A 53442-nucleotide genomic window follows, 5' to 3' on the forward strand; every position below is an offset into this window, starting at 1 on the left:
CTCCGAATCAGAACCCTCGGAACACAATGAATCAACGCCAAACCGCGTTGAGAATCCTGAATGTAGATTGGACCTAGTTGACTAAGCGATTCGCGGCACGGTGAACCGATGGCCAAGAAGAAATCGAGACCGGCCTTGTCCGTTATCGCCGCAGCCTCGCGATCGGAGGCTTCCGAAGCGATTTATTTTGCCCGCAAATGCGGCCTTACCCCCGATGAAGCCCTGCGGATAATGCGCGAGGCGCTCGTGACCGTGGGGCCTAAGCCTTCCGGCGCCGGAAAGCGGAAGCGCTAGGCGCCATCGCCTCGGGCGATCGGATACGATCTTTCTCAAACCCGCAGCGGACTTCGGCCAGGATCACAAGTGCTGTGCTCGGCGGCAAAGCCCGGGGTTCCAAACCGCTCCGTCCGTGACGCGAGAAGGTTCCGCTTGATGGCAGGGTGACACAACATGTGACCCCGCCGCCAGCGCTTATCCGCAACTCCCAAACCCAGGCCAGCGTTTGTAAGCGCGGACCACGCTTTCACTTTCACCTGTCATCGGGAGGGAGAGCTATGGTTTTCCGGGTTTCCTCGACCCCGAGGATTTGGTCATCCTCGCAGCCGCTCTCGACGACTACTGCCGCACATTTCGCATACCGTCGGACAGTGAGGAGCGGCTTCATGCGGCAAGGCACGCGCTGATTTTGTTTGAGAACGGCTGCCGCGATCCGGTCGAATTGAGTGAAAAGCTCAAGGCCAAACGCAAGTAGCGCAAGCCGGCGCGAACTTTAGGTTCGCCGGCGCCCTGCCTCTTGCCGCCAAAATGAAACATACGGCCACCTCGAAAGTTCTTGTCTGAGAGGAGGCGCGCCATGGTTGGAAATGATGGAAAGCAGGTGCAGCAAACGGAGGCCGATGTCCAAATGCTCGCCCACCGGTTGGCAAAGGACGCGGACATTTCGGAAAACGATGCCCGCGAGTTGATCAAGCTAATCGGAACCGACTGGCCTTCGCTGCTGCGCGAAGCCCGGTTCCTCAAAAGCCGACACTGATGCTGCTTGCCGGCCAGGCGTCCCGCGATTCTTTGCGAGCTGCTTCAGCGCCTTGAGAAAAATCGGAGCCGCCAGATCGCATTTGTATTTGGACGGTCCATTGGTCTGGATGACGATCTCAGCCTGCCTCAGGGTCAGGCCGTGCTTTTGGGCGAATTCGAGCGGTTGATAGGCCTGCTCCCAACCTGGCCCTGTCTTTGGCATCGTGACGACTTCCTCCCGCGATTGATACGTGAGGCAACGCATTCGGCCGGACAAGGTTTCAACGGCTCGCACACAGCGGCGAAACCGCTGCCAAGCGCCTGGCACTGGGTGCATGGAACTTCGGTTGCCGCTGATTGTTGCACCTGAAAGGCGGGCCGGGATGACCATATCGTCGCTGCATCTGCTCAAGGGCATAGGCTATTCGATCTCAACGGTAAGCGTGATGCTGCTGGCGATCGTCAGTTGGGAGCACGTTTCGCAAAATCCGTTGCTGATTGCCTGCCTGCTGGGCGGCGCCGCCACCTCGATCATCGGGATGTTCTGCCGCTGGCTTTCCTACGAAGTCGAAAAGCGTCAGCAGGAGCGACAGGCAGAGAACGGCCAACTCTCGAACCGGCGGCCAGCAGCGTCACCCCTGCCGCCAGCGCCGGAACTCCGAGACCAGCACCGTGATCAGGCTGCTGAGGACGATCCATCTGACGACCTCGCCGTCCGGCACGCCCGGTTGCGGTGACCTGCCTGACCTTGACGTTTCGTCGCTGGCCGCCACCACGGGCGCGAGATCCTGCCGGCTGCCGCTCCGCACCGAATAGGCGCGGGTGATCTCGGCACCGAAGAGGAAAATCTGTGCCGAATAGTAAACCCAGACCAGCACGACCATCAGCGCGCCGGCAGCGCCATAGGACGTGCCGATGGCGCTGGTGCCGATGTACCAGCCGATCAGCGACTTGCCGATGGTGAAGAGCAGCGCGGTGACGATGGAACCGACGCCGACGTCGCGCCATTTGAGCCTGCGGTCCGGCAGGACCTTGTAGATCGCCGCGAAGAGCAGCGCGATCAGCACGAAGGAGACGATCGTGTTGATCGCGCTCACGATCAGCTCGCCGAACGGCAGGTGCTGGTTGATGACCTCACTCAGCGCCGAGATCGCCGTGCTTGCGGCGAGCGACACCAGAAGCATGAAGCCAAGAGCTGCCACCAGCCCGAGGCTTGCCGCCCTCGCCCGCACCAGGCGCGAAAGCGAAACGCCGCTGGGCTTGACCTTCCATATCTCGTTCAACGACTGCTGCATCTCTCCGAAGACGCCGGAGGCGGTGACAAGCAGCGTGATCAGCCCGATGAGGGTGGCCAGCGTGCTGGACCCGCGATGCGCGGCGGTCTCGATCACCGCCGTGAGGAGTTCGGCGCTCTGCGGGCCCATCACCCCCGCGAACTCAGCCGAAAGCGCGAGCTGCGCGGCGTCGTTGCCGATGACGACGCCCGCGATCGCTACCACGATCAGAAGGATCGGCGCCAGCGAGGTCGTGGCGTAGAAGGCCATCGCCGCGCCATGGCTCAGCGCATTGTCGTTGACATAGCCGGTGATGCTCTCTTTCAGCACAACCCAGGCTTCCTGGAACCAGCGCTGCATCTTCCTTCCCGTCGGCTGCTTCTCCTCGTCGGCTATTTGGGGCGCGGATCCTCGAGCCCGGCTCCGATGGTCTGGAACGAACCCGCGCGACGCTTCTCGACGGCTTCGGCGAGCGCCAGCGCGGCATTGCGGACTTCCGTCTGCACGGCATGGTCGGCGTCGAGCTCGTCATGGCTCGTCGCATAGGGCTTCCAGTAGCCAATGTAGCGGTCGAGCTCGGCAGCCTCGCCCACCGGATCGAGCTTCATCGAGCGCAGCCAGTCGGCGAGGCTGTGGCGCACCCTTCCGGCACCTTCGGTGTCGCCATGCACGATTACGGAGAACAGCCGGCCGGCGAGATGGCGCGGATAGTCCCAGCCGGCAAGCTCGACCTTCTTGGCGAGCGCGGCATCCTTGCCCTGCGTCAGCGAAGGATCGGGATTGCCGCCGTCGGCGCAGACAAGCCGGTCCATCATCAGCTTCACCGGCGAGGAGGAATGGTACCAGTTGACCGGCGTGACGATCATGACGCCATGCGCCTCGACCCAGAGCGGATAGATGTCGTTCATCCAGTCACTGACCTGCCCGAGCGAATGATTGGGGTAGCAGGAACACGGCCAATGGCAGAGCGCGGCCGCCGTCGAGAAGCACGCCTTGCAGGGAAAGATCCTGCGGCCGTATTCGGAGGCGAGCCGCGCAAGGTCGAGAACCTCGATCGCGAAGCCCGGTCTTGCTGCAATGGCGCTGCGCGCCAACTCGACAAGGCGGAAGGTCTTCGACATTTCGCCCGGGCACGTGTGCTCGCTGCGCGAGGAGCCGTTTATGAGCAGGATGCGGGACGGCGCGGTCTTGTCCTCGTACCGGCGCTGTGCCGCTTCGACCGCTTCGTGCGCGGCGAACCAGTCGACGGAGAGATCATAGTCCGGATCGTGGAAGCCCTGTCCCGCCTTTCTGGTGATCGGTGCCTTGCGTTCTTCGCTGTAGGCCTGCCAGGCGATCTCGGCCAGCCTGCCAATGGCATCCGCCTCCGGCTGAAAGGCCGGATCGTAGAATTGTCTCAGATAGCGTGCCTTGAATTCGCTTTCGCCAAGACGCGGGCTCGGCATGCCTTTGCGCGGCTTAGGGCTCTTGCTGAAATCTGTGCTGTTTGCCATGCGCCCACGCCCGAGTTGGGCGGGCCGGGTGGGACAAGAGCTCGTCTGCCTTTTCGTTGGCCAGGGTGTGAAGCCGGAGAAACCAAACCCTGTTCTCTTTACCACCAGGTCCGGCTGACGCGGCCCGCTGAGGACAATTCGGGCGCGGGCCCGATGGTTCCGTGCTTCGGAGCCGAGAAGATAAGGCACCGAGGCAGGCCGTGCCGGGCCCGACGCCGGCAAAAAACCGCCCCGGATGGGAGAACCGGGGCGGCAATTGTGGGAAGCAGTTCGGGTATCCGGGAACTGCACAGTCAGTAACTCGCCCGCGCGGGAAAAGTTTCCCGCCAGACCGATCATGCGTTCTACTTCGACGGCTGCGGCGGGACCTCGCCCGGCTTGATCACCGGCATCTGGCTGGTGTCGGCCGGCGGAGCGGTAGCGTTCTTGTCGCCCGTGGGCGGAGGCTTCAGCACACCGTCGCAAGGCGCCAGGCTGGCGGTCAGGTTGTTGGACTGATCATTGGCCTGCGCTTTCGGGGCCTGCGCTTTCGGCTGCTCGCCGGTCTGATTAGGGGTCGCGCTGGCGTCGGGTTTGACCTGGCAATCCTCGATCTGCGGATTCTCCAGCTGGGTCTGGGCCGCGGCAGTCGTTCCCGACATTTGGCCCGACATCAGGACAATGGCGAAGCCAAGAAGTGCTTTCTTCATTGGATCCTCCTTATGGATTCGGCAACCGCCGACGATCGGGGAGAGCCGTTCGCCTTGGCAGGCCGACGTCGACTCTGGCCCCGCTCGCCGTGTTTGCCACCGGGTGGCGGTGGGGCACCGGGGCATTCGTCATCCTCTTCTCGAGAGACAACGCTATCGGAGAGACAACGCATGCCGGCCGAAAAGGTTGGCTTTCGGTAGAGGCTGCGGTCTCGGCAGGGCGTGGCGCACGTACATCAAAGTTAAATGCGCGAATGCTGCCGGAGTGCTAGTCGCTCGCAGCTTGGGGGGACTCTACGAGGAGAGTCCCATGGAAATTCGAGATCTGATCGGCACACTGTCCAGGTCATTTCTGCGCCAGGGTGCCCGGCGTCCGTGGCCGATCCAGTCTTTGCGCGCCGGCGTGCCGCTCAGGCCGCGTCCGCGCCCGCCGTACCGCCCGCAGCCGCCCAGCCGGCCGGCGAGCAATTAGCTTGCCGCTTATTCAGCGCCTGCCTGTGCAACCGGTCGGCGGCATCCTCGTTATGACGATCCAAAAACATGTGGTGGCAACGATGAGACCCTTTCGGACCAACAATCATCTTTTCATTCTGGCGGCAGCGGCGGTGACCGCGGCGCCCTTCGCGGGCCTCGCCTGGCGGGCTCAACAGTGGCTTGGATGGTGACCGGGGATGAGTAGATTCCTGCCGCTCACCATCCGCTTCGTCACTGGCGGCTCAATGGTGGTTTCGTCGATCGCCGACGCAAGGAAGGCCTTGGACGGAGCCTGGAAGAACAAGGAAGCGCCCGACTATTTGGCGGCGGCGCGGCTGGTGGACGACGCCATGGCGGGCATCTGCCGTCCGGCGGTCGCCTTCGCCGCTTTCAAGCAGGCCGCCGCCCGGCAGGGCCTGCTGAGGACGGCCGACCCGAGCGCGGCACTCTCGATGCTCGACTCGCTGTGGTCTGGCGACGACCAAGGGCCGCCGCGCTGACGCGTTCTCACCTTGGCTCGTTCCTCATGCTGAGATAGGTCGGGTCGAATTCCGCAATGGCGACCAGGCGGTTCCAGTCGAGGATGTCGATCAGGTGGTTGGTCCAGTTGATGACGTTCATGCGGCGCAACGTGCCGATGACCCGATTCATATGGACGACGGAGAGACCGAGCACATCGGCGAGTTCGGCCTGCGAAAGCGGCAGATTGAAGCTCATGACCCGCGTCTTCTTCACGGCCTGCAGCCTGACGAAGAGTTCGCATATCAGATGCGCCAGATGCGCGGTCTTGGAGCGGCGTCCCATGGCCACGATCCATTCCCGGTGGATGGCGCCGTCCACCAGCGTGTCCAACCAGAGCAGCCTCGTCAAATGCGGGGCCTTTTCGGTGATTTCCCGCAACTTGCTGTGCTCCGCAGCGATGATATGGCAGGGCGACAGCGCGACGATGCCATGGTCCATGGTCTTCAGGAGAAAAGCGTGCAGATCGACGAAATCGCCGGCAACATGGAGCGCGGTGAACTGCCGGCCGCCGTCCTCCAGCACCTTGTAGCGCGCGGCAATCCCGTCGACGATGAGGGTGCTGAAAGTCGGCCTTGATCCTTCGGCGACGAGATCCTCGCCGGCGACGAAATACTTCTCCACCGATGTGGCGCTGGCCAGCAACGCCTTCTCGCTTTCGGAGAGAGCATCGTGCTGACCCAGGTTCAGATAAAGGGGTTCCAGCATGCGCGGCCGCCCGTTGTGATTTTGCAAGGGCCTAACGTTGTAGAGCCGGGCCGGGTTGCAGCGGACCACCACACCGCCGGCCGCCGGCAAAGCAGTCCCCGGCCAAGACGGTCCTTTGGAACCATGATCGCGCGCAGGGATTGAACGTCCAGGTTGCGGCGGATGCTTTCGCGGATGGAACGCTTCTACTTCGATTTGTACAACACCGTGCACACGCAAATGGACAGCGAGGGGCAGCTCTTCTCCTCACCAGAAAACGCGCGAAAGGAGGCGCTCAGGATCTTGCAGGATGTCGCGCGCGACGAGATGCCGAACAGTGATAACCTCAACATCACCATCAAAATGCGCACCGACAAGAGAGGCCAGATATTCGAGGCGTCCCTTACAGTCAAATCCGCCTGGAGCTGACCACGGAAGGCGCCAGCCGAGAGAAGCCGCGGCCCGAGCAACCATCCCGCCCGCGGCCGTTCCGCCTGTGGAGTACAAAGCATGTTCGGCGGTTTCGAAAGCGCGGAAGTCGATACGGGCGCGGCACGGACATTCGTCCGGACTGCCGGCAGCGGCCCGGCGCTGCTCCTGCTGCACGGCTTCCCCGAAACGCATCTGATGTGGCGCGACGTGGCGCCGAAGCTGATCGACCGCTTTAGCGTCGTCTGCGCCGACTTGCGCGGCTACGGCAAAAGCTCCTGTCCGCCATCCGATCCGGATCATGCGCCCTACGCCAAGCGCGCCATGGCTGCCGACCTCGCGGCGCTGATGACGAAGCTCGGCTTTGCCCGCTTCATGGTTGCCGGCCACGATCGCGGTGGGCGCGTTGCGTATCGCCTGGCGCTGGACCACCCGGACCGCATCGAGAAGCTTGCCGTGCTCGACATCGTACCCACCGCCGATATCTGGGACAGGGCCGACGCCCGGCTGGCGCTGGGCTATTGGCCCTGGTCGCTCTTGGCGCAAGCCGAGCCGCTGCCGGAGACGATCATGACGGCGGCCGCGGATGCGATCGTCGACAGCGCGCTGGCTGGCTGGGGTTCCTCGCCCGCCGCCTTTCCCGCCGAGGTCCGGAAGGCTTATGCCGAGGCCTTGCGCGATCCAGCCCACGCGCACGCCATCTGCGAGGAATACCGTGCGGCAGCGACGCTCGACCGTGAGCACGACCATGCCGACCGCAAAGCCGGCCGGCGCATCGGCTGCCCGATGCTTGCGCTATGGAGCGGACATGGCGCGCTCGCCGAATGGTACGCGCGAGAGGGCGGTCCGCTGGCACTGTGGCGGGAGTGGGCCGACGACGTCAGCGGCGGGGTCAGCGGCGGGACGATGCCCGGCGGGCATTTCTTTCCCGAAGAAGCCCCGGCCGAGACAGCCGCAAGGCTCGGCGAGTTTTTTGCGGCTATAGGCCGTAGGCCAGGGTGAGGTAAATCGCCGGCGCAACGATCAGGCAAAGCGCCATCACAATCACCACGGCATTGCCAAGGCGCTCGGCGCGCCGGGCGATGTCGGTGACATCGTCGTCGTCGTTGAGGAATTGGAGAATCGAGGTGTCGGCGAGGACGGAGAGGCGATTGTCGTTCGCGGGCAGGCTTTCGGGCTCTCGCAGATTGGGCTTGGCAGAAATAAAGGTCAAAACGTCGTCTCGCTTTCGAAGCCGGCCGCACGACTTCCTGGTTCCAATGATTGTGGATGGTATTGGATGCCCGCCATTTGCGCGGAAACGGCGGGCACCCAAAACGGCGCCGATGAAGGGGACTTCGTCGACGACCGCTACCAACTCGAAGCCTCCGCTTTGGTTGCCGTCGAGGGCCCAATGCGCGAGCCACTCCGACTTCAGTCGTAGGAAAGAGACCGACCGTGGCCCCGGGCCCTGGCGCCCGCGCGGACCGGCGACGCACGACAAGGCTGTTGCGGCATGGTCGGGCTAAAAGGATTCACGAAATATTTCGTGGGGGAACATCGATCGCGGGCAGCGGTTCTCGTTACTCAAGGCGGTCGAACCTCCTTGAATCAAACCCCGAAGACCAATCCCCAACGGAGCTGCAGATATGCCTAATCAAGGCGGAACTCACCAACAGCACGTCAGAGCAGGCCAGCAGAGCCAAAAGAACCGCGACGATCAGCGCCGCGGCCAGCAGCAGGCCGAGGACCGCAACATGCGTCAGCAGGATTCAGGTCAGCACCGGGGCGGCAGCGGCAACTTCGCCGAAGACCGCGAACGTGCATCCGAAGCCGGCCGCAAGGGCGGCCAGCGCTGAGCTTTAAGCAGGCGTCCCGCGATCCCTTCGCGGGACGCCGCCCAGAACATCCAATTTGGAACTTCTTCCCCTCCCCTTGGTTCCTCCGAAACCCCGGCGGCTCGGCCGTCGGCAGGACGTTTGAACGGAGGCAACAATGTCCGTGCGCACACTTCACCCCGAACGTGTCGATGAGACACGTATGCAGGCCTATTCGACCTTCGCTCCGCTGCTCATCACCGCCCTGAGCCAGAAGCTGGCGCGCTGCCAAGGCAAGAGCGAGATGGACAAGGTCGAGGCGTCCCTCATCCGCGTCATCGAAGAAGCGGACGTCGTCACGGGAGACGTCGAGGCAATGAAGGAGTTCGCGATCGAACTCGTCGTGTCCACGCTGCGCAATGTGCGCGAGCATCCCGACGCCAAACAGGATGTGGAACAGATCGACGGCCGCCGCACGCAAGGACGCTCGGAGAACCCGGACACGCTGGAAGAACAATTGCAGTCCGGTCTCGAAGACAGTTTCCCGGCGAGTGATCCGCCCGCGGTCGTCTCCACCGCCATCAGCGGTGGCGCGAAGGACATCGTCGGCACCGACGAAGTGCTGCGCCGCCAGAAGGAAGCTGCCGAGCGCGGGCACGAAAACGAGAAGGCATAGCCTCAGCCCCGCACGACCGCAGCCGCCCGTTTCAGGCGCCCTGCCTCATCGCGGTCCAGCTCGGCGAAGGAACCAGTCCTTTCGCCAAGGGTTGGTTATCGGAAGGAGAAAACGATGGATAAAAGCAAACTTCCACATCGCCCGGGCGCTGGCCGAACGGCACAAGACGCAAGGCTGCCGACCAAGGGCGGCGACGATCCGGACGTGCGGTTCCTGGCCGAGAACACCGACCTTTCACCGAAGCAGGCGCGCGAGCTGATCCGCGAGCACGGGCATGACCGCGACAAGCTGCTTGAAATCGCACGAACCATGAAGGCCGAGGGCTGACCGGCTCTCTGAAAGCGAGGCAACGATGAGCAACTCACCCCGTACGGGACGTCCAGGCACATCCGATCAATGGCCACGTTGGGAAGGTCCGAAAGCCAATCGGCCGAGAGGCTATCTCCCAGCCAAGGACGATCCCGACAAGGATCGCGACGCGGCCGGCGAGAACAACCAGGACCCCGAGCGGTCCGATCTCGGCGACGCGGTCAAAACGAAGAAGGAGCCGTAGGGCGGCTCCTCTCAGCCCAACAGGAGAAGAAAAAATGCCACGCGGAGACAAATCGAAATACACCGACAAGCAGGAGCGCAAGGCCGACCATATCGCCGAGGGCTACGAAAAGCGCGGCGTCTCCGAGAAGGAAGCCGAGCGGCGGGCCTGGGCGACCGTCAACAAGGACGATGGCGGCGGCAAGAAGGCGGGCGGCTCGGGCCGCGGCAAGCACACCGGCCATCCGGCAGCGCACAAGGGCGGCAAGGCCGGCGGCAAAGCGTCAAGCTCGCGCTCGGCGGCCGAGCGTTCTGCTTCCGCCAAGAAGGCGGCGGCGACGCGCAAACGCAACGCGGAGCACCACGCCCAACATTAGGCGTGGGTTCGCCTTCTCCCCTGCCCGAGACGGCGGACAGGCGCGCAGCGCCGAGACGATAGAGACGAAACGAGGCGCTGGGAAACTGGCGCCTCATTGCCGCGGCGGTCCTTCCAGCAGCATCCCGACGGTTCGCGGTCACCTTCTCCCTCAAGGAAAAAAGGGAAGATCTAAAGCGGCATCTCCGAAGTCTGCTTGACCGTCTGGCTGGGAACGTCGGTCTTGACGTTCTGCACCCCCTTGATGCGACTTAAGTGCTCCGACTGGAAGCGGCGATAGTCCTCGATGCCCGCCGCCACAACCCGCACCATAGCGTCGCAATCGCCCAGCATCAGATAGCATTCCAGCACCTCGGGCAGCTTGCCCACCTCCCTGGCGAAATGCTCGATCGTGTCCTCGTCCTGCTGCTTCAGCCAGATGCGAGTGAAGAAGGTATGACCGCGACCGATCTTGGCCGGGTTGAGCACCGCGACATAGCGGTCGATGACGCCAGCCTCCTCCAGCAATTTTACGCGCCTCAGACAGGGTGACGGCGACAGGCCGACCTCTCTCGCAAGATCGTTGTTGGCCATGCGTCCGTCGCGCTGCAGGGCGCGCAGGATCCGCTTGTCGATCTCATCCAGCTTCATGGCGTCTGATTCCAGTATTGGCTTAATTCTCGCTATCCAATGCCAACCCTTGGCAGAAACGGCGCATCTTCGCAACCCGATTGCGGAGCATTTCGGCTATGGTGGCCAGCGATAACCGACCATCGAGCAACCGGAGAAGGCCGCCCCGCAAGGCTGGCCGAAGAAGAGCCATGAGCGTTTCCGAGATAACCCTGGGCCACCCTCCCGCCGAAGCACGCGGCGCCGAATTCCGGCGGGGCGCCGCCGCCTCGACGCCGGTGCTGCTTGGCATTGTCCCCTACGCACTCGTGCTGGGCGCGCAGGCCGCGCAGAAGGGCTTGAGCGTCGTCGAGGTGCCGTTGATGACGGGCCTCAACTTCGCCGGCGGCTCCGAATTTGCCGCCATCCAGCTCTGGACCTCGCCGCCGCATGTGCTGTTGATCGCCGCCATCACATTGCTGGTCAACAGCCGGCATTTCCTGATGGGCGCGGCACTTGCGCCGTTCCTGCGCCACCTGCCCAAGCGCAAGGCGCTGCCCGCGCTGTTCTTGATGTGCGACGAGAGCTGGGCGCTCGGGCTCGCCGACGCGAAGCGCCGCGCGGCCAGCGGACTGCGGCCAGCCTTCAGCCTCGCCTACTATGCGGGAACTGCCCTTCCCTTCTATCTTGCCTGGGTGATTTTCACGACCTGCGGAGCGGCGCTCGGGCCGGTGCTTGGCAACGTCGAGCGCTACGGCTTCGCCATGGCCTTCCCGGCAGTGTTCCTGGTGCTGCTGCGCGGCATGTGGAAGGGTTTTGCCGCGGCGCGCCCCTGGCTTGTCAGCCTAGTGGTGGCGGCGGCAACTTATCTGGTCGTTCCGGGCGCCTGGTACGTGGCGACAGGCGCGCTGTCCGGGTTGGTGTCCGCCTGGCTTCTGGCAGGTGAGAAATGATCGAGCCCTGGACCGTTCTCGCCATCCTTGCCATGGCCGGCGTCACCTATTTGACGCGGATCGGCGGCTATGTCGTGCTCAGGAACCGCACGCTCAGCCCACGCGCCACCGCCGTGATGGAAGCCGCGCCCGGCTGCGTGCTGATCTCGGTGATCGCGCCCGACTTCGTGTCGAAGAATCCGGCCGATCTGGCGGCGCTCGTCATCACATTGCTCGCGGCGACAAGACTGTCGATGCTGCCGACGGTGGTCATCGGCGTGGCTTCGGCCGGGGTATTGCGGTGGGTGATGGGGTAAACGCCGGCGGCCCCCCTCTGCCATGCCGGGGCATCTCCCCCAAGGAGGAGATTGGCTCTCCATCGCATCAACTGCCGTAGACCCCAATTTCGCCAGACGCGATCGCAGCGGTCTCGTCGATCCTGCCCAGATGCTTTTCCAGCGCCGGTCCAGCGGGTCGGGGTCCTGCGGGTCGATGATCGCGGGACCATTGTATCGGGCGAAAATGCCGAGCTGATCCAGGCCGAGCTGCTGTTCGATCTCGGCAATCGCGGAGGGTGCTCGCAATTTTAGCCGTGGCTTAATTTGCGACACCCACCCGGGCTTGTGGCTTCTCAGCCGCGGCCCGCGCCACGATCGCCTCCAGCGGCTCTGGCCGGTGCAGGAAATAGCCTTGGCCATAGCCGACGCCCATGCCGACGAGGATCTCCAGCGCGCTTTTCCCCTCGACCTTCTCGGCCACGACGGCGCAGCCCATCGAGCGGGCGATGCCGGCGATTGCCGAGACGATCTCGCGGTCGAAGCGGCTGTCGGCGATGTGCTGGACGAAGGAGCCGTCAATCTTGATCGCATCGATAGGAAAGCGCCGCAGATATTCGAACGAGCTCATGCCGGCGCCGAAATCGTCGAGGCTGACACGGCAATGGCGCAGCCTTGCCCGGCGCACGAATTCCTCCGCTGCGTCGAAATTGGTGACAGCCGCGGTCTCGGTGATCTCGAAGCCGATTGCAGACGGCGGCGCGCCGTTCTCGGCGATCGCCGCGTCGACGAAATCCCAAAGCTGCGGATCGGAGAGCGTCTGCGCCGACAGGTTGAAGCCGAGCGAGACGGCGCCGGAGAGCATCGCCCTGCCATGGCGCGACAGCGCCGTGCGGATGATCCAGCGGTCGAGCCGGGCGGCAAGCCCGAAGCGTTCGGCCACCGGCATGAACTCGCCCGGCAAGATCAGCTTGCCGTTGCGCGCCTCGAGCCGCGCCAGCACCTCGACATGGCGGCTGTCTTGCCAGGGCCTGCCGAGGCGATGGATCTCCTGGCCGAACAGCTTCAACCGGCTGTCCTCCATGGCATCGACCAGATCGGCGGCAAGCCGCGCGGCGTTGAGGCCGCCGGCTCCGGAAGCTGTTTCGGCCGAGAACACGGCGAAGCGGTCGCGCCCGCCGGCTTTGGCGGCGTAGCAGGCATCGTCGGCGCAGGCGAGCGCATCGGTTACCGTCGTTCGGGGATCGCGCACGAAGGCGATGCCGATGCTGGCGGCCAGCCTGCGGGACGACACGGCGGAGCCGAGATCGGCGTCGCGCACCGCGGCGAGCACGGCACGCGCCAGCCGCTCGGCGCAAGCGTCGCTGCAGTTCGGAACCAGCAGCGCGAATTCGTCGCCGCCGAGGCGCGCGGCGTGCGCCGAAGGCGGCAGGCTGGCGCGGATGCCGCCGGCGACGCTCTTCAGCGCGATATCGCCCGCGGCATGGCCGGCATAGTCGTTCAGCGCCTTGAAGTAGTCGAGGTCGACATAAAAGACGGCAAGCGGCAGCCGGTCCGCCGCGCCGATGTTTTCGGCGAGCAGCCGGTCGAAGGCCGAGCGGTTCCACAGCCCGGTCAGCGCATCGTGATGGGCGGCGTAAGCGAGCTCCTCGGCGCGCTTCGTCTCGTCGGTGATGTCGCGTACCGTGCCGAGGATCTGGCCGGCCGAGCCGGCGCCGGCGATCAAACGCACCAGCGACTCGACATGGCGGACCGAGCCGTCGCGCCGGACGATACGGTATTGCGTGGCGGTCACGCTTTTCGAGCCCGGCGGCGGCAGATGCGCGCGCTCGGTGGCCTCCTTGTCGTCCGGGTGGAGATAGGTGTGCCAGAGATCGGCCGTCACCTCGTCGGTATCGCTGACCAGGCCGAAGATCTCCCTGGTGCGCGGGTCCCAATAGCTCTTGTTGGTGCCGATATCGTAGTGCCAGATGCCGGTGCCGCTGGCGGCGAGCGCGAGCCGCAAGTGGACATTGACCTGCTCAAGCGCGGCCTCGGCCTCCTTCTGCCTGGTGATATCGGTCTGCACGCCCATCAGGCGCAGCGGCTTGCCCTCGGCATCGCGCTCGACGATGCCGCCGCGGTCAAGCACCCAGACCCAGCGGCCGTCCTTGTGCTTCAGCCGTAGTTCCGTCTCGATCGACTCGGTGTCACCAGCGATATGGCGGTCGCCGCTCGCCAGTGCTCGCTCGCAGTCGTCGGGATGAGTGAGCTTCAGCCACAGATCGGAGGTATCGAGCTCGCCCTCGGCATAACCCAGCATCTTCCACCAGGTCGGCGAATAGTAGCAATCGCCCGTCGCGAGATTCCAGTCCCATAGGCCGAGCTGGGCGCGATCGAGCGCCAGCGCCCAGAATTCGCCGTTGCGTTTGGTGTCGTCCGCCATGCCCTCGTTCTTGCCGTCCCCGTTCGGGCATAGTGCATGAAAGCTGACAAAAAAGGGTTACTGGGGTGAAGCTGCCAATCTCCCCGCTTTTTGGAGGAAAGATCCGGCAGAACAGGGGGGCGCGAAGGATCGCGGCCCATCTGCTTCGTCATCCGAGGGCGAAGCAAGGAGCGAAGCGACGCGCGCAGACCCTGGGATTCATGCCGTTACGCTAAAGCGTTGCAACAGCTACAGTATTCTGCGCTGCCGAACTCTACGCCAAAGGTCATCGAATGGATCCTCGGGTCAAGCTCGAGGATGACGAAGCAGAAGCTCCGCCGCTTTCGCCAATCGCAGACGCCCTTACCCCGCCGCCAGCCTTCGCCGCACCACCGCCGCGTGGAAACGCGCGCCATGCAGCAGGCCTTCATCGTTGAAATCGTAGGCCGGGTTGTGCAGCGGGGCGGAATTGCCGTTGCCGAGGAAGACGAAACAGCCGGGCACTTCGGTGAGGAAGCGGGCGAAATCCTCCGAGGCGGTCATCGGCTCGGCGGCGATGCCGACGGCATCGCCGGCCAGCACCGTTCGGGCCGCAACAAGCGCCTCATTCACCAGCGCCGCGTCGTTGATCAAGGGCACGAACTCGCGCGTGTAAGTAACGTCAGCCGCTACGTTATAGGCCTGCGCAGTGCCTTCGGCGATGCGGCGCATCTCCTTCTCGATCGCCGCGCTCACCTCGGGCCGGAAACTGCGGCAGTCGCCAAGGATGCGGGCGAGGCCGGGCAGCGCGTTGCGGGTGCCGTCGGTGCTGAGCTCGGTGACCGAGACGACGCCGATATCGACGGGGCTCAGGCGCCGCGAGACGATGGTCTGCAGGTTGACGACCAAGCGCGCAGGCGGCAACCAGCGTCTCGCGAGCGTCGTGCGGCCTGGCGGCGTGGCCGCCCAAGCCTTTCAGCACGATCTCGAAATTGTCCTCGGCCGACATGGCGGGGCCGGGCCGGGCCTCGAAATGGCCGATGGGCAAGCCCGGCATATTGTGCAGCCCGAAGATTTCCTCGAAGGGAAAGCGTTCGATGAGCCCGTCTTCGATCATCGCAAGCGCGCCTCTGCCCCACTCCTCGGCCGGCTGGAAGATGAACCGCACCGTGCCGTCGAAGCCCCCTTCTTCCGCCAGCAGCTTCGCCGCGCCGAGCAGCATGGCGGTGTGGCCGTCATGGCCGCACGCATGCATGGTGCCGGGCGTCTGCGAGGTCCAGGCTCGCGTCCCTTGCTCGGCGATGCGCAGCGCATCCATGTCGGCGCGCAGCGCAATCGCGCGATTGCCGCTGCCCCTGGCCAGCGTGCCGACAACGCCGGTGCCGCCGATGCCTTCCGCGACTTCGAGCCCGAAGGCGCGAAGCTTCTCCGCCACGAAGGCGGCGGTGCGCTTTTCCTCGAAGCCGAATTCCGGGTGGGCGTGGAGGTCGCGCCGCCAGGCCGTCATCGCGCGATGCAGCTGCTGCTGGTCGAGGTCAGCCATCTTCTCTTTCCCCAGCGCTCGTTCCAGGCGAGTCTTCCCGAAGCTGCGCTTCGTTTCCATCGATTCCGGAGGGAAGCCCGCTTTCCTGAAAATCCTTCAGGCGATCTGCAGCTCCAGCTCCCGCGGCACCGCCCCGACCAGCTCGGTGTAACGGCCGGCGTCGGTCGCGCCTTCCGAATTGATGACGAGGACACGCGACGTAGCATCGAGCCCGAGAGCCGCGCGCATGCCCTTGTCTCCGGCTGCGCGGATCAGCCCGGCAAGCCCCGCGCCGCCGCTCTCGCCGGAAACGATGGCCGGATCGTTGCCCAAGGGCCGGGCCAGCCGGTTCATCACCGCGACCGCGTCGTCTTCGTCGACGGTCATGAAGGCGTCGCCGACGCGGGCCAGCACCCGCCAGGCGATCAGGGACGGCTCGGCGCATTCCAGCATCGCCATCACCGTCGACCGCTGAGGAGCGATCGTTACGGGACGGCCGGCCTCCACCGAGGCGTAGACGCAAGCCGAGCGCCTCGGCTCGACCACCACGGCCTTCGGCCGCCCCTCGCCGAGCAGAATTGCCATATAGCCCGCAAGCGCCGCCGCAAAACCGCCGACGCCGGCCTGCAGGAAGACGTGCGTGGGCGGTTCGGCCATGTGCCGCAGCGCCTCGCGCACGATCACCGTGTAGCCCTGCATGACAAGCCCCGGAATGCGCTCGTAGCCACGCCAGGAGGTGTTGGAGACGATCTTCCAGCCGCGCTCGGCGCCGACCCGGGCGACTTCGCGGACCGCCTGATCATAACCGCCCTCGACCTTCACGATCTCGGCGCCGAAGCGGGCGATGGCCGCCACGCGCTCGGCGCTGACGCCGGCATGGACGTAGATGACCGAACGCGCGCCAACGAGGCCTGCCCCCTGCGCGACCGATCGGCCGTGGTTGCCATCGGTGGCGCAGCAGAAGGTCATCTGGGCGGCGATAGCGCGCAGCTTCGGATCGTTGATTTCGCAGATATCGACTTCGCGACCGAAGCGCTTGCCGGCCTCTTCCAGCACCAGCCGCATGACGGCATAGGCGCCGCCCAGCGCCTTGAAGCTGCCAAGGCCAAGACGCTGGCCCTCGTCCTTGACATGCAGTGCTGCGATGCCGAGGCCATTGGCGAGCGCCGGCAAGGCATAGAGAGGCGTTTCGGCATGGTCGTCGCGCGCCCTCAGATAATGCTCGGCCCGTTCGGCGCCCGCCAGGCTGAGGGCCTCGGCGTCGGCCGGCACCAGCGGCTGGTTGTGTTCGGGGCGCGGGTTGATGAGCAGCATGCTATTCTTTCTTCGATACACTGAACTTTTTTGACGCGCGCGAGAATTGCGCTCCCTGATCTGGCTAGTGATTGAAGTTTGTTTCGATCAGATGTCGCCGGATTCCCGCCTTGGTGGCACGCAACGTTTCGAGATGACTATTTTTGGTGGTGTTTCGCCTTGGCGGCACCTGCCGTCGACAACATACCGTTTGGTTCCCGCGATCAGTCGGCTGCCAGCCGGGCGGCGACGCCAAGCAGGACATTGGCGCCGGCAACCAGCTCGTCGGCGGCGGTGGACTCGGCCGGATTGTGGCTGATGCCGCCCCGGCTCGGCACGAAGATCATCGCGGACGGCGCAATACGGGCAATCATCTGCGCGTCGTGCCCCGCGCCCGACGTCATGCGCCGGCACGAAAGGCCGGCGGCTCTGGCACCATCCTCGATCAGCGAGACGATGCCGGCATCGAACGTCACCGGCTCGAAGCGCGCCAGGCTTTCGGCATGGATGGTGACGCCGGCGCTTGCGGCAAGGTCGTCGAGGGAGGCGGCGAGCGCCGCTTCGGCTTCGCGAAGATGCATTTCGTTCGGATCGCGAAGGTCGATGGTGAAGATCGCCCGCGACGGGATGATGTTGATCGCGTTTGGCTCGAAAGCGATGGTGCCGACGGTGGCGACCGTGGGTGTCGGCGAGGCGCTGGCCCGGTCCGCGAGGAAGCTGATCACCCGCGCGGCGGCGACGCCGGCATCCTGGCGCATCGACATCGGCGTGGTGCCGGCATGGTTGGCCACGCCGTCGATGGTTATGCGCTGCCAGGAAATGCCCTGCAGGTTCTCGACCGCGCCGATGGCGATGCCCTCGCGCTCCAGCACCGGCCCCTGTTCGACATGCAGCTCGACATAGACATGCGCTTGAGGAAGCCGGGCTGATGTCGGCCGGCATAACCGATGCGCTCCAACTCCCTGCCCAGCACCGAGCCGTCGGTGCCGATCGAGGCCAGCGCCTCTTCGATATCCCGGCCGGCGGCAAAGACCAGCGAGCCCATCATATCAGGCGAATAGCGCACGCCCTCCTCATTGGTGAAGGCGGCGACCACAAGCGGGCGCGCCGGCGCAAATCCTGCCTCCTTCAGGGTCTCGATTGCTTCGAGGCCGGCAAGCACGCCGTAGCAGCCGTCATAGATGCCGGCGTCGATCACCGTGTCGATGTGCGAGCCGAGCATCACCGCTTCCTGGCCTGCCTCGGCGTCGCCCTGCCAGATGCCGAAGATGTTGCCCATGCGATCGATGGCAACGTCGAGCTCTGCCTCTTCCAGCCAACCGACAAGGCGGTCGCGGCCAAGCTTGTCCATGTCGGAGGCGGCAACGCGGACGAGCCGGCCCTGCGCATCGCGACCGAGGCTGCCGAGCTCCTCGATACGGCCAAGCAGACGGTCGGCATTGATCGTCAGATTGCTCATGCCGGCTGCCTCGCCAGCGCAACCTCGTCCGGCGCCATCCCGACCAGCTCGGCATAGCGGCCGGGGTCTGTCGCACCTTCGGAATTGATGATGAGCACGCGCGAATGGGCATCGAGGCCGAGAGCCCCGCGCATCTTCTTGTCGCCGGCAGCGCGGATCAGCCCGGCGAGCCCCGCCCCGCCGCTCTCGCCGGAAACGATCGCCGGATCAGTGCCTGAAGGCCGCGCCAGGCGGTTCATCACCGAAACCGCGTCGTCCTCGTCCACGGTCATGAAAGCATCGCCGAGCCGCGACAGGACGCGCCAGGCGACCAATGACGGCTCGTAACATTCGAGCATCGCCATCACCGTGGGCTTGCTGTGCGCAATCGCGACTGGACGCCCCGCCTTCGCGGTGGCGTAGACGCACGCCGCCCGCGCGGGCTCGACCACGATTGCCGCAGGGCGATCCTCGCCAAGCACGATGGCGAAATGGCCGGCCACCGCCGCGGCGAGGCCGCCGACGCCGGCCTGCAGGAAGACGTGGGTGGGCGGCTGCGGCAAGCGCCTCAGCGCTTCGCGCACGATAACGGTGTAGCCCTGCATCACCAGCCCCGGGATGCGCTCATAGCCCGGCCAGGATGTGTCGGAGACGACGGTCCAGCCGCGCTCGGCGGCGACACGGGCGGCTTCCCTGACCGACTGGTCGTAATCGCCGGCGATGCGCACGATCTCGGCGCCGAAGCGGGCAATCGCCGCGACGCGTTCGTTGCTGACGCCCGAATGGACGAAGATGACGGAGCGCGCACCGACCAGGCCGGCGCCTTGCGCTACCGAGCGTCCATGATTGCCGTCGGTCGCGCAGGCGAAGGTCATGCCCGAGGCAATCGCCTTTACGTCGGGCCCATGCAGTTCCGCAACATCGATGGCACGGCCGAGCCGTTTCCCAGCCTCTTCCAGCACCAGTCGGATGACGGCGTAGGCGCCGCCCAGCGCCTTGAAGCTGCCGAGGCCGAGGCGCTTGCCCTCATCCTTGACATACAGCGAGCCGACGCCGAGTTCGCCGGCCAGCGCCGGCAAGGCATACAGCGGCGTCTCGGCATGGTTGTCGCGTGCGGCCAGGAAGCGCTCGGCGTCGGCGGCTCCGGCGAGCCCAAGCGTCGCGGCGTCTTGTTCGGTCAGCGGCTGGCGATGGCTCGGGTGGTGGTTGAGCAGGAACATGGATCGGCTTTCTCTGTCTTGTTGGCTGAAATTTATTGCAAGTCCAGTGAGAAAGGCGCTCTGTTTCGGCACCTGAAATGCAAGTTTGTTTCGTTCAGATGCTGTCATGTCCATTTTGCCCGACCTCGACGCCTTCGACCGCGCCATCCTCGCCATCCTGCAGAAGGACAACAGCACGCCCCAGCGCATTATCGGCGAGACGGTGAACCTCTCGGCGCCGGCCGTGCAGCGGCGCATCAAGCGCATGGAGGAAATGGGCGTCATCCGCGCCAATGTCGCGCTGGTCGATCCGGCCAAGGTCGGCCATCCGATCACCATCTTCGTCGAGGTCGAGGTGGAGAGCGAGCGGGCCGAGCTGATCGACGCCGCCAAGCGCGGCTTCGCCGCGGTGCCCGAAGTACAGCAGTGCTATTACGTGACCGGCGAGGCCGACTTCATCCTGGTCGTCACCGTGGCGACGATGGCCGACTACGAGGCGCTGACCCGGCGATTGTTTTTGGAGAACAACAACGTCAGGCGGTTTCGCACGTTCGTTGCGATGGATCGGGTAAAGGTCGGGCTGGAGGTGCCGGTGGGCGCACCTCACTCAACATGATCCCTCGGGGCATTTCGTATCGCGGCATGATACTCTGCGCTTGATCTCGCAGACGTATCATGCAAAGATACGTTGCGAGGGGCAGTGGATGATACGTTCGTTCACAGACAAGACCACTGAAGCGATTCGACAGGCAAAGCTCCGAAAGGATTTCCGGCAGATCTCATTCGTGTCGCTCAGCGGAAACTGTTCATGCTGGACAACGCAGCCGAACTGGCCGACCTCAAAGTCCCACCGGGAAATCGGCTTGAAGCGCTGAAGGGCGATCGCGCCGGTCAGTACTCAATCCGTATCAACGACCAATTTCGTGTTTGCTTTCGGTGGACCGATGGAGGAGCGGACAATGTGGAGATCACCGACTACCATTAGCTAAACCAACAGCTCTGTCGACAGGAGCGGAACCAATGATCAACCTCGATAAGCCTATTCATCCCGGCGAGATATTGCGGGCCGAGTTCCTAGAGCCACTCGACCTGAAGCCATACACCCTGGCGAAAAAGCTTCACGTCCCACGTACCCGTATCGAGCGCCTCGCCAACGAGACCACGCCCGTTACGCCGGACACCGCTCTGCGTCTCGCCAAATTCTTTGGGACCACGCCACAGTTCTGGATGAACATGCAAGCCAGTTACGACCTGGCCGTGGAGGGCGCGTCGCTGCAGGAAGAGCTCAAGGAAATTAAACGGTTCGAGGCGGCTGCTTAAGAGCTCTTGCCGCCCTCCCTCCCCAGCAACCGCGCATAGATCTCCCCAACGATCCCGCGCCGGAAGATCAGCACGCAGACCATGAAGATCACGCCGGTCGCTATCGTCACCGGGAAGCCGGAGGTGGCAAGGGTGTTCTCGAGGCCGACGACGAGGCCGGCGCCGACCACCGGGCCGACCATGGTGCCGATGCCGCCAAGAAGCGTCATCAGGATGACCTCGCCCGACATCTGCCAGGTGACGTCGGTGAGGGTCGCGAACTGGAAGACGGTCGCCTTCACCGCGCCGGCGAGGCCGGCAAGGGCCGCCGACATGACGAAGGCGGCGAGCTTGTAGCGGCCGACGGAATAGCCGAGCGAAATGGCACGGTTCTCGTTCTCGCGGATCGAGCGCAGGATCATGCCGAAGGGCGAGTTGACGATGCGCCAGATGGCGAAGAGGCCGATCAGGAAGATGGCGAGCACGAAGAAATACATGTTCATCGGCACGTTGAGGTCGAGCATGCCGAAGAGATGGCCCCGCGGCACGCCCTGGATGCCGTCCTCGCCTTCGGTGAAGGGCGCCTGCACGCAGAAGAAATAGAACATCTGCGCCATCGCCAGCGTGATCATGGCGAAATAGATGCCTTGCCGGCGGATGGCGAGGAAGCCGACGACGAGGCCCATGCCTGCCGCGCCCGCAGCGCCGAGCAGGATGCCGGCCTCCGGCGGCCAGCCCCAGGCTTTCACGGCATAGGCGCAGAAATAGGCGGCGCCGCCAAAGAAGGCGGCGTGGCCGAAGGAGAGCAGCCCGGTGTAGCCGAGGAGCAGGTTGAAGGCGCAGGCGAACAGCGCGAAGCACAGCATCTTCATGACGAAGATCGGATAGATGAGGAAGGGGGCGGCGATGAGCGCCACGACCCCCAGCGCCACAAGCGCCCGTTCCAGCCGGACGGAGGCAGCGGCGCGCTCTGCGTGAAGGGTCGCCTCGCTCATCTTACGCGTCCCTTCCGAACAGGCCCGCGGGGCGGAGCAAAAGCACGATCGCCATGATGACGAAGACCACCAGATTCGAGGCCTCCGGATAGAAAACTTTGGTCAGGCCCTCGGCAAGGCCGAGCATGTAGCCGGTGACGATGGCGCCGAGGATCGAGCCCATGCCGCCGACCACGACGACGGCGAAGACGACGATGATGAGGTCCGATCCCATCAGCGGGCTGACCTGGTAGACGGGTGCCGCAAGGATGCCGGCCAGCCCGGCAAGTGCTGCGCCCAGCCCATAAGTGAGCGTCAGCAGCAGCGGCACGTTGACGCCGAAAGCCTGCACCAGCTCGGGGTTCTCCGTGGCGGCGCGCAGATAGGAGCCGAGCCTGGTCTTTTCGATCAGCAGCCAGGTGCCGATGCAGACGATGAGCGAGGCCACCACCACCCAGCCGCGGTAATTGGGCAGGAACATGAAGCCGAGATTGGTGCCCCCGGCAAGCAGGGTCGGCACCGCGTAAGGATTGCCGGAGACGCCATAATAGAAGCGGAACACGCCTTCGATGACCAGCGCAAGGCCGAAGGTGAAAAGCAGGCCATAGAGCGGGTCGAGCCGGTAGAGCCGCGACAGCGCTACGCGCTCCACCACGATGCCGAACAGGCCGACGGCCAAAGGCACGATGATCAGCGCCGGCCAGTAGCCGATGCCGAGATGGACGAGCAGCAGATAGCCGATGAAGGCGCCGAACATATAGAGCGCGCCATGGGCGAAGTTGATGATGCGCAAGAGCCCGAAGATGACGGCCAGCCCGAGGCTGAGCATGGCGTAAAAAGAGCCGTTGATCAGGCCGACAAGCAGTTGGCCGAGCAAGGCTTGGATGGGGATGCCGAAGATCATGGTCATTTGGCCATCATACCCCCAGCACCTCGTGCAGTTTGTCGGTGTGCGCGGAAAGCTGGCCAACCGGGAAACCTTCCACCACCTTGCCGTGATCCATCAGGTAGAAGCGATCGGCGATGCGGGCGGCGAAGCGGAAATTCTGCTCGACCAAAAGGATGGTCATGCCACGCTTCTTCAGCGTCGCCAGCAATTCGCCGATGCGCTGGACGATGACCGGCGCCAGGCCCTCGGTCGGCTCGTCGAGCAAAAGCATTTCGACGCCGGTCCTCAGGACGCGGGCGATCGCCAGCATCTGCTGCTCGCCGCCGGAAAGCTTCGTGCCCTGGCTGTTGCGACGTTCCTTGAGGTTGGGGAAGAGCTCGAAGATCTCGTCCACGCTCATGCCGCCCTTGGCCACCATCGGCGGCAGGATCAGATTTTCGTCGACGGTGAGCGTGGCGAAGATGCCGCGCTCCTCCGGCACGAAGCCGATGCCCTGGTGGGCGACGCGATGCAGCGGCAGGCGGATCAGGTCCTTGCCGTTGAAAGTGACGCTGCCCGTCCGTTTGCGGATCAGCCCCATGATGGCGCGCAGCGTCGTCGTCTTGCCGACGCCGTTGCGGCCAAGCAGCGTAACCGTCTCGCCGCGCAGGACTTCGAGGTTGACGCCGTGCAGCGCATGGCCCTCGCCGTACCAGGCATGAAGGTCGCGCACGGCAAGCAGTGGCTCACTCATGCTCGGTCCCCATATAGGCGACGCGCACGCGCTCGTCCTGGCTCACAGTCGCGTAGTCGCCGGCGGCAAGCACCTGGCCGCGCTGCATGACGGTGATCCAGTCGCAGAGATCGGCAACGACGGTGAGGTTGTGCTCGACCATCAGCACGGCGCGGTCTTTCGCCAGCGAGCGGATGATGCCTGAGATCGTGCCCACATCCTCATGCCCCATGCCGGCCATCGGCTCGTCGAGCAGCAGAACTTTTGGATCGAGCGCCAGCGTGGTGGCGATTTCCAGCACACGCTTCCTGCCATAGGAGAGATCGCCCGCCAGCCGATGCGCGGCGTCGTCGAGCCCGACTATGGCTAGCAGCTCGCGCGCCCGGGGCGTCAGCTGGTCCAGCGCCGAGACCGGGCGCCAGAACTGATAGCCCAGCCCGCCCGGACGCTGCAGCGCGACGCGCACATTGTCGAGCACGCTGAGATGCGGAAAGATCGCCGATATCTGGAAGGAGCGTACAAGGCCCATGCGCGCCACCTTGGCCGGCGGCGTGCGGGTGATGTCGGTGCCGAGCAGCTGGATGGTGCCGCTGGTCGGCTGCAGGAATTTGGTCAACAGGTTGAAGATGGTGGTCTTGCCGGCGCCGTTCGGGCCGATCAAGGCATGGATCCTGCCGTGGTGGACGTCGAGGTCGACATCCTTCACGGCGACGAATCCGGCGAAGTCGCGCCGCAGGCCGCGGGCGGAAAGCACCACCCGCGGCGTCTGGTCGATGCCGTCCCGGCGGACGGCGGTGGCGGTGTCGAGCGTCACTTGCTGACGAGCGGGCAGCCGCTGTCCTCGGCTTTCATGAAGGCCTTGTCGCCGGGAATGGTCGCCAGGTAGGTGTAGTAGTCCCAGTCCTTCTTGCTCTCCTCCGGCTTCTTGACCTGGTAGAGATACATGTCGTGCACCATCGAGCCGTCGGCCTGCACCTTGCCGTTCACCGTGAACACGTCGTTGACCGGCATCTCATGCAATTGCTTGGCCACCGCTTCAGTCTCGTCGGTGCCGGCCTTGTCGATGGCCTTCAGATACTGCGTCACCGCCGAATAGGTGCCGGCCTGGACCATGTTTGGCATGCGGTTGGTGCGCTTGAAGAAGCGTTGCGCGAAATCGCGGCTCACATCGTCGCGGTCCCAGTAATAGCCTTCCGTCAGCACAACGCCCTGCGCCGCCTGCAGGCCAAGGCCATGCACCTCGGCCAGCGTGAAGAGCAGCGCCGCCAACCGCTGGCCGCCGGCGACGATGCCGAACTCGGCCGCCTGCTTGATCGAGTTCGAGGTGTCGAGGCCGGCATTGGCTAGGCCGATGATCTTGGCGCCGGAGGACTGCGCCTGCAGCAGGAAGGAGGAATAGTCGGTGGAGCCAAGCGGATAGCGCACCTCGCCCAGCACCTTGCCGCCACTGGATTCCACGAGCTTGGCGGTCTGGTCCTTCAGCGAATAGCCGAATGCATAGTCGACGGTGATGAAATACCAGCTGTCGCCGCCCTGCTGCACCAGTGCGCCGCCGGTGCCGACCGCTTGGGAGTGGGTGTCGTAGGCCCAGTGGAAACCATAGGGCGAGCACTGCTTGCCGGTGAGGTCGGTGGAGGCGGCGCCGGTGACGATGTCGATCTTCTTCTTTTCCTTGGAAAGCCCCTGGACGGCGAGCGCGACGGAAGACGTGGTGAGCTCCATGATCGCGTCGACCTGCTCGGTGTCGTACCACTGGCGCGCGATGTTGGAGGCGATGTCCGGCTTGTTCTGGTGGTCGGCGCTGACGATCTCGATCGGCGCGCCCTGCACCTTGCCGCCGAAATCCTCGACCGCCATCTTGGCGGCCTCTACCGACCATTTGCCGCCGAAATCGGCATAGACGCCGGACTGGTCGTTCAAGATGCCGATCTTGACCTTGCCGTCCGAGATTTCGCCAGCCGCCGCCGGCATTGCGGATGCCGCAATGAGCGCGGCGGAGACGAGATAGGATGCTTTCACTGGTAGTTCCTCCCTTGTGGTCAACCACGGGAAACGCGGCGGACCTCGCAATGGTTCAACAGTTCCGTCGGATTGTGGATTGAGGCCTCGATCCCGCCTGCCACTCCTATTCTTGCGGGCCTGCTCGTTTGCGGCTGGGCCGCCGCGCGCCTTGGGTGCACGGGCGCGAGCCTAGCATCACATTTCGCTGGCCGGGAATGCTATTTTCGTAGCATGCGGATGGGTTGGGGGCAGCATGGTGTCCCTTCACCAGGGCAGCCGCTTGCCATCGCTAAAAAGCCGCCGGTCGGACCGTCGGGCAAGGTTGCGGCGCAGACGATGCCGGCTGCGCCTTGCGCGACGGGGCGGCCGCCGGCACCGCCCATGTCGCGACCCAGCCGGGGCAGGTCGAATTGACCAGCAAGCGCCCCCTCCCCGCCAGACACAATCCGGAAACAAGATTCAACAGCCCGGAAAAACTCGCGAAAAGACCGGCTGTCATAAGCGGCACCGGAGCAGCCGAACTACGGCCAGCGACAACCTGATATCGATCTTCGAAAAAGGAATGCCGACTTATGAAAAAGACCCTTCTCTCCGTTCTCGGCCTGGCGGTCGCGCTTGCTTTCGCGGTGCCGGCGCTCGGCACTACCGAAGCCAACGCTGCCGCGACCACGACGGCTGCGACCACGACGACCACCGCGGCTCCGGCTGCGGCCACCGAGACGGCCAAGCCGGACGCCAACGGCCCGCACAAGAAGCACGTCAAGCATCATCGCCGTCACGCCCGCAAGCATCACGTGAGGAAGCACTCGAAGCATCACGCCAAGAAGCATCATGTGAAGCACCACACCAAGAAGCGTACCCACAAGAAGCACGGCAAGAAGCTCGCCGCATAAGGCGCGTCGCCGGCTTTTGGCTTTTCAGCAATTGGCCAAAGACTTCATGACCGAATGATCCCGGACCGCTTCAACAGGGTTCGGGATCATCGCTTCCCGGAAACGCCGTCCCTCAAAGGCGGCGTTTTTGCTTACCGGGTCGCTGGCGCGGTCGTCCGGTCCGGATCGTGCCCTACTTCTTCTGCGGATAGATCGTCTCGCCGCGCTTCAGCATTTCGACGAACGTCTCGATCTTCTTCTTGCGCCCCGCCTCGGTCTTCATGTTGTGGACGCGGAAGGCGAGCGCGAAACGGTTCTGCGCCGAAAGCTTTGCCAGCATCGCTTTGGCCTTCGGTTCGGCATCGATCGCGGCCTGCAGGTCGGGCGGAATTGTCATCTCTTTCGAGCCGCCATAGGCGCGGTCCCAGCGGCCATCGGCTTTGGCCGCCTCGACTTCGCGCAGGCCATGCTCCGTCATGCGGCCCTCTTCGATCAAGCGCGCGACGTTGTCGACGTTGATCCTGCTCCAGATGCTCTTCCTGCCGCGCGGCGTGTAGCGCTGCAGAAAGCTCTTCTCGTCGAGCGACTTGCGCACCGCATCGATCCAGCCGAAGCAGAGCACGACGTCGATCGCTTCCTTCGGCGTGATCGAAGGAAGGCCAGAGCCAACCTTGTGGATCTTGATCCAGACCTCGCTTTCGCCGGCGTGGTTTTGGCTGAGCCAGGCGTAGAAGCTTTCAGCGTCCGAGAACTCGTGGACCTTGCTCGGGTCGACCTTGATGGGGGCCATCGGTGTTCCTTCTTGCCTGAGCCGAGGCTCCGATCTTCCCCTTTGTTGGGGAGACGGCCGGCAGACCAGAGGGCGCGCTGTCCCGCCAGCCCTGTCGAGACGCCGCCGCCTTAGCTTATAGTCGTGGGAATTTAAGGCCGCGTTTCTTGGCGCCCCCCTGCCCTGCCTGGTTGAATTATCAAAGCCGCGCCAGCCAACCATCGGACTCTCCGATAACACTATCGGTTTCTTCCGTTTCCGCTCCGCCGGCCGGCCTGCCACATCACCGTCCATGCAAAGGAAAGGCATGGACATGGACGAGACAAAAATCCTGATCGTCGGCGGCAGTTCGGGCATGGGGCTGGCGCTTGCCAGGCGCTGCCTCGCCGAAGGCTCCGGCGTCATCATCGCCGGGCGCAATGCAGCGAGGCTGAACGCCGCGCGCGATGAGCTCGGCTGCCCGGCCGCGCTGGCAACGGCGGTGGCAGACATCAGCCGCGAGGCCGAGGTCGCGGCGCTGTTCGCGCACATCGGCCGGCTCGAGCATATCGTCAGCACGGCGGCCGATATCGAAGGCGCCTACCGGCTTTTGCCCGACATCGAGCTTTCGGCGGCGCAAAAGGTTGTCGACAGCAAGTTCTACGGGCCGCTGCTGTTGGCCAAGCATGGCGCGCCGAAACTTTCGGCCAATGGTTCGCTCACCTTCGTCTCCGGCATTGCCGCCTACCGCCCGGCCGCGCGCGGCTCGGTGGTCGCGGCCGTCAACGCCGGGCTCGAAGGGCTGGTGCGGGCCTTGGCCATCGAGCTGGCGCCGATCCGCGTCAATGCCGTCTCGCCCGGCTGGGTCGACACGCCGATCTGGCAATTCGTTGCCGGCGATGCGAAGGACGAGACGCTTGCCGCGATGGCGAAGCGCCTGCCGGCGGGACGGGTCGGACGGCCGGAAGACATTGCGGACGCGATCCGCTTCCTGATGGGCAACGGCTTTACGACGGGAACGACGCTGCATGTCGAGGGCGGGCAGCGGCTGGTCTGACGAGCGCGAAGTTTTCGCCCATCGCCGCGAGCAAGAGCTTCAGCGCCGGCGGCTGGACGCGCCGGCGCCGCCAGATCATGACCAGCTCCGCCGAGCGGATCGGGCCCGGCCATGCGATCTCGGCCACCTCGCCGCGATCGAGCGCCGCGGCGACCGCCAGCCGCGGCACAAGGCCGAAGCCGGCGCCGGCCGCCACCAAGCCGGCGATGGCGTCAATGCTGCCAGCCTCGGCCGCGAGCTTCGGTCCGCCGAGCCCCGCCTCGGTGAAGGCCGTGTCGACCATGACGCGGTAGACGCATCCGGTTTCGGTGGCGACGAAACGCTTTTCGGCAAGCTCCGCCAGATCGACATCCGCCCGGTTCTCGCCCGGCGGCGCGATCAGCACCAGCGGCTCGGCCGCGACGGGGCGCCTGGCGAAGCGCTCGTCGGGCTCGCTGGCGCCCGGTCTGTCGAAGCAGAAGGCGACGTCGATCCCACCCTCTCCCAGCCTGCGGCGCAACTCGCCGCTGCCTGCGATTTTCAGCCTGATGTCGATGTCGGGATGAACGGCCTGGAAATCGGCGAGCCAGCCGGGAAGTTTTGCCGAAGCGATCGTCTCGAGCGCGCCGATCGACAGGCTGCCGGCCGTCTCGGCCTTGGTGGCATCGATGGCGGTCCGGGCGTCGTCGGCGAGCGCCAGCAATTCCTCGGCGTAAGGTTGCAGCGCCTCGCCGGCCGGCGTCAGGTCCAGCCCTTGCCGCGACCGTATGAACAGCGTCGCGCCCAGCTCGGCCTCGAGCGCCTGGATCTGGTCGCTGACGCTCGACTGTGCGAGATTGAGCTCGCCCGCCGCGCGCGTGACGTTGCGTGTGCGCGCGACCGCGAGAAAGGTCTTCAGCAGCCTTGGATGCACGTTACTGCAGCTGCGGCTTCTTGAGGAAGGAGTTGCGGTCGGCCGATTTTACGCGAAGCCAGGTCTCACGGCCGTCGCGCACGACGCGCAACGGAATTTCCGCGCCGGCCGGGTTCTGCCAGAGTTTTCGATAGAAGTCGGCGAGACCGTCAACCTCGCCGTCGCGCACGTCGGAGATGATGTCGCCTTGGCGAAGGCCAGCCTTTGCCGCGGGACCACCTTCGGCGACGCTCATCACCACCACCATGCCGTTCGACTCCGCCGAGAAGGCGCCGAGCCACGGGCGCGGCGGCTTGGCGACCTGACCGCGCTTGACCAGATCGTCGAGGATCGGCGTCAGAAGGTCGATCGGCACGATCATGTTGATGTCGGCAACCTCGCCGGCGCGGCTCATCTGCAGGCGCAGCGAGCCGACGCCGAGCAGCTTGCCGTCACGGTCGAACAGCGCAGCACCACCCCACGACGGATGCGCCGGCGCGGTGAAGATCGCCTCGTCGATGAGATATTCCCAATAGCCGGCGAACTCCTGCTTGGTGACGATGTGGGCGTCGACCTGCTGGCCGATGCCGTCGGCAAGCGTCACGGCGTCGCCGATATTGGCCTTCCTGGCATTGCCGAACTTGACTGCCGGCAGCCCGAGCGGCACCAGCGCCTGCACCAGGCCGAAGCCGGTCTCCTGGTCATAGGCCAGCGCATGCGCCGCAACCACGCGGCCGTCCTGGTCGGTCAGCCAGACCTCCTCGGCCTCGGTGATGAGATAGCCGATGGTGAGAACCAGCCCGCTGTCGCGGATCACCACGCCGCTGCCCTCACGGCGCGTGCCCAGCGCATTGGCGGTGAAGGCGTCGTCCGGAACCGTGGCGCGCACGGCCACGACGGAGCGCGAGATTTTTTCGATGGTCATCGTCGATCCTGAATTACGGGTCTTTTTCTATAAGTATGGCCAAAGGGACGCGGTGCAAGGGCATCTGTCCCTGACGGAAAAGGCGGGGCGCTGCTGGCCCAAGCATTAGTTCAACGAAATTTGAACTTTTTTCTTTGACGCCCGCGCAACCGCACCTAAATCTTGCGCCAACGAACCCCGCATCCCGCTCACAGCAACAAGGCCTCCCGAGATGAACCAGTACAACCCGCCGAAAGTCTGGACCTGGAACAAGCCGAATGGCGGCACCTTCGCCTCCATCAACCGGCCAGTCGCCGGGCCGACGCATGAGAAGGAATTGCCTGTCGGCAAGCATCCGCTGCAGCTCTATTCGCTGGCCACGCCCAACGGCCAGAAGGTGACGATCATGCTGGAGGAGTTGCTGGCGCGCGGCCACAAGGGCGCCGAATACGACGCCTGGCTGATCCGCATCAATGACGGCGACCAGTTCGGCTCGGGCTTCGTCGAGGTCAACCCGAACTCCAAGATCCCGGCGCTGATGGACCGCAGCGAGCCGAAGCCGGTGCGCGTGTTCGAGTCGGGCTCGATCCTCACCTATCTGGCGGAAAAATTCGGCGAGTTTCTGCCGACGGAGCGTGCAGCGCGGGCCGAAACCTTCTCGTGGCTGTTCTGGCAGATGGGCTCGGCGCCCTATCTCGGCGGCGGCTTCGGGCATTTTTACGCCTATGCGCCGGAGAAGATCGAATACGCCATCGACCGCTTCGCAATGGAAACCAAGCGGCAGATGGACGTGCTGGATCGGCGGCTGGCCGAAAGCGAGTATCTCGCAGGGCCGGACTACACCATCGCCGACATGGCGGTCTGGCCTTGGTATGGCGGGCTCGCCAAAGGCCGCAGCTACAACGATGCCGCGCAGTTCCTCGCCGTGCATGAATACAAGCACGTGCAGCGCTGGGCCGATGCGATCGACGCCAGGCCGGCGGTAAGGCGCGGCCGCATGGTCAACCGCATCTCCGGCGATCCGGCCTATCAGTTGCACGAGCGCCACGACGCCAGCGATTTCGAGACGAAGACGCAGGACAGGTTGCAAGCGGCGGAGTGAGCTGCTGATTTCCCCTTGCGTGGGAGATGGCCGGCAGGCCAAAGCGGGTCGCTGCGCCTGGAGCGCCGACGCCCGACGAACAATAAGAGGGCAAGTTGGCGCATCGTGCGCGCCGACCCCCTCTGTCGCCTTTGGCGACATCTCCCCCTCAAGGGCCCTCAAGGGGGAAGATCAGCTACCTCCCGTAGGTATACGTCACACTGGCCTCCGCCAGCGCCTGGCTCTTCGCCGCGACCGACACCATTTCGGGCGACGGATTTTCCGGCGTGCGCAGCTTCGCCTCACTCAGCGCATAGAGCGTGAAGACATAGTGGTGCGTGCCGCTGCCGGGCGGCGGACATGGGCCGAAGTAGCCGGCGCGACCGACGCCGCCCGTGCCGGACACCGTGCCCTTCGGCAGGCGCTTGCCGCCTTTGGAGCCGGCGCCTTCGGCGAGGCCCTTGGCGCTTGCCGGGATGTCCCAGGCAAGCCAATGCCAAAACCCCTTACCGTCGTTGGCATCGGGATCGAACATGGTGAGCGCGTAGCTCCTGGTGCCCGCCGGCGGGTCTTTCCAGGCAAGCGCGATCGAGACGCTCTTGCCGCCGCATCCGGGCTTGTCGCCGAGATATTTTGCGTCCCACTTGTCGTTGTAAACCGATGGGCTGGAGATCTCGAAGGCGGATGCCTGGGTGGCGAAGGCAGCGAAGGCAAGTCCAATCAGGCTGAGGCGCGAAGTCATGGCTTCACTCCTTCTACTTGGATTGCCCAAAGTCTATCCGAAAGGCGCGCCGGAGCCGAGCAACTTTGCGTGACGGCCGGCAGGCACCGGAGCTGCCGATTTCCCCCACAAGGAGGAGTTCCGGAGCACTGCCGACGAGCAGTGTCACGCGCGGCGGCGAGTCCATACTATCCCCCTCTCGCCAACGCGGGCGACCCGATTTGTCCTTGCCGGCCTTTCCTAAAAGTGCCGCCACCCGATCTTGCCGTTAGGCCAACAGAGCTATGCGGTTCTTCACGAATTTTTTCAGCCGGAACATCCCCTGGAAAGCTCCGTTGGAAACTTAGTCAACGATGCAAACCAATGGAGATTTCCTGATGATGAAGAAGATACTCGCAGCTTCCGTTCTTACCCTGGCGCTCGCGACCTCGGGCGCCATGGCTCAGACAGGCGGCGCGAGCGGCGACGCCAGCGGCAGCGTTTCGGGCGGCGTCTCGGGCACGACTGGCGGCGCCTCGGGCAGTGCGACGGGCGGTGCCACGGTCACCACGCCGACAACCCCTGGCACGGATACGACCACCACGAATTCCATGAATTCCACGAATTCGACGAACCAGCCGGCCGGCATGCAGGATCGCTGCAAGGATACGGGCGCCAACGATACCGACAACAACACGGCCAGCGGCAATACGACCTCGAACATGCAGAACTGCAACAAGTAGGGCGGTTTCGATTCGCGCCGGATCGCCGACACAAAAAAGCCCCGCCGGTGGAAGCCGTCGGGGCTCTTTCGTTGAGGCCTTGAAGGTGGGACTTCGCTGCCTGCCGATCCAGGGGGTGTTGGATCGGCCGCGACCCTAGCCGAAGAATCGGCGGGGCTATAATCACGGCTGCGCACTACCAATCACGCCTGCGCGAGAAGGAGGTGATAGCCGGCTGTCGATCTCTCTTTGAGGGAATTGGCTACCTCAGCAGCTTCGCCAATCGCGGCACGCCCTCGCCCACCGCGCGGTCGTCGGCCAGCGTGAAGGACATGCGCAGCGTGTTGCGGCCGGTGCCGTCGGCATAAAAGGCGTTGCCCGGCACGAAGGCGACGCGCGCCTCCTGCACCGAACGCGCCAGCAACGCGGTGGCGTCAGTGCCTTCGGGCAGCGTCAGCCAGACGAACATGCCGCCTTCCGGCCGACTCCAGGAAATGCCGTCCGGCATGTTTTCCTCGAGCGCGCCGAGCAGCGCGTCGCGGCGACGGCGATAGGCACCGATCAGCTTCTCCACCTGGGCGTCGAAGATGGTCTCGGCAACGCGATGCATGACCATCTGGTTGATCGACGGGCTGTGCAGATCGGAGGCCTGTTTCATGAGCACCAGCTTTTCCACCACATGGCGCGGCGCGCAGACCCAGCCGACGCGCATGCCTGGGGACAGAATCTTGGAGAAGGAGCCGCAATAGAGCGTGCGGGCATTATCGATGCCGCCCGAGCGGGCGCAATCCAGCGCCAGAATCGGCGGCACCGCCGCGCCGTCATACCGCAGCGCCCGGTAGGCGGCGTCCTCGATGACGGCGATGTCGAGCTCGCCGGCGAGGTCGAGCACCGCCTCGCGCTGCTTGCTATCCAGCGTGTTGCCGGTCGGGTTGGCGAAATCCGGCACCAGATAGGCGAATTTCACCTTGCCGCCGTTGCCGGCGGCTGCCGCGCGATAGGCCTCCGGCGTCATGTTGCCGCCGGCGGTGTTCAGCCGGTCGTAACGCGGCTCGTAGGCGTTGAAGGCTTGCAGCGCGCCGAGATAGGTCGGCCAGGTGACCAGCGCGGTGTCGCCGGGCGACAGAAACAGCTTGCCGAGATAATCGAGCGCCTGCTGCGAGCCGGAGGTGATGAAGATGTTGCCCTCGTCGCATCGGATGCCGAGTCCGCCCATATAGCCGGCCAGCCATTTGCGCAGCGGCAGGAAACCTTCGCTGACCTGGTATTGCAGCGCGGCCCCCGCTTCCGCGCCGCCGAGCACGGCCTGATAGGCGTCGCCGATGGCCTCGGCCGGAAACAGCGAGGCATCGGGAATACCGCCGGCGAACGAGATGATGTCGGGCTGATCGAGCAGCTTCAGGAGCTCGCGGATTTCCGAGGCCTTCATGCGCGAGGAGCGCGAGGCCAGAAGATTCAACAGGGTCAAAGCGCACCTCCCGCAGTGCTTCATTTCAGTAATTTAGGTCAGGTTGGTTGACCTATTATCAGGCCACGTCCGTCGCGTGAATACACAAAACGGCCATGGCGCATCGCTCTGACGACATTTGGCCCACATATCCTGATGGAGATATCAGGCACGACGGCGGTCCGCTCATCGCGGGATTGTCGCAATATTAGAATGGGCGCATATTGTCGCAAGCCGAAGCCGTGCTCCGGCTGAACCGCCTGTTGGCCAAAATGCCCAGGCGGTCCGTGACCAGGTCAAATGTCAGTGAAACAAACCTCGGCTGCTCAACCCAATGAGCAGCCTGAGGCAATGATATTTGGAGGAGATAGCAATGAAGGTCACCATACTGGCAAAGTACGAACCCCATGCGGCCAAAGGGCTGATGCAGGGATCGAACCGCGAAGCTGCAGTCCAGGCGGTCTTTGAAAGCGTCGGTGGCAGGATGAGCAGCCTTATGTTCACGCGCGGCATTTACGACGTCGTCGTCAATGGCGAGGTGCCGGATCAGGTCGCCGGGATGGGCATGGCCCTTGCCGTGCGCGCGAGCGGCTCGTTGAGCGAGCTGGTCGTCCTCGAAGAACTCGACATGAAAGCGGTGCTCGCGGTCGCCAACAAGGCTGCCGGCGCCTACAAGCCCGCCGGCTGACCGTCCGGCCAGGCAGCACGGACGGCGCGTTCGTCGTCCCGTGCTGCCAGCATCACGTCACCGCAGGCCGAGGCTTTGCTTCGACGCATGCCCTTATCCCAAAAAACCGCTCCGCACTCTTGGGCGACAGGCATTAGGACGTTTCACCGTTTCACGGAAACGGCGAAATGTCCTATCTCTTTGTTTTGACGCAATTTCGGACGGAAAACCGCTTCACACTTTTCCTGAAATTGCTCTAGAAAGGCAATCGAATCTCGTCGTCCCGGGCGGAATCGGGCCATCCGATGTCCTTGCGGATCTCCGGCGGCAGTTCGTTCAGCTCGCGCGTCGTCCTGCGGCGCCTGCTCGCCTGCGCGAACGCGGCGCGAATTCGGTTAAGGCTCTTAAACATCGCAACCTCCACAAAGCAGCGGCAGAACTGGCGGCCGCCCTCCGGGCGCCGCTTTTGAGGTGCGTCTGTAACCAGGCGATTGCGCGCAGACGGTGAAATGCTTCACGAAGCCGGAGCGGCCTGAAACATTTGTGTGCGAATTAAATTGGGTTTCGACGTCGCGGCACTAGACTAGAGGCGAGTGCCAACAGGCGGCGCTGCCGGCAATAACGGGCGCACAATTGCTGATTGCCTTGTCCGCCAAGATAGGCGTCAGGTGTTAGTCCGTACCACCGGAAGGAAGTTGCTGCGCGGTCTGCGCCGAGAGCCGGCCTTTGCGGACGAACGTCGGCTTCGAATATTCTTTTTTCATGGCGAAATCTCCCCTGCCTCGCCGGAAAATGCGGTACGGCTATCGGACTGTCAAGCAGATGGCAGGCCGGTGAGGCCGGCCCGATCAACCACCTTCCCGTCCCTGATCACTTCCCTGCCCGCGCGATACACGGTCCGCTCCTTCGGCACGGCCACCACCGCTTCCGGCACATGCTCGGCCCTGAGCGCGACGAAATCGGCCTTGGCGCCGACGGCGATGCCATAGCCTTCGAGTCCTAGCGCCCTGGCGCCGGCATGGCTCACCACGGCGTAGGCGGCTTCCAGCTCGCGATCCTCGTAGAAGCCGGAGCGGTAGCCGATCATGTTGGCGCGGTTCAGCATGTCGCCATCGCCGTAGGGCCACCAGGAATCGCGGATGTTGTCGGAGCCGGCAAAGACCGTGACGCCCGCCTTGCGCAATGCCGCCACCGGCGGGAAAGGATGGTTGCCGGGCGCGTTGGTCATGATGGCGACGCCGGAGGCGGCGAGCAGCTCGCCGGCTTCGGCCAGCGCGTCGGCGGAAATGTCGCCCAGCGCATAGGCGTGGCTGACAGCGACTTTGCCTTGCATGCCCAGTGCCGTGGTCCGCGCGGCGATCTCCTCGATCTCGAACAGGCCGAGGGTGCCGCCGTCATGCAGGTGGATATCGATTCCGGCGCCGTGTTTTTCGGCAAGGCCGAAGACGACGTCGAGATGGCCCTTCACATCGCGGTCGAAGCTTGCCGGGTCCAGCCCGCCGATCAGATCGCAGCCGAGCTTCAAAGCCTCGTCCAGAAGTTCGGCGGTGCCGGGCGACGACTGGATGCCGCTTTGCGGGAAGGCGACGAGCTGGATGTCGATCAGCTCGCGATATTTTTCGCGCACGGCAAGGATCGTTTCGACATGTTTCAGCCCGACCGCGGCGTCGACCATGACGTGGCTGCGCATCGCAAGGCTGCCATTGCCGATGCAAAGCTCGAGCTGGTTTTTCGCGCGCTCTTCCATCGGCGCGGCCTGCTCGAGGTTCCGCATCTGGAAGGCGACCCGCTCGCGCACATCGAAGCCGTTGGTGCAGGGAATGTGCGAGCGCCAGGCATCGCCATAGAAGGAGGTGTCGAGATGGATGTGGCCCTCGACGAAGGCCGGCAGCACGAGCTGGCCGGCGAGATCGACGGCGCCTGGCGCCGCGCCGGCGGCATTGGCGGCGGGCGTGATGGCGTTGAAGCGGCCGTCGGCAACGGTGAGGTCGGCCAGGGAGCCGTCGGCGAGTTTTGCGTTGAGAAAGCGGGGCAAGATGCAATCCATCAGCAATGATGCATCAGTCGTCGTCCCTCGGCAGGCAGAGGTCAATGCGGATCGGGATAGAAAGTGTTTCGCCGAAGTTCTCTGTCACCCGCGGTTGGCAGATCGCGCGCCCGATCGCCTGCGCCGCCGTTAACCTTAATTCCAAGCGCCGGTGGGGAAGTCCCTGTCGCCTGCCTATTCCGCTATCGCGGAAGTTTCGGCACGAGAAAAACATGCCATAGTCCAGGCTGCGGTACGAGGCCGCCTTGGTCGACGCGGACGCCCAAGCACATCCCCAACAATGTCGCCCCCAACGGCCGCGTCGACCTTGTACTGAACGGCGATCTGACCCGGGTCGCCGTTTTGTTTTGGGCGATCAGGCCTGGGACTTTGCATATTCCGCGACCAGCCCGTCATATTCCTCGAAGGCCGGCAGGGCCGCGTAGCTGTGCAGGGCGGGCGTCTCGGCCCAGGGCAGCTTCTCGCTGGTCCAGGTCTCGACGAAAGGCGTGAACCAGGCGGGGTCATCCAGCATGGTCGGGCGCAGATTGACGAACCAGTCGAGCCCCTCCGGCCGGGTGAACATCCAGCTCATGCAGTAGCCGCAGAAATAGTGCTTCGAAGCGCCGTGCAGGCCGCCGATCACCGGCTCGCCCTTGGTGATCTCGAAGCCATCCGCGGGAATGGCGGCGCTCAGCGAATAAGCGCTCGACGACATCTTCTGGCAGCCGGTGCAATGGCAGGCCATGGTGAGCAGCGGCTTGGCGGAGATCCTGAGGCGCACGCGGCCGCAGCGGCAGCCACCTTCGGCGGGCAGGGAGGGGATTGGCATGAGCGCTCCTTGGTTGGTTTTCCCTTCTCATCCGTCGCCTTCGGCGACACGTTCTTCCCACAAGGAAGAAGGAGGAGCCAAGCCCTCAGCCCCCAATCAGCGCCGCGGTCGTCGTCAGCCGCGCGCCCTGCTTGGCGAAGGCTTTGTTGTGCCGGACGATGATGTCGGGCGCTTTCTCCTCCTCGGAATCGAGCGTCGAATGCGCATCCGAAACGACGGTGACGCCGAGGCCCTGGGCAAGAGCGCCTTTCACCGTGGCGGCGACGCAGAAATCGCTCTGCGCGCCGATGAGCACCACGTCGCGAACGCCCTGCCCCGCGACCCACTGCCCAAGATCGGCGTTGGAGAAGGCATTGCCGACGCTCTTGCCGAAGGTCGGTTCGCCGGCCGCCTGGCCGAGCTGCGGCCATACCGGCCAGCCGGAAGCGCCCGGCGCCAGCGGATCGCCCGCCGGCCCGTCATGGCGCACGAAGGCCACCTTGCGGCCCGTTTTCCGCGCCCAATCGATCAGTTTTCGCGCGCGCTCGGCAATGACGTCGGCATCATGGATCGGCGGATCGAAACGGCCGTCGAACATGCCGGTCTGCAGGTCGATGACGATCAGCGGAGCGGCGGCCGAGGGAGCGGTATCTGGCATGGGCGCGAAGATAGCGGAGGTGGGGGGTGGGTCAAGGACGCGGAGCGTGATCCCGCCCTTGTGGCAGATCGACAGTTCGGCGCCGCTCGCCACAGCTTGGATTCAGGGTACGAGCTAGAGCATTCTGCTAGCGGTTCCTCAGAACATAGACGCTGCCAGCAAGGAGGCCCACCGCTATGGCGAACAACACGAGAGCAATAGCGATCCGCCAGGCAACATCCAATGAGCGGCGACCCGGCAGCGAACTGCCGGCTTCGCGCAGTGTTCCAACGGCTACCTTAAGAATTTCCAGGGCGAGAACTACGCAGACCGCAGTAGTTGCGAAAGCCAGCAGCATCTTCGGTGCAGGTGGATGATTGTATAAACCGACGATGGACTCACCCAAGCGGTAAAGGGCGATGGGCGCATATCCCATGGCCGCGAAAAGGCCGCCGCCCACCGCAAAGTACATGGCCAGGCGCCAGAGCCAGTCTGAATGTCGCCTGCCGGCCGATTTCCGGGCCCGATAGTCGAGCGCCGCAAAGCAAAGGGTCCCAGCCGACCAGCAAAGTCCGATCCACCAATTCATGGATGTATTCTATTGTTCCGCTGGTTAGTTTGAGATTAAGGACGCCCGCCTCCTACAGGCACGGCACCGCTGCCGGAGCGCTCAATCTTCTTCCAGCACCCTCATCCGTCTCGGCGCTACCCGCCGATCCTCTTTCTCCCACAAGGGGAGAAGATAAGCGCCCTACCCAATCCCGCCGGTCACAACATAAGCCCCGCCAACTCGCCGAGCCGGCAGCCTCACGATCGCCGTGACGACCGAGCCGTAAGCGCGGCGCCAGACGCTGTGGAAGCCCTGATGCGTCGCAGCCGGCACGACGGCCCGGCCGGTGTGGCGGTTGCCGCTTCCCTGCATGGCGACCGGTTCGCCGTTGACGTGGACTTTCACGGCTGCATCCGGCCCGGCCTCGCCCGCGTCGATCTCCAGCGCGATCGCGATCTCGTCCGTGTCGCCGGCATGGATTGTCTCGGCGGTGAGGGCCAGCATAAGCAGCGCTTCGCTGGGGCGACCCAATGTGCCCTCGCTCCGTTCAAACACATCATCGGCCAGCGGCGGCGTGCGTGGCGGGACGGTGCGGCGCTGGGTGGCGCGCTCGTAGCCGCCGGCCATCGTCAGCAGCGCCACGTCGTCATAGGCCTTGCCGGCGAAGGTGAGGCCGACCGGCATGCCGATATCGGCCATGGTGCCCATCGGCACCGTCACCGTCGGGATGCCGAGATGGCGCCAGACCAGATTGCCGTTGGCGACCCAGGTGCCGTTGCGCCAGGCAAGATCGGCGGAGGCCTCGTTGACATCCGCATCGGCCGGGCCGACATCGGCGACGGCCGGAAGCACCACGGCGTCGAGGCGGTTGGCGTCAAGCCAGATCTCGAAGTCGATGCGGCGCGTCTCTTCCAGCCCCTTCAGCCCGTCCTCCATGGTGGGAATGGCCTCGAGCGGGCTCACCCCGTCCTTCGCCCGCTCGACATAGTCCGCCAGGTCGAAGCCGTCGTCGCCATAGCGGTCGGGCAGCGTGCCCGGCGGCTGTGGAAAGATTTTCGGGCCATCAACCGAGGCGAGATCGGGAATCGCGGGATCAGCATTGGCGCGCAGGAAATCGTCCCACGACCAGATTGACAGGTCCCAGATCTCGCGGTTTGCAAATTCCTCCGGCACCAGGCCGCGATCAACCATGGAGCGCGCGCCCGGACGGTCGCGCTCATAGTTCGATACGACGGGGAAATCGACCTCGACCACCTCGGCGCCGAGTGCCTGCAGGTCATGCGCGGCCTGCCGCCAGAGCTCCAGCACCGAGGCGCGCGTCTCGATCGGCCGGCCGGCGCCGAGATCCTTGCCGATATACATTTTCGGCACGCCGAGCCGCTTGCCCTCGAGCGCACCTTGCAAGGAAAGCCCGGTATAGCTCGCCGGCCTCAGCGCTGATGCCTTCGGGACCGAAACCCAGGGCTGCACACGCCAGAAATCGCCGCGCGTGTCATGGTCGTCGGCGACGATGACGTCGAGCAGTTCCAGCATGTCCGGCACGCTCCGCGTATGCGGCACCACCACATCCATGGTCGGCACCAGCGGCCAGTTGCCGCGCACCGAGATCACGCCGCGCGACGGCGTGTAGGCGACCAGAGCGTTGTTGGAGGCCGGCGCGCGGCCGGACGACCAGGTTTCTTCGCCGAGCCCGAAGGCGGCGAAGGACGCGGTCGTCGCCGTCCCCGAGCCGTTCGACGAGCCGGAGGCGAAGGCGGCGGTGAGATAATCCTTGTTGTAGGGGCTCTCGGCGCGACCATAGACGCCGCGCTGCATGCCGCCATTGGCCATCGGCGGCATGTTGGTGAGGCCGATGAGCACCGCGCCCGCGGCGCGCAGCCGGGCGATCGTGAAGGCGTCCTCGCTGGCGATCAGATGCTCGAAGGCCGGCGAGCCGGCCGCGACCGTCAGGCCTTTCACCTTGTAGCTGTCCTTGGCGGTGTAGGGGATGCCGTCCAGCGGTCCAAGCGTTTTGCCCGCGCGGCGTCGGCGGTCGGAAGCTGCCGCCTCCTCGAACACCTTTGGATTGAGGATGGGCACGGCGTTCAGCGCTATGCCGTGGCGGTCGTAGTGGGCGATGCGCCGCAGGTACGCGCCGGTGAGCTCGACGCTTGTGACTGTGCCGTCTTCCAGCGCGCGGCGCAGGTCGGCGATCGAGGCTTCGACTATATTCATGGCTTGGCGAACCTCTTGTCAGCAATCACGCGTCCGGCGAAGGTTGGCTCGAAATTCGTAAGCCGCGATCCGTCACACCCCCTCTGCCCTGCCGGGCATCTCCCCCGCAAGGAGGGAGCTTGGATGTCGCGCAAGCTTTTGCCAAACCGCCGACGTTGCAGGGAGGGCCCCGTAGCCGATCTGCTGATCTCCCCAAAGGTCGGGGAGATGGCCGGCAAGCCAGAGGCGGGCGCTGTCCTGCCGACAATTCAGACGATCGAAGAGGTGCTAGTTCGGTGTTTTGACTTGCGTTCGATCCACCAGTCGTTCTGCCAATCTTCATCGCCGAGAAGCGAGCCCTCCATCCGCTCGAGAGATTCGTTCCAGCCGGTTTTGGCGAACACTTTCGATAACAGCAGAAACGCGTCTATCCGCCACTCCTCCCCGGGGAGTGAGAAGAAGGCGCGCCGCCACCCTTGGAAGTCGGGGAAACGGGCGTGCTCGGCTTCGGTAAAGGGAGTATCGATGACATGACGCACCAACCGGCCCGAGCGCACAAACGGGTCGAGGCGAGCCAACGTTTCCGACAGCCATTCCGCCGGATAAGCGTCATGGAAGACTGCCAGCGGCTTGCGACCTTCCAGCATCAGCGGCAGCTCGAAATTCGTATGAACGAGATACGGGACCTCACGGATTGGATGCCAGGACTCGATGCGGTTGAGCCTTCGATCAAGCTCGCGAGGTGGAATGCATATCGCGCCAAGTCGCTCGAGGTCGTCCGGGTCCAAATGCCATGAACCGGATAGCTGTGGACTGTCGCACGCCAGAACCGCGCGAAGCTCTTCCAGGTCTGAGACGCGAATTCGGGCTTCGGCGACCGCCGAACCGGTCGCAGGATCGATCTCCTGCAGGACAAAATAGATGGATTCGGCAGTGTTGCTCACATGGTGACGATGGCTGCTTGGACAATACTTGTACAGGCTTTCTTCAGACAGGTCACATTCCTTCGCTTGCCTCTCTGCCCTGTTGGGCATCTCCCCCGCAAGGGGGGAGATTGGATGTCGCGCAAGCTGTCGCCAATCTCCTACTTTGCTACTGCGGCGCGCCGGCGAACAGCACCGTGCCCTCCCCTCCTGCCGCCGGCCAGTTGCGGATGGTGCCGTCGATGCCGCCGGTGAGAAGCGTGCCGTCGGCGGCGAAGGCGACCGAGTAGATCGGCCCGGTGCCGGGGTCGAACTCGGCGATCTCGGCGCCCGTATCCATATTCCAGATCCGCGCCGTGCCGTCGAGCGAGGCGGAGCCGAGCCGTTTGCCGTCGGCCGATAAGGCGAGCGCATAGACGGTGCCGGAGTGGCCGTCGAAGCGGCGGACCTCCTTGAAGGTGTCGAGATCCCAGACTTTTATCGTGTAGTCGCCGCTGCCGGTCACCGCATGGTGGCCGTCGGCCAGGAAGACCGCGCCATAGGCGCCGCGATCGTGGCCGTGCCAGCTGCGCAGCTGCTTGCCCGCAAGGATGTCCCAGAGCTTCAGTTCGCCGTCGATGCTGCCGGTGAGCGCCCTGGCGCCATCTGGCGAGATGGCGACGGAACTCACCGACCAATCGTGGCCCGGCAGGACATGCAGCACCGTGCCTTTCTGCAAATCCCAGACGACGACGGAACCGGTGTCGTGGCCGCTGACGGCGAGCTTGCCGTCGGGGCTGATCTTCAGTTGCCGGACGCCGCCGTTCGCTCCGGACGAGAAGACATGCAGCACTGTGCCATCGGAAAGCTGGCGCAGCACGATCTCGCCGTCGTCGCCGGCGGTGAGCGCGCTTCTGCCGTCGGGCATGAAGAGCGCGCTGCGCGCCATGTCCTTGTGGACGCCGAGGTCGCGGATCAGCCGCTTGCCGTCGATATCCCAGAGCTTGATCATGCGATCGGTGCTGGCGCTCATGATCTGGTGGCCGTCGGCCGACACCGCCAGCCAGACGACGGCATCGCGGTGGCCTTCCGGCGCGGTCGGCTGGGCTGGGGGCGGTGGCCGAGGCGGCGCCAGCGTCTGCGGCGGCGTGGCCGGCGCCAGCGCGGTCTGCCGGGCCGGCGTGGTTGCAGGCTGCGCCGGTGCGGCGGGCTGCGGCGGAGCGGCCGCCGGCTCGGACGATGCGGCCGGGGGCGCCGGCGCGACAGGCGCAGAGGCCGGCTCGGTCCCAGGCTCTGCCGGAGCGAAGGCGACTTCCCTGGCCGGCGCGGCCGCATCGCCCCCTGTTTCCCGCCACCGGCCGAACTGGTCGGCGAGGATGACGACAAGGGCGCTGAGCGGCACGGCAAGCGCGATGCGGCGCAGCCGCGGACGCCCGGCCGGCACGGTCGCAGCGTCGCGGCCGAACAGCGGCGCCGTAGGCTCATGCCTTGGCGCGCCCGGCAGCAGGCCGGCAAGGAACGAAAGCCCGGCGAGAATCGAAAGCATGCCCGCCGCGCCGAAGATCCCGGCGCTCGTCGTGGCCGGGGGCTTGCCCCCCAGCGCCAGATAAAGCTTGGCGAAGCAAGCGAAGCCGACGACGAGCATCGCCAGCGCCAACAGCCTGTCGGTCGATCTTTTCATCGGCATCCCCCAGGCGCCTCCACTCCAACTGGCGGAAGGCGCATCGGCCATTCTAGCCGAGCTTTTCGCCGGGGCTAAGTGCAAGAGATCACACGAAGAAAGGTAAACGTGCTTTGGCGCGGCGTGACTTCTTCAATCCCGCCGCCGGCCGAATTTCGCTTTACTCAGCCGGCCGGCCAATATCCCGATGCTCAGAACCGAAGCGTGATGTCTTTCGCTCCATAAACAAGCGGCCCGTGAGCAGAAAGCCACACTCCCCAAGAATAACAAGCTCGACTACCCGCGCTGGTTGACAGCAAACGCTCTTATGACATTATCCGCCCGGGATTTTCAGGAGAGCCACAGCATGAAGAAGATTTACGAGAAGCCTGTGTTGGTCCGCAAAGGCAAGCTTTCGATGGTCGTCGCGGGTTCGACACCGGTCCCGGGTTGATTCGGGGACAGCTCGATCAGCTTCATTGATGTTTGGGGCCAGCTGTCATCCTGGCTTGTTGCGTGACAAGGCGGCTGATTATCGTCTTGTCAGTTCGAATGGTTAACGGGGGTTCAATCATGAAGAAGACTTACGAGAAGCCTGTGTTGGTCCGCAAAGGCAAGCTTTCGACAATTGTCGCCGGCGGTCCTTCTACTGTTATCAATGGCGGCGGCCCGGCGAGCTGATCTGCCGGACAATCTGCTGTTGATGCCTGCCGACCCTGGCTCCTTCTTGCGATCCAGGAAATTCGCGGAACCGGCCATGAAGAAAACCTATGAGAAACCAAGGCTGGTCAAGAAGGGCAGGCTTTCGGCAGTCACCGCCAACGGCGCCACTTCGCTCACCTTCTGACCATTACAGCGCGTTGCACCGAAATTCAGGCAACGCGCTGCAATTCCTTGTTTTAATGCACTTCTTCTCCCGAAGCTGCGGCATCCTCTGGGCGACCCAGTTCGCCTTTGCTTGACACATGTCCCCCGCAAAGCCGCCGCGCTTTAGCCGACATGCATCAGAGCGCCAGCACGAGATCATCCAACACCATCTGCCAGTGATGCTTGGTCGATAGACGCACGCGCGTCACCGCCTTCAGCATCGGCGCGTATTGAACCGGCGCCAGCGCCGACAGCGTGACCTCGTCGCGCGCGATCAACTCGTCCCCCAGCCAGCTTTCGACCAGCGCGCTCTCCCCTTCCGAGCGCAGCCATGCGGCGGTCAGCATCACCGAATGGAAGCCGAAAGGCGCCGCACGGCCGAACTCTGCCGGATGGCCGCTGCTGGTATAGGCGATATAGGCGCCCGAGACGTTGCCGTTGACGTAGCCTTCGCTGTTCCTGGTGTGGTCACGCGACATGGCGTTGAGATTGTACCAGTCGAGCCCGGCGTACCCGGAAGGAATCTTGCTCAGGCCGCGCGTGGTGATGTCGTCGAAGCCGATGGTGCTGAGCGCCGCGTCGGGCTCAAGCGCCCCGGACGCAAGCAAGCCGAGGTCGGCCGGATAGGCCGACAGCGCGAGGCGCCGGTCGAACCCGCCGCCGGCGATCACGACCTGATCGGCCTCGGCGGCGAGCGGGAAGCGGAAGGTGGTGGCCGCGCCGAGCGGGTGGCTTTCGAGCAGCTGGCCGTTGCCCATCACGGATAGGGTTGCGGTGGCCGCGGCCGGCGTCCTGCCGCTCACCATGCGCGCAGGGGTAAGGCCGACGGGCCCTGGCAGGCCCTCTCCGGCCAAACCGACAAGCGAGCCGGGCGCATCCGTCACGCGCACAGGCTGGTTCTCGTTGGCGCCGCTGGCGCGCCAGCCGGGCGGCACGGAGACCGAAAAGCGAAACGTTCCAGGCGAGCGGATCACGGCGCTGCGCCGCGTCGACGACATCGGGAAATTGGCAAAACCGGCAGCGTTGCTTCGCGCCGCGACGATGAAGCGGCCGGACTGGTCGAACAGCCGCACCACGATGCCGGCCATCGGGCGGTCGGCCTGACCATAGGTTCCGTCGCCGTCGACATCCATGAAGACGAAGGATGAGAAGTTCAGCTTGCCGGATGTCGGACCCCAGGCGGTGCGCGACGCATAATCGCCGGCCGGATTGGGATTGCCGCGCGCCCTGCGGCGCTTGCGCCGCCAGCGCAAAGCGAGCGCCATGAGGGCAGTGGCGCCGGCGATGACAAGGACGGAGATGAAGAGAACGAGGGCGTTGTCAGCCACGGCGGGGAAGCGTTGGCTGGAGAAAAATACTCAAGCTGAAAAGCATAAGGTCCGCGCCCCCTCGTAGTCCTGCAAAAGCTAACGCGAGCCGACGTTGCTGCACAGACATTATTTGCGAGAGGCTGGCATCAAAACGTAGAGACGCCGGCGGGACAGCGCCGCCTTTCCCTTCTCCCGTCTAGAAGCTCAGGTCGCCAGTTCCACCCACACCGGCGCATGGTCGCTGGCGTTTTCCTCGGCACGCACCTCCCGATCGATGCCCGCTCCTTTCAGCTTCCGCACCAGCTTCTTCGACAACAGAATGTGGTCGAGCCGTAGGCCGGCGTCGCGCGGCCAGCGGTTCCGGCGGTAGTCCCAGAATGTGTAGAGCTTCTCCTGCTTCGGAAAGACCTTGCGCAGCGCATCCGTCCAGCCCTGATCGATCAGCGCCGCAAAGGCGGCGCGGCTTTCAGGCTGCACCAGCGCGTTGTCGTCATAGGAGCGGGTGGCGTAGATGTCGCGCGGCTCGGGCACAACGTTGAAGTCGCCGGCAAGCACGACCGGCAGGCCGGTGTCGAACAATTCGCTCGCATGCGCCGCGAAGCGCTGGTGCCAGGCGAGCTTGTAGGTGAACTTAGGCCCGGGCTGCGGGTTGCCGTTCGGCGCGTAGAGGCAGGCAATCACGATGCCGTTGACCGCCGCCTCGATGTAGCGCGCCTGGCGGTCGGCATCGTCGCCGGGCAGCGCGTCGCGTGTCAGCACCGGCTCGGCGCCGCGAGCCAGGATGGCGACGCCGTTCCAGGTCGGCTCGCCCTTCCACACCGCGCCATAACCGGCCTTCGCCAGCCGGGTCAGCGGAAACTGCGTGTCGCGGGATTTCAGTTCCTGCAGACAGACGACGTCGGGCTTGGCTTTGACGAGCCAAGCCAAGAGGTTTTCCAGCCGGCTGTTGATGTTGTTGATGTTGAAGGTGGCGAGTTTCATTTGCCGAAGACGCCTCTTCATTCGTCATCCTCGGGCTTGACCCGAGGATCGATGCCGTGACCATCGCCGTGGAACCTTGCGGGGGCAAAATTCTGAGCCGTTCCAATGCCCTAGCGTCACGGCATGGATCCTAGGGCCTGCGCCGCGTCGCTTCGCTCCTTGCTTCGCCCTAAGATGACGAAGCGAGAGGCGCCATCCGAGCTTTTATCGTCTCCGCCACCGTCTTCAGGTGATCCGCCACGGAAAACCCCGACACCGCCTTGCGGGGCTTGAGATCGTGGTCGCCGTCCTCCAGCCAGATCATCTCTATTGCCGCGGAAAGGCCGTAGGTCGCGACCTCATGCTTGGTGCCGAAGTCGTCGCGGGTGCCCTGGAAGATCAGCGTCGGCGTCTTCAGGTCGGCGAGATGTTTTGTCCGCAGTTGCTCCGGCTTTCCGGGCGGATGGAAGGGGTAGCCCAGACAAACCAGCCCGGCGATCTCGCCCCTAGCAAACATCTCGTCGGCGACCATCGAGGCGACGCGCCCGCCCATCGACTTGCCGCCGATGATGAGCTTGCCGGTCACGTCTTTGGCGCGCAGATCGGCGATCGCCTTGACATATTCCGGGTTCACGGTCTCGGCGCGCGGCGGCGGCTTGCGATGGCCAAAACGGCGCGCAGCCATGTAGTGGAACTCGAAGCGCGCGACGCGGAAGCCGGCGGTGGCGAGAGCCTTGGCGGTGGCGGTCATCGAGGGAGAGTCCATCGCCGCACCGGCGCCGTGCGCGAGCAGAATGGTGACGGGGGCGGAGTCGGGGCCGTCGAAGAGGAAGTAGGTCATCGGGCGGGCTTCCTGGCAAGGCCGCACTCCGTCTCAAGCGCGAACATCTCGCTCACCGGCCATGTGCAAATCCACGAACTGGATCCCCTTCTGCGCCAGTCTTGCCCATTCGGACTCCGCGTCGAGCTCCAGATAGCGCGCCCACAGCCGGCGGGCTTCGGCCAGATTGCCGGCGTCGAACTCAAGCCGGGCCAGGTTAAACACCGGGTCGGCATAGGCCTTGTCGAGCGCCATCGCCTTCTGCAGGTGCCGCCGCGCCGACGCGACCTTGCCTTCGTCGCCCACCAAGCCGGCGAGGTTGAACCAGGCTTCGACGAAGCCGGGATCGAGCTTTATCGCGCGGGCATAATCATGCGCGGCTTCCGCTGCGCGGCCGGCGCCGCGCAGGCAGTTGGCGCGGTTGAAGGCGGCGATGGCATCTTTTGGATCGATCGCCATGCAGCGCTGGTAGAGCGCTGCGGCCTCGTCGTGCCGCCCCTCCTCTTCCGCGGCTTCCGCCTCGGCGAACAGCTCCTCCAGCGTGTCGTCTTCCGGTGAGCCGAGGTCGAAGAGAAGCTGGCCGTCGAGCTCGCTGCGGCCCTCGTCGAGATAGATCGCGTCCGGCCGGCCATGCTGCGAACCGAGATTGAGCGACTTGGCGGTGAGCGAGGCGACCGGGCCGGAGCGATCCACCGAGCGCGCGATCGCGCCCCATGTCGCGCCGCTGGCGATCAACCCGGCATATTTTCTGGCCAGGATCAGGTCGCGGAAGGAATAGGGTTCGCCGTCACGTTCGAAGGCGTCGAACAGCGACAGCATGTCGAGATCGCTGGCGGCAAGCCGCGACTGGTCGATCAGCGATTGCCGGGACAGCGACGACGCCTGAGGCGCCTTCAACAAGCCGAGCAAGCGCAGGAAGCCGTTTTCGCTGACCAATTCGCGCCCGGCTTCGCGCTCGGCCTGCACGCGGCGCTCGATGTCGCCATCGCCCGTTCTTGCCGTGGCCGCCTTGGCCAGCAGCGTGCGGCCGAACACGACATGGGTGGTGCGACGGGTGACGCCGCGCCTCAACTCGGCATGGCGGCGCTCGACCTCGCGCGCGGCGAGCCTGAGCGGAAACGCGGCCAGCGGGCCGACGGCGCCGAACACGGCGCCGGGGAGGATCACCGGCCCTCCCGTCACTTCTTGCTCTTGCCGGCGGCTTTCAACAGGTTCGCTTTCAGCGGGTTCTCAGGCGCGCCGCCGGCGGCGGCCGCCTTCTTGGCCGGCTTGGCCGGCGCCTCCTCGGCCTTGCTCTTCGACTTGGCCGGCGGCTTGGCCGACTGCGACAGGCTCGCTTTCAGCGCATCCATAAGGTTGATGACATTGCCGCGTTCGGGCGCCGCCGCGATGATCGGCTTGTGGCCTTTGAGCTTCTCGCGGATCATCCCCATCAGCGCCACTTCGTAGCGATCCTCGTAATTCTTCGGATCGAAATGAGTTTCCTTCTGCTTGATCAGCGCCTGGGCGAGATCGAGCATTTCCGGATCCGGCGTGCCGGCCGGGATGTTGCCGAAATATTCAGCCGTGCCGCGCACTTCGTTGGGGTTCCTCAAGGTGCAGACGAACATGCCGTTCTCGCGCGGGCCGATCGTCACCACGCGCTCGCGGCTGGAAAGGACCAGGCGGGCGATCGCCAGCTTGCCGGATCTGCGCATCGCTTCGCGCAGCACCGCGAAGGTCTCCTCGGCCATGGCGCCGTCCGGGGCAAGGTAATAGGGCGAGTCCTGGTAGATGACGTCGACCTCATTCTCGTCGACGAAGGCCTCGATGTTCATCGTGTGGTTGGATTCGATCCGGACCGCGTCGAGATCGGCATCATCGATGATGATGTACTGCTTGTCCTCATATTCGTAGCCCCGGACCAGGTCCGAGCGTTCGACCAGGCCGAGTTCGGGGTCGACCGGCTTCATGTTGATGCGGTTGTGGGTCTTCTTGTGCAGCTGGTTGAACGAGATGCGCTCGCTCGCGCTGGTGGCCGGATAAAGCCGGACCGGACAGCTGACGAGGCTGAGCTTGAGGTAACCTTTCCAACTTGCCCTGGGCGCCATGATGAACTCCTACGCGGCCATGCACTGACAGTTTTACTTTTTTTGGAAGCCTGATCTTTGCCGAAAACCGGTTTCCCACTTTTCGGGATCATGCTCCGGCGCTTCGTCCGAAGGACGGTTGGCGCTCCGGAAATGCTACACCGACCCTTGATGGTACATGCAAATTGCTGACGAAGTGTTCTTGGGCCGGTTGGCGCGGAGGATAATTCAAATTGTAGGAAGCGTCGATGGAGATGGAAACCGAACGCTGGCAGGACAGAGGGGGGTGTGACGGATCGCCAACGCCTGCGGTTTACTTTCCCTCAACTACCGGCAAATCCCTGGCGGCCTCGTCGATCTCCGCCCAGGGATCGCCCGAGGTCTCCAACAGTCCCGGCAGCGAGGCGTAGTTCAGATCCTCGGGCGCGTCGATAGCCTCCAGATCGGTCCAACTCATCGGGGTCGATGCCGGCAGGTTGGTGCGGGCGCGCAGCGAATAGGGAGCGGCGGAGGTGTGGCCGCGGGCGTTGCGGTGGAAGTCGATGAAAATGCGCTTCTTGCGGTTTTCCTTGCCCATGACGGTGACGAAAGTGTCGGGCGCGCTTGCCGCGAGCAAAGTGGAAATGGTGCTCGAGGCCTGGTGCAGTTTCTTCCAGTTCTGCTTGCGCGTCACCGGCACTGTGATGTGGATGCCCTTGCCGCCGGACGTCTTTGCAAACGGCACCAGGCCGAGGCTCTCCAGCCCGCCCTTGATGTGGACGGCCGCCTCGACCACCTCGCGCCAGGAAATCCCCTCGCCCGGGTCGAGGTCGAAGACGATCTGGTCGGGCCTGTCGAGCTTGGTGCGGTGCGTGCCCCAGGTGTGGAACTCGACGACGCCGAACTGCGCCAGTGCCAGATAGCCCTTGGCGTCCTCGACCGAGAGGTAGGTCTTGGTCTCGCCTTCCGAACTGACGCTCTCGAACACCGCCACCGAAGGCGGCATGCCGGTGAAGGCGTGGCGCTGGAAGAAGCAGTCCTGCGGCCGCCCCGTCGGGCAGCGCACCAGCGACACCGGGCGGCCGATGATGTGCGGCAGCATGAAATCGCCGACCAGCGCGTAATAGACGGCAATGTCGAGCTTGGTCGGCCCGGTCTTGCCGAACAGCCGCCGCTCCGGATTGGTGACCCAGATGGTGGCGAGGTCGGACTCGGCGATCAGCCGCTTGCGCTTGACCGCAACCGGCGTGGTCAGGCCGCCGACATCGCGCAGGCCGCGGAAGACGCCGTGGCGGATCGCATTGTCGGCGGTGCGGTTCGAATAACGGACGCGTGCCGACAGCAGCGGCTTCACCCAATGCATCTCGCGCATGATCTCGCGCGGCACGCCTTCGGGCGGCGTGGCGCCGGCGGTCAGCCGCTCCAGCCGGGTCAGCAGGTCGGTCGCCATGTCGCGGTCGAAGCCGGTGCCGACCTTGCCGCGATAGTGCAATTCGCCGTCGACGAACTCGGCCATGCCCAGCGCCGCAAGCCCTTCCGCCCGGTCGGAAACGGTGTAGCCGGCGATGACGAAATCATCCGTCTTTTGCGCCTTGACCTTGGTCCAGCTCTTGGTTCGGCCGCTCATGTAGATGGCATCGGCGCGCTTCGAGACGACGCCTTCCAGCCCAAGGTCCGAGGCCTGGTCGTAAAGCCCGCGGCCATCGCCCTCGACGTGGTCGCTGTACTGGATGGCGGAGTTTGCCGCCTGGCCGGCGAGCAGTTCGGCAAGCAGCGCCTTACGCTTCTGCAGCGGCGCCCTGCGCAGGTCCCAGCCATCGAGATGCAGGAGATCGAAGGCGTAGAAATGCAGCTTCGAGCCGGCGCCCTGGGCCAGCGCGTCCTGCAGCAGCGCGAAGCGCGAGATGCCCTTGTCGTCCAGCACCATGATCTCGCCGTCGATGATCGCCCGGCTGGCCGGCAGCCGCGAAAAAGCCTGCGGCAGGTCGCCGTAGCGCTTGGTCCAGTCGAGGCCGCCGCGGGTGATCAGCCGCACATTCCCGTCCACGACATGCGCCATGGTGCGGTAGCCGTCGAATTTGATCTCGTGCAGCCAGAGCGTGCCGGTGTCCTCGCCACCGGGCGGCTCGCTTACCTGCGCGGCGAGCTGCGGCTCGATGCGGCTTGGCGGGTCTGCCTTGACCGCGCCGGGCAGCGCGCCGGGTTTCAGCGAGCCAGGTTTCGGCGGCAGGCGCTGCGGCTTCTTCGGCGGCGCCGCCAGTTCCTCGATGCGCCGGCCCGACTTGACGCTTTCCGGCCGCGCTTCGAGAATGTCGAGCTCGGAGTCGGAGGCGAGATCGCGCTCCTTGAAAAGCAGCCAGTTCTTCTTGTTCTCGTCCTCGCCGGGCTTGGGCTTCAGCCGGGTCAGCATCCAGCCGCCATTGAGCTTCTGGCCGGCGAGGCGGAACTTGAAGGCGCCGGTGCGCAGGCTCTTTTCGACATCCTCCATCGGCGCCCAGGTGCCGGTGTCCCAGACGATCATCGGCCCGCCGCCATACTCGCCCTCGGGGATGACGCCCTCGAAGTCGATATATTCGATCGGATGATCCTCGGTCTCGACCGCGAGGCGCTTGTCGGCCGGATTGAGCGAAGGCCCGCGCGGCACCGCCCAGCTCTTCAGCACGCCGCCGACTTCGAGGCGCAGATCGTAGTGATCGGCGGTGGCGTGGTGCTTGTGGATGACGAAGCGATTGCCGCTTTCGCCTGCCGTGCCGCCCGCCGGTTCTGGGGTGCGGGAGAATTCGCGCTTGGCGCGGTAGGTTTTGAGTTGGGGAGCTGGCATGGGTTAAGTGCCGAAGCGCGTAGCCGACAGTGGCAAGGGCCGCGATCCTTCGCGCCCCCGAGCCCGCGCGGTCGTCATCCTCGCGCTTGACCCGAGGATCCATGCCGTGACCTTTACCGCCGAGTGCAGCCGAGCAGAACTTGGACCGTCGTGACGCGTCCAGGTCACGGCATGGATCCCAGGGTCTCCGCGACGTCGCTTCGCTCCTGCTCCGCCCTGGGATGACGAAGGCACTCCACTCAATCGTCGGTCGCCGGCGTCAATTCCAGCTCGGCCGGCGTCAGACCCTGCCGCAGCTGGCTCAGCCGGAATTCGTCGACCCAATAGGCCTCGCCGTCGACCAGCACGCGGGCGCTGTAGGTGCCGCCGGAAAAGCTCTGCGCAGTGACGTAGACCTTGTGGCGGTCGAGCGCCTTCTTCACCGCGGCGCGGCGGGACTTTTCTCTGGCGACGGGACTGGCCATGGCTCACTCTGTAGACGCTGGCGCTGAACAGTCTCTAAGGATGAATGAGAGCGGGGGGCGAGTCAATTTGGCGGGGCGACGGAGCGCCAAGCTCCCGTCAAGCGGGCGAGACGGCCGGCAGGCCAGACCAGAGAGGCACCGGAAGGACCGAGGCGTTTGAGCCAATAAGGGCCGCCGCTTTGTTGCTATCGATCTCCCAACAAGAAACTACGATGCGTCGGCGGGACAGCGCCCCCTCTGCTCTGTCGGCATCTCCGCCACAACAAGGGGAAGATTGGCTGTCGCCAGCGCCGCGCCCTATCTTGGAGTGCAACGAGGGAAGCACATGTCTCACATCCGGGCGATGACGAAGAACGATCTGCCAGCCGTCTCGCGGCTGCTGGGAGGATCCTGGCGGCGGACCTATTCGCCGATCATGGGTGAGGAAACCGTGGCCCGGCTCTCCGACGAAAAACATGCGCCCGACAAGCTCGCCGAAGAGCTCGCCGACGACAACAAGATGTCGTTCGTGGCCGAGCGGACCGACGGATCGATCGCCGGCTATGCCATGGCAGCGATGGACGAGAGGGGCGATGTCATGCTCGACCGGCTGCATATCGAGCCGGAAGAGTTCGGCAGCGGCCTCGCCGTCGACCTCTTGCACGCGGTGCTTGCGGCCCATGCCGGCATTCCAAGCATCGCCCTGGAGGTGATCGAGGGCAATGAGCGGGCGATCGCCTTCTACCGCAAGCACGGCTTCGAGGTGGTCGAGCGCCGGCCGGCCGCACATGGCGTCGGCGGCCATGCCTCGCTGATCATGCGCCGAATGCTGCCGATGGCTTGAGGCCGCGCTGGACGCATC

57 protein-coding genes and 4 pseudogenes are annotated in these 53442 nt (G+C 64.7%); 24 read left to right on the forward strand and 37 right to left on the reverse strand.

Features of this window, described 5'->3' with window-relative positions; genetic code table 11:
* The first annotated feature begins 108 nt into the window (after nt 1-108).
* From CK222_RS18570 to CK222_RS31685, 3 genes are all read left to right on the forward strand, one after another.
* Nucleotides 109-294 (forward strand): hypothetical protein, encoded by a 186-nt coding sequence (locus tag CK222_RS18570; RefSeq protein ID WP_067325223.1) that lies wholly within the window; start codon nt 109-111, stop codon nt 292-294.
* Nucleotides 295-853: 559 nt separating this feature from the next.
* Entirely contained in the window at nt 854-1033 is a 180-nt protein-coding gene (locus CK222_RS18575) for a hypothetical protein (RefSeq protein ID WP_082953924.1), read from the forward strand.
* 316 nt (nt 1034-1349) lie between these two features.
* On the forward strand, nt 1350-1751 hold the full coding sequence (locus tag CK222_RS31685; RefSeq protein ID WP_141247079.1) for a hypothetical protein: 402 nt from the start codon (nt 1350-1352) through the stop codon (nt 1749-1751).
* On the opposite strand, the gene CK222_RS18580 is transcribed toward CK222_RS31685, so the two are convergent.
* The 3 genes from CK222_RS18580 to CK222_RS18590 form a co-directional block, all read right to left on the reverse strand.
* Nucleotides 1647-2648: a YihY/virulence factor BrkB family protein gene (locus tag CK222_RS18580; protein ID WP_067325232.1), complete on the reverse strand. Its 1002-nt coding sequence runs from the start codon at nt 2646-2648 to the stop codon at nt 1647-1649. The genes CK222_RS31685 and CK222_RS18580 overlap by 105 nt on opposite strands.
* A 32-nt stretch (nt 2649-2680) precedes the next feature.
* Nucleotides 2681-3781 carry a flavodoxin family protein gene (locus CK222_RS18585; protein ID WP_095801364.1) on the reverse strand — a complete coding sequence of 367 codons (1101 nt, stop codon included), beginning with the start codon at nt 3779-3781 and terminating at the stop codon, nt 2681-2683.
* A 344-nt stretch (nt 3782-4125) separates the two neighbouring features.
* Nucleotides 4126-4470 (reverse strand): hypothetical protein, encoded by a 345-nt coding sequence (locus tag CK222_RS18590; RefSeq protein ID WP_067322626.1) that lies wholly within the window; start codon nt 4468-4470, stop codon nt 4126-4128.
* 671 nt (nt 4471-5141) lie between these two features.
* On the opposite strand from CK222_RS18590, the gene CK222_RS18595 reads away from it, so the two are divergent.
* On the forward strand, nt 5142-5444 hold the full coding sequence (locus tag CK222_RS18595; RefSeq protein WP_095801365.1) for a DUF982 domain-containing protein: 303 nt from the start codon (nt 5142-5144) through the stop codon (nt 5442-5444).
* A 7-nt stretch (nt 5445-5451) separates the two neighbouring features.
* Here the strand turns inward: CK222_RS18595 and CK222_RS18600 are convergent, their stop codons facing one another.
* Nucleotides 5452-6171, reverse strand: a complete 720-nt coding sequence (locus CK222_RS18600; protein WP_066998395.1) for a Crp/Fnr family transcriptional regulator — start codon at nt 6169-6171, stop codon at nt 5452-5454.
* A 174-nt stretch (nt 6172-6345) separates the two neighbouring features.
* Between CK222_RS18600 and CK222_RS18605 the strand changes: the two genes are divergently transcribed.
* Nucleotides 6346-6579: a hypothetical protein gene (locus CK222_RS18605; RefSeq protein ID WP_067322619.1), complete on the forward strand. Its 234-nt coding sequence runs from the start codon at nt 6346-6348 to the stop codon at nt 6577-6579.
* 81 nt (nt 6580-6660) lie between these two features.
* Nucleotides 6661-7581: an alpha/beta hydrolase gene (locus CK222_RS18610; protein ID WP_095801366.1), complete on the forward strand. Its 921-nt coding sequence runs from the start codon at nt 6661-6663 to the stop codon at nt 7579-7581.
* Here the strand turns inward: CK222_RS18610 and CK222_RS31690 are convergent.
* Entirely contained in the window at nt 7559-7936 is a 378-nt protein-coding gene (locus CK222_RS31690) for a hypothetical protein (protein WP_141247080.1), read from the reverse strand. The genes CK222_RS18610 and CK222_RS31690 overlap by 23 nt on opposite strands.
* A 379-nt stretch (nt 7937-8315) precedes the next feature.
* Between CK222_RS31690 and CK222_RS18625 the strand changes: the two are divergent.
* The 5 genes and pseudogenes from CK222_RS18625 to CK222_RS18645 all read left to right on the forward strand — a co-directional run.
* Nucleotides 8316-8411, forward strand: a pseudogene (locus CK222_RS18625) (KGG domain-containing protein); the annotation flags it as partial.
* Nucleotides 8412-8553: 142 nt separating this feature from the next.
* A complete protein-coding gene (locus CK222_RS18630; RefSeq protein ID WP_066998406.1) occupies nt 8554-9051 on the forward strand; it encodes a hypothetical protein in 498 nt (165 codons plus the stop codon).
* Nucleotides 9052-9165: 114 nt separating this feature from the next.
* Entirely contained in the window at nt 9166-9378 is a 213-nt protein-coding gene (locus tag CK222_RS18635) for a hypothetical protein (protein ID WP_066998409.1), read from the forward strand.
* A gap of 25 nt (nt 9379-9403) precedes the next feature.
* Nucleotides 9404-9604, forward strand: a complete 201-nt coding sequence (locus tag CK222_RS18640) for a hypothetical protein (RefSeq protein WP_067322603.1) — start codon at nt 9404-9406, stop codon at nt 9602-9604.
* Between the two features lie 34 nt (nt 9605-9638).
* Nucleotides 9639-9959 (forward strand): plasmid stabilization protein, encoded by a 321-nt coding sequence (locus CK222_RS18645; protein WP_095801367.1) that lies wholly within the window; start codon nt 9639-9641, stop codon nt 9957-9959.
* Nucleotides 9960-10129: 170 nt separating this feature from the next.
* Here the strand turns inward: CK222_RS18645 and CK222_RS18650 are convergent, their stop codons facing one another.
* The gene (locus CK222_RS18650) at nt 10130-10588 is read right to left on the reverse strand and encodes an Lrp/AsnC family transcriptional regulator (protein WP_095801368.1); all 459 of its coding nucleotides are present in this window, start codon (nt 10586-10588) and stop codon (nt 10130-10132) included.
* A 170-nt stretch (nt 10589-10758) separates the two neighbouring features.
* Here CK222_RS18650 and CK222_RS18655 point away from each other — a divergent pair, with 170 nt between their 5' ends.
* Nucleotides 10759-11499: an AzlC family ABC transporter permease gene (locus CK222_RS18655; RefSeq protein WP_095801369.1), complete on the forward strand. Its 741-nt coding sequence runs from the start codon at nt 10759-10761 to the stop codon at nt 11497-11499.
* On the forward strand, nt 11496-11795 hold the full coding sequence (locus tag CK222_RS18660) for an AzlD family protein (RefSeq protein WP_095801370.1): 300 nt from the start codon (nt 11496-11498) through the stop codon (nt 11793-11795). Before CK222_RS18655 ends, CK222_RS18660 begins: the two co-directional genes overlap by 4 nt.
* Before the next feature lie 280 nt (nt 11796-12075).
* On the opposite strand, the gene CK222_RS18665 is transcribed toward CK222_RS18660, so the two are convergent.
* From CK222_RS18665 to CK222_RS18685, 5 genes and pseudogenes are all read right to left on the reverse strand, one after another.
* On the reverse strand, nt 12076-14178 hold the full coding sequence (locus tag CK222_RS18665; protein WP_095801371.1) for an EAL domain-containing protein: 2103 nt from the start codon (nt 14176-14178) through the stop codon (nt 12076-12078).
* Between the two features lie 342 nt (nt 14179-14520).
* A pseudogene (locus CK222_RS18670) lies at nt 14521-15679 on the reverse strand (M20 aminoacylase family protein).
* A gap of 96 nt (nt 15680-15775) precedes the next feature.
* Nucleotides 15776-16972 (reverse strand): diaminopropionate ammonia-lyase, encoded by a 1197-nt coding sequence (locus CK222_RS18675; protein WP_095801372.1) that lies wholly within the window; start codon nt 16970-16972, stop codon nt 15776-15778.
* A gap of 203 nt (nt 16973-17175) precedes the next feature.
* A pseudogene (locus CK222_RS18680) lies at nt 17176-18410 on the reverse strand (Zn-dependent hydrolase).
* Complete coding sequence (locus CK222_RS18685) at nt 18407-19609, reverse strand: diaminopropionate ammonia-lyase (protein WP_095801373.1); 1203 nt, start codon at nt 19607-19609, stop codon at nt 18407-18409. The pseudogene CK222_RS18680 and the gene CK222_RS18685 overlap by 4 nt, the downstream one beginning before the upstream one ends.
* A 106-nt stretch (nt 19610-19715) precedes the next feature.
* Between CK222_RS18685 and CK222_RS18690 the strand changes: the two genes are divergently transcribed.
* The 3 genes and pseudogenes from CK222_RS18690 to CK222_RS18700 all read left to right on the forward strand — a co-directional run bounded on the left by CK222_RS18690 (nt 19716) and on the right by CK222_RS18700 (nt 20908).
* Nucleotides 19716-20204: an Lrp/AsnC family transcriptional regulator gene (locus CK222_RS18690; RefSeq protein ID WP_095801374.1), complete on the forward strand. Its 489-nt coding sequence runs from the start codon at nt 19716-19718 to the stop codon at nt 20202-20204.
* An 88-nt stretch (nt 20205-20292) separates the two neighbouring features.
* Nucleotides 20293-20573: pseudogene (locus CK222_RS18695) on the forward strand (type II toxin-antitoxin system RelE/ParE family toxin).
* Nucleotides 20574-20608: 35 nt separating this feature from the next.
* Nucleotides 20609-20908 carry a HigA family addiction module antitoxin gene (locus CK222_RS18700; protein ID WP_067322571.1) on the forward strand — a complete coding sequence of 100 codons (300 nt, stop codon included), beginning with the start codon at nt 20609-20611 and terminating at the stop codon, nt 20906-20908.
* On the opposite strand, the gene CK222_RS18705 is transcribed toward CK222_RS18700, so the two are convergent.
* From CK222_RS18705 to CK222_RS18725, 5 genes are read right to left on the reverse strand one after another with little or no spacing between them, the layout of a single operon-like run.
* Nucleotides 20905-21882: a branched-chain amino acid ABC transporter permease gene (locus CK222_RS18705; protein WP_095801375.1), complete on the reverse strand. Its 978-nt coding sequence runs from the start codon at nt 21880-21882 to the stop codon at nt 20905-20907. The genes CK222_RS18700 and CK222_RS18705 overlap by 4 nt on opposite strands.
* Before the next feature lies 1 nt (nt 21883).
* Nucleotides 21884-22771, reverse strand: a complete 888-nt coding sequence (locus CK222_RS18710) for a branched-chain amino acid ABC transporter permease (RefSeq protein ID WP_066998448.1) — start codon at nt 22769-22771, stop codon at nt 21884-21886.
* 7 nt (nt 22772-22778) lie between these two features.
* Nucleotides 22779-23483 (reverse strand): ABC transporter ATP-binding protein, encoded by a 705-nt coding sequence (locus CK222_RS18715; RefSeq protein WP_095801376.1) that lies wholly within the window; start codon nt 23481-23483, stop codon nt 22779-22781.
* Nucleotides 23476-24276, reverse strand: a complete 801-nt coding sequence (locus tag CK222_RS18720; RefSeq protein WP_245418863.1) for an ABC transporter ATP-binding protein — start codon at nt 24274-24276, stop codon at nt 23476-23478. The genes CK222_RS18715 and CK222_RS18720 overlap by 8 nt, the downstream gene beginning before the upstream one ends.
* On the reverse strand, nt 24273-25481 hold the full coding sequence (locus tag CK222_RS18725) for an ABC transporter substrate-binding protein (protein WP_066998453.1): 1209 nt from the start codon (nt 25479-25481) through the stop codon (nt 24273-24275). Before CK222_RS18725 ends, CK222_RS18720 begins: the two co-directional genes overlap by 4 nt.
* A gap of 554 nt (nt 25482-26035) precedes the next feature.
* Between CK222_RS18725 and CK222_RS18735 the strand changes: the two genes are divergently transcribed.
* The gene (locus CK222_RS18735) at nt 26036-26356 is read left to right on the forward strand and encodes a hypothetical protein (protein WP_095801377.1); all 321 of its coding nucleotides are present in this window, start codon (nt 26036-26038) and stop codon (nt 26354-26356) included.
* A 172-nt stretch (nt 26357-26528) separates the two neighbouring features.
* On the opposite strand, the gene CK222_RS18740 is transcribed toward CK222_RS18735, so the two are convergent.
* Complete coding sequence (locus tag CK222_RS18740; RefSeq protein ID WP_095801378.1) at nt 26529-27125, reverse strand: YdeI/OmpD-associated family protein; 597 nt, start codon at nt 27123-27125, stop codon at nt 26529-26531.
* Between the two features lie 286 nt (nt 27126-27411).
* On the opposite strand from CK222_RS18740, the gene CK222_RS18745 reads away from it, so the two are divergent.
* Nucleotides 27412-28140 carry an SDR family oxidoreductase gene (locus CK222_RS18745; RefSeq protein WP_095801556.1) on the forward strand — a complete coding sequence of 243 codons (729 nt, stop codon included), beginning with the start codon at nt 27412-27414 and terminating at the stop codon, nt 28138-28140.
* Here the strand turns inward: CK222_RS18745 and CK222_RS18750 are convergent.
* Both CK222_RS18750 and CK222_RS18755 read right to left on the reverse strand, forming a co-directional pair.
* A complete protein-coding gene (locus CK222_RS18750; protein WP_095801379.1) occupies nt 28091-29032 on the reverse strand; it encodes a LysR family transcriptional regulator in 942 nt (313 codons plus the stop codon). The two genes, CK222_RS18745 and CK222_RS18750, sit on opposite strands and share 50 nt — an antisense overlap.
* Before the next feature lies 1 nt (nt 29033).
* Nucleotides 29034-29936: a S1C family serine protease gene (locus CK222_RS18755; RefSeq protein ID WP_095801380.1), complete on the reverse strand. Its 903-nt coding sequence runs from the start codon at nt 29934-29936 to the stop codon at nt 29034-29036.
* A gap of 211 nt (nt 29937-30147) precedes the next feature.
* On the opposite strand from CK222_RS18755, the gene yghU reads away from it, so the two are divergent.
* The gene (gene yghU / locus CK222_RS18760; protein ID WP_095801381.1) at nt 30148-31017 is read left to right on the forward strand and encodes a glutathione-dependent disulfide-bond oxidoreductase; all 870 of its coding nucleotides are present in this window, start codon (nt 30148-30150) and stop codon (nt 31015-31017) included.
* Nucleotides 31018-31192: 175 nt separating this feature from the next.
* Here yghU and CK222_RS18765 read toward each other — a convergent pair whose 3' ends face one another.
* Nucleotides 31193-31738: a YbhB/YbcL family Raf kinase inhibitor-like protein gene (locus CK222_RS18765; protein ID WP_095801382.1), complete on the reverse strand. Its 546-nt coding sequence runs from the start codon at nt 31736-31738 to the stop codon at nt 31193-31195.
* Nucleotides 31739-32094: 356 nt separating this feature from the next.
* On the opposite strand from CK222_RS18765, the gene CK222_RS18770 reads away from it, so the two are divergent.
* Nucleotides 32095-32439: a hypothetical protein gene (locus tag CK222_RS18770; RefSeq protein ID WP_095801557.1), complete on the forward strand. Its 345-nt coding sequence runs from the start codon at nt 32095-32097 to the stop codon at nt 32437-32439.
* Nucleotides 32440-32680: 241 nt separating this feature from the next.
* Here the strand turns inward: CK222_RS18770 and CK222_RS18775 are convergent, their stop codons facing one another.
* Nucleotides 32681-33910 (reverse strand): PLP-dependent aminotransferase family protein, encoded by a 1230-nt coding sequence (locus tag CK222_RS18775; RefSeq protein ID WP_176477674.1) that lies wholly within the window; start codon nt 33908-33910, stop codon nt 32681-32683.
* A gap of 328 nt (nt 33911-34238) precedes the next feature.
* Here CK222_RS18775 and CK222_RS18780 point away from each other — a divergent pair, with 328 nt between their 5' ends.
* Nucleotides 34239-34553: a GYD domain-containing protein gene (locus CK222_RS18780; RefSeq protein ID WP_095801384.1), complete on the forward strand. Its 315-nt coding sequence runs from the start codon at nt 34239-34241 to the stop codon at nt 34551-34553.
* A gap of 235 nt (nt 34554-34788) precedes the next feature.
* On the opposite strand, the gene CK222_RS18785 is transcribed toward CK222_RS18780, so the two are convergent.
* From CK222_RS18785 to CK222_RS18820, 9 genes are all read right to left on the reverse strand, one after another.
* Nucleotides 34789-34944 (reverse strand): DUF1127 domain-containing protein, encoded by a 156-nt coding sequence (locus CK222_RS18785; RefSeq protein ID WP_095801385.1) that lies wholly within the window; start codon nt 34942-34944, stop codon nt 34789-34791.
* Between the two features lie 259 nt (nt 34945-35203).
* Nucleotides 35204-35296 (reverse strand): putative RiPP precursor, encoded by a 93-nt coding sequence (locus tag CK222_RS31695; RefSeq protein WP_127240617.1) that lies wholly within the window; start codon nt 35294-35296, stop codon nt 35204-35206.
* Nucleotides 35297-35346: 50 nt separating this feature from the next.
* Nucleotides 35347-36579 carry an amidohydrolase family protein gene (locus tag CK222_RS18790; protein WP_095801386.1) on the reverse strand — a complete coding sequence of 411 codons (1233 nt, stop codon included), beginning with the start codon at nt 36577-36579 and terminating at the stop codon, nt 35347-35349.
* A 355-nt stretch (nt 36580-36934) separates the two neighbouring features.
* Entirely contained in the window at nt 36935-37390 is a 456-nt protein-coding gene (locus CK222_RS18795; protein WP_095784258.1) for a GFA family protein, read from the reverse strand.
* Between the two features lie 85 nt (nt 37391-37475).
* Entirely contained in the window at nt 37476-38027 is a 552-nt protein-coding gene (locus CK222_RS18800; protein ID WP_095801558.1) for an isochorismatase family protein, read from the reverse strand.
* A 127-nt stretch (nt 38028-38154) separates the two neighbouring features.
* Nucleotides 38155-38595, reverse strand: coding sequence for a hypothetical protein (locus CK222_RS18805; protein ID WP_095801387.1), 441 nt, complete (start codon nt 38593-38595; stop codon nt 38155-38157).
* A gap of 162 nt (nt 38596-38757) precedes the next feature.
* Nucleotides 38758-40770 (reverse strand): amidase, encoded by a 2013-nt coding sequence (locus CK222_RS18810; protein ID WP_095801388.1) that lies wholly within the window; start codon nt 40768-40770, stop codon nt 38758-38760.
* 248 nt (nt 40771-41018) lie between these two features.
* On the reverse strand, nt 41019-41783 hold the full coding sequence (locus CK222_RS18815; protein WP_245433088.1) for a hypothetical protein: 765 nt from the start codon (nt 41781-41783) through the stop codon (nt 41019-41021).
* 58 nt (nt 41784-41841) lie between these two features.
* Nucleotides 41842-43332, reverse strand: a complete 1491-nt coding sequence (locus CK222_RS18820) for a WD40 repeat domain-containing protein (protein ID WP_095801559.1) — start codon at nt 43330-43332, stop codon at nt 41842-41844.
* Between the two features lie 552 nt (nt 43333-43884).
* Here CK222_RS18820 and CK222_RS31710 point away from each other — a divergent pair.
* The gene (locus tag CK222_RS31710; protein ID WP_141245906.1) at nt 43885-43992 is read left to right on the forward strand and encodes a putative RiPP precursor; all 108 of its coding nucleotides are present in this window, start codon (nt 43885-43887) and stop codon (nt 43990-43992) included.
* 76 nt (nt 43993-44068) lie between these two features.
* Complete coding sequence (locus CK222_RS32325; protein ID WP_164746769.1) at nt 44069-44158, forward strand: lasso RiPP family leader peptide-containing protein; 90 nt, start codon at nt 44069-44071, stop codon at nt 44156-44158.
* Nucleotides 44159-44315: 157 nt separating this feature from the next.
* Here the strand turns inward: CK222_RS32325 and CK222_RS18835 are convergent, their stop codons facing one another.
* The 7 genes from CK222_RS18835 to CK222_RS18865 all read right to left on the reverse strand — a co-directional run bounded on the left by CK222_RS18835 (nt 44316) and on the right by CK222_RS18865 (nt 52601).
* A complete protein-coding gene (locus CK222_RS18835) occupies nt 44316-45506 on the reverse strand; it encodes a hypothetical protein (protein WP_095801391.1) in 1191 nt (396 codons plus the stop codon).
* Between the two features lie 186 nt (nt 45507-45692).
* Nucleotides 45693-46469 carry an exodeoxyribonuclease III gene (locus CK222_RS18840; RefSeq protein ID WP_095801392.1) on the reverse strand — a complete coding sequence of 259 codons (777 nt, stop codon included), beginning with the start codon at nt 46467-46469 and terminating at the stop codon, nt 45693-45695.
* Between the two features lie 169 nt (nt 46470-46638).
* Nucleotides 46639-47289 carry an alpha/beta family hydrolase gene (locus CK222_RS18845; protein ID WP_095801393.1) on the reverse strand — a complete coding sequence of 217 codons (651 nt, stop codon included), beginning with the start codon at nt 47287-47289 and terminating at the stop codon, nt 46639-46641.
* 33 nt (nt 47290-47322) lie between these two features.
* Complete coding sequence (locus CK222_RS18850) at nt 47323-48435, reverse strand: tetratricopeptide repeat protein (protein WP_095801560.1); 1113 nt, start codon at nt 48433-48435, stop codon at nt 47323-47325.
* An 11-nt stretch (nt 48436-48446) separates the two neighbouring features.
* Nucleotides 48447-49358, reverse strand: a complete 912-nt coding sequence (locus CK222_RS18855; protein WP_095801394.1) for a Ku protein — start codon at nt 49356-49358, stop codon at nt 48447-48449.
* Between the two features lie 292 nt (nt 49359-49650).
* Nucleotides 49651-52137: a DNA ligase D gene (gene ligD, locus CK222_RS18860; protein ID WP_095801395.1), complete on the reverse strand. Its 2487-nt coding sequence runs from the start codon at nt 52135-52137 to the stop codon at nt 49651-49653.
* Between the two features lie 239 nt (nt 52138-52376).
* Complete coding sequence (locus CK222_RS18865; protein WP_067322499.1) at nt 52377-52601, reverse strand: hypothetical protein; 225 nt, start codon at nt 52599-52601, stop codon at nt 52377-52379.
* A gap of 325 nt (nt 52602-52926) precedes the next feature.
* Here CK222_RS18865 and CK222_RS18870 point away from each other — a divergent pair, with 325 nt between their 5' ends.
* Nucleotides 52927-53424 carry an N-acetyltransferase gene (locus tag CK222_RS18870; protein WP_066998508.1) on the forward strand — a complete coding sequence of 166 codons (498 nt, stop codon included), beginning with the start codon at nt 52927-52929 and terminating at the stop codon, nt 53422-53424.
* The last annotated feature ends 18 nt before the right edge of the window (nt 53425-53442 follow it).

Source organism: Mesorhizobium sp. WSM3866 (assembly GCF_002294795.1).
GTDB lineage: Bacteria > Pseudomonadota > Alphaproteobacteria > Rhizobiales > Rhizobiaceae > Mesorhizobium.

Bases quoted from the DNA above. Each gene is read 5' to 3' on its own strand.
- CK222_RS18800 (WP_095801558.1), bottom strand. From the start codon at position 38,027: ATGCCAGATACCGCTCCCTCGGCCGCCGCTCCGCTGATCGTCATCGAC.
- CK222_RS18630 (WP_066998406.1), top strand. From the start codon at position 8,554: ATGTCCGTGCGCACACTTCACCCCGAACGTGTCGATGAGACACGTATG.
- CK222_RS18795 (WP_095784258.1), bottom strand. From the start codon at position 37,390: ATGCCAATCCCCTCCCTGCCCGCCGAAGGTGGCTGCCGCTGCGGCCGC.
- CK222_RS18710 (WP_066998448.1), bottom strand. From the start codon at position 22,771: ATGACCATGATCTTCGGCATCCCCATCCAAGCCTTGCTCGGCCAACTG.
- CK222_RS18690 (WP_095801374.1), top strand. From the start codon at position 19,716: ATGTCCATTTTGCCCGACCTCGACGCCTTCGACCGCGCCATCCTCGCC.
- CK222_RS18660 (WP_095801370.1), top strand. From the start codon at position 11,496: ATGATCGAGCCCTGGACCGTTCTCGCCATCCTTGCCATGGCCGGCGTC.
- CK222_RS18640 (WP_067322603.1), top strand. From the start codon at position 9,404: ATGAGCAACTCACCCCGTACGGGACGTCCAGGCACATCCGATCAATGG.
- CK222_RS18870 (WP_066998508.1), top strand. From the start codon at position 52,927: ATGTCTCACATCCGGGCGATGACGAAGAACGATCTGCCAGCCGTCTCG.
- CK222_RS18765 (WP_095801382.1), bottom strand. From the start codon at position 31,738: ATGACTTCGCGCCTCAGCCTGATTGGACTTGCCTTCGCTGCCTTCGCC.
- CK222_RS18845 (WP_095801393.1), bottom strand. From the start codon at position 47,289: ATGACCTACTTCCTCTTCGACGGCCCCGACTCCGCCCCCGTCACCATT.
- CK222_RS18810 (WP_095801388.1), bottom strand. From the start codon at position 40,770: ATGAATATAGTCGAAGCCTCGATCGCCGACCTGCGCCGCGCGCTGGAA.
- yghU (WP_095801381.1), top strand. From the start codon at position 30,148: ATGAACCAGTACAACCCGCCGAAAGTCTGGACCTGGAACAAGCCGAAT.
- CK222_RS18635 (WP_066998409.1), top strand. From the start codon at position 9,166: ATGGATAAAAGCAAACTTCCACATCGCCCGGGCGCTGGCCGAACGGCA.
- CK222_RS18865 (WP_067322499.1), bottom strand. From the start codon at position 52,601: ATGGCCAGTCCCGTCGCCAGAGAAAAGTCCCGCCGCGCCGCGGTGAAG.
- CK222_RS18595 (WP_095801365.1), top strand. From the start codon at position 5,142: ATGAGTAGATTCCTGCCGCTCACCATCCGCTTCGTCACTGGCGGCTCA.
- CK222_RS18645 (WP_095801367.1), top strand. From the start codon at position 9,639: ATGCCACGCGGAGACAAATCGAAATACACCGACAAGCAGGAGCGCAAG.
- CK222_RS18770 (WP_095801557.1), top strand. From the start codon at position 32,095: ATGATGAAGAAGATACTCGCAGCTTCCGTTCTTACCCTGGCGCTCGCG.
- CK222_RS18740 (WP_095801378.1), bottom strand. From the start codon at position 27,125: ATGGCCCCCATCAAGGTCGACCCGAGCAAGGTCCACGAGTTCTCGGAC.
- CK222_RS18785 (WP_095801385.1), bottom strand. From the start codon at position 34,944: ATGTTTAAGAGCCTTAACCGAATTCGCGCCGCGTTCGCGCAGGCGAGC.
- ligD (WP_095801395.1), bottom strand. From the start codon at position 52,137: ATGCCAGCTCCCCAACTCAAAACCTACCGCGCCAAGCGCGAATTCTCC.
- CK222_RS18705 (WP_095801375.1), bottom strand. From the start codon at position 21,882: ATGAGCGAGGCGACCCTTCACGCAGAGCGCGCCGCTGCCTCCGTCCGG.
- CK222_RS18570 (WP_067325223.1), top strand. From the start codon at position 109: ATGGCCAAGAAGAAATCGAGACCGGCCTTGTCCGTTATCGCCGCAGCC.
- CK222_RS18820 (WP_095801559.1), bottom strand. From the start codon at position 43,332: ATGAAAAGATCGACCGACAGGCTGTTGGCGCTGGCGATGCTCGTCGTC.
- CK222_RS18755 (WP_095801380.1), bottom strand. From the start codon at position 29,936: ATGACCATCGAAAAAATCTCGCGCTCCGTCGTGGCCGTGCGCGCCACG.
- CK222_RS18600 (WP_066998395.1), bottom strand. From the start codon at position 6,171: ATGCTGGAACCCCTTTATCTGAACCTGGGTCAGCACGATGCTCTCTCC.
- CK222_RS18775 (WP_176477674.1), bottom strand. From the start codon at position 33,910: ATGAAGCACTGCGGGAGGTGCGCTTTGACCCTGTTGAATCTTCTGGCC.
- CK222_RS18590 (WP_067322626.1), bottom strand. From the start codon at position 4,470: ATGAAGAAAGCACTTCTTGGCTTCGCCATTGTCCTGATGTCGGGCCAA.
- CK222_RS18655 (WP_095801369.1), top strand. From the start codon at position 10,759: ATGAGCGTTTCCGAGATAACCCTGGGCCACCCTCCCGCCGAAGCACGC.
- CK222_RS18735 (WP_095801377.1), top strand. From the start codon at position 26,036: ATGAAAAAGACCCTTCTCTCCGTTCTCGGCCTGGCGGTCGCGCTTGCT.
- CK222_RS18815 (WP_245433088.1), bottom strand. From the start codon at position 41,783: ATGCCCAACAGGGCAGAGAGGCAAGCGAAGGAATGTGACCTGTCTGAA.
- CK222_RS18580 (WP_067325232.1), bottom strand. From the start codon at position 2,648: ATGCAGCGCTGGTTCCAGGAAGCCTGGGTTGTGCTGAAAGAGAGCATC.
- CK222_RS18780 (WP_095801384.1), top strand. From the start codon at position 34,239: ATGAAGGTCACCATACTGGCAAAGTACGAACCCCATGCGGCCAAAGGG.
- CK222_RS18675 (WP_095801372.1), bottom strand. From the start codon at position 16,972: ATGCTGCTCATCAACCCGCGCCCCGAACACAACCAGCCGCTGGTGCCG.
- CK222_RS18855 (WP_095801394.1), bottom strand. From the start codon at position 49,358: ATGGCGCCCAGGGCAAGTTGGAAAGGTTACCTCAAGCTCAGCCTCGTC.
- CK222_RS18610 (WP_095801366.1), top strand. From the start codon at position 6,661: ATGTTCGGCGGTTTCGAAAGCGCGGAAGTCGATACGGGCGCGGCACGG.
- CK222_RS18715 (WP_095801376.1), bottom strand. From the start codon at position 23,483: ATGAGTGAGCCACTGCTTGCCGTGCGCGACCTTCATGCCTGGTACGGC.
- CK222_RS18575 (WP_082953924.1), top strand. From the start codon at position 854: ATGGTTGGAAATGATGGAAAGCAGGTGCAGCAAACGGAGGCCGATGTC.
- CK222_RS18585 (WP_095801364.1), bottom strand. From the start codon at position 3,781: ATGGCAAACAGCACAGATTTCAGCAAGAGCCCTAAGCCGCGCAAAGGC.
- CK222_RS18840 (WP_095801392.1), bottom strand. From the start codon at position 46,469: ATGAAACTCGCCACCTTCAACATCAACAACATCAACAGCCGGCTGGAA.
- CK222_RS32325 (WP_164746769.1), top strand. From the start codon at position 44,069: ATGAAGAAAACCTATGAGAAACCAAGGCTGGTCAAGAAGGGCAGGCTT.
- CK222_RS18805 (WP_095801387.1), bottom strand. From the start codon at position 38,595: ATGAATTGGTGGATCGGACTTTGCTGGTCGGCTGGGACCCTTTGCTTT.
- CK222_RS18745 (WP_095801556.1), top strand. From the start codon at position 27,412: ATGGACATGGACGAGACAAAAATCCTGATCGTCGGCGGCAGTTCGGGC.
- CK222_RS18700 (WP_067322571.1), top strand. From the start codon at position 20,609: ATGATCAACCTCGATAAGCCTATTCATCCCGGCGAGATATTGCGGGCC.
- CK222_RS18605 (WP_067322619.1), top strand. From the start codon at position 6,346: ATGGAACGCTTCTACTTCGATTTGTACAACACCGTGCACACGCAAATG.
- CK222_RS31695 (WP_127240617.1), bottom strand. From the start codon at position 35,296: ATGAAAAAAGAATATTCGAAGCCGACGTTCGTCCGCAAAGGCCGGCTC.
- CK222_RS31710 (WP_141245906.1), top strand. From the start codon at position 43,885: ATGAAGAAGACTTACGAGAAGCCTGTGTTGGTCCGCAAAGGCAAGCTT.
- CK222_RS18665 (WP_095801371.1), bottom strand. From the start codon at position 14,178: ATGGCGGACGACACCAAACGCAACGGCGAATTCTGGGCGCTGGCGCTC.
- CK222_RS18685 (WP_095801373.1), bottom strand. From the start codon at position 19,609: ATGTTCCTGCTCAACCACCACCCGAGCCATCGCCAGCCGCTGACCGAA.
- CK222_RS18790 (WP_095801386.1), bottom strand. From the start codon at position 36,579: ATGGATTGCATCTTGCCCCGCTTTCTCAACGCAAAACTCGCCGACGGC.
- CK222_RS31685 (WP_141247079.1), top strand. From the start codon at position 1,350: ATGGAACTTCGGTTGCCGCTGATTGTTGCACCTGAAAGGCGGGCCGGG.
- CK222_RS18650 (WP_095801368.1), bottom strand. From the start codon at position 10,588: ATGAAGCTGGATGAGATCGACAAGCGGATCCTGCGCGCCCTGCAGCGC.